At 45.9% G+C, this 57,671-nt stretch carries 54 protein-coding genes and 5 pseudogenes (2 of these 59 running past the window's edge); 25 read left to right on the forward strand and 34 right to left on the reverse strand.

Going from position 1 to position 57,671, the window contains the following annotated elements:
* Positions 1 to 895, forward strand: the 3' portion of a protein-coding gene (chaA, locus tag LVQ77_RS03885; RefSeq protein WP_232903724.1) for a sodium-potassium/proton antiporter ChaA. Its footprint begins 209 nt before the window's first position; only the last 895 of its 1,104 coding nucleotides appear in the window; its start codon lies off the left edge, out of view; it ends in the stop codon at positions 893 to 895.
* A 91-nt stretch (positions 896 to 986) separates the two neighbouring features.
* Here the strand turns inward: chaA and kdsA are convergent, their stop codons facing one another.
* Genes kdsA through hemA form a run of 6 tightly spaced genes read right to left on the reverse strand, consistent with a single transcriptional unit; the run spans position 987 to position 6,306 of the window.
* On the reverse strand, positions 987 to 1,841 hold the full coding sequence (gene kdsA, locus LVQ77_RS03890) for a 3-deoxy-8-phosphooctulonate synthase (RefSeq protein WP_154150079.1): 855 nt from the start codon (positions 1,839 to 1,841) through the stop codon (positions 987 to 989).
* Between the two features lie 40 nt (positions 1,842 to 1,881).
* A complete protein-coding gene (sirB1, locus tag LVQ77_RS03895) occupies positions 1,882 to 2,691 on the reverse strand; it encodes an invasion regulator SirB1 (protein ID WP_151995667.1) in 810 nt (269 codons plus the stop codon).
* A 3-nt stretch (positions 2,692 to 2,694) separates the two neighbouring features.
* Complete coding sequence (sirB2, locus tag LVQ77_RS03900; RefSeq protein ID WP_151995666.1) at positions 2,695 to 3,084, reverse strand: invasion regulator SirB2; 390 nt, start codon at positions 3,082 to 3,084, stop codon at positions 2,695 to 2,697.
* A gap of 17 nt (positions 3,085 to 3,101) precedes the next feature.
* The gene (prmC, locus tag LVQ77_RS03905) at positions 3,102 to 3,932 is read right to left on the reverse strand and encodes a peptide chain release factor N(5)-glutamine methyltransferase (protein ID WP_232864396.1); all 831 of its coding nucleotides are present in this window, start codon (positions 3,930 to 3,932) and stop codon (positions 3,102 to 3,104) included.
* Positions 3,932 to 5,014, reverse strand: a complete 1,083-nt coding sequence (prfA, locus tag LVQ77_RS03910) for a peptide chain release factor 1 (RefSeq protein ID WP_151995664.1) — start codon at positions 5,012 to 5,014, stop codon at positions 3,932 to 3,934. Before prfA ends, prmC begins: the two co-directional genes overlap by 1 nt.
* Before the next feature lie 35 nt (positions 5,015 to 5,049).
* Positions 5,050 to 6,306: a glutamyl-tRNA reductase gene (hemA, locus tag LVQ77_RS03915; protein WP_151995663.1), complete on the reverse strand. Its 1,257-nt coding sequence runs from the start codon at positions 6,304 to 6,306 to the stop codon at positions 5,050 to 5,052.
* Positions 6,307 to 6,511: 205 nt separating this feature from the next.
* Here hemA and lolB point away from each other — a divergent pair, with 205 nt between their 5' ends.
* The 4 genes from lolB (at position 6,512) to dauA (ending at position 10,922) form a co-directional block, all read left to right on the forward strand.
* Positions 6,512 to 7,135: a lipoprotein insertase outer membrane protein LolB gene (gene lolB / locus LVQ77_RS03920; RefSeq protein WP_134182999.1), complete on the forward strand. Its 624-nt coding sequence runs from the start codon at positions 6,512 to 6,514 to the stop codon at positions 7,133 to 7,135.
* The gene (gene ispE, locus LVQ77_RS03925) at positions 7,135 to 8,004 is read left to right on the forward strand and encodes a 4-(cytidine 5'-diphospho)-2-C-methyl-D-erythritol kinase (protein WP_151995662.1); all 870 of its coding nucleotides are present in this window, start codon (positions 7,135 to 7,137) and stop codon (positions 8,002 to 8,004) included. Before lolB ends, ispE begins: the two co-directional genes overlap by 1 nt.
* A gap of 122 nt (positions 8,005 to 8,126) precedes the next feature.
* The gene (gene prs, locus LVQ77_RS03930) at positions 8,127 to 9,074 is read left to right on the forward strand and encodes a ribose-phosphate diphosphokinase (RefSeq protein WP_008454180.1); all 948 of its coding nucleotides are present in this window, start codon (positions 8,127 to 8,129) and stop codon (positions 9,072 to 9,074) included.
* 174 nt (positions 9,075 to 9,248) lie between these two features.
* Complete coding sequence (gene dauA, locus LVQ77_RS03935; protein ID WP_232903725.1) at positions 9,249 to 10,922, forward strand: C4-dicarboxylic acid transporter DauA; 1,674 nt, start codon at positions 9,249 to 9,251, stop codon at positions 10,920 to 10,922.
* Positions 10,923 to 10,977: 55 nt separating this feature from the next.
* Here dauA and ychH read toward each other — a convergent pair whose 3' ends face one another.
* The gene (gene ychH, locus LVQ77_RS03940) at positions 10,978 to 11,256 is read right to left on the reverse strand and encodes a stress-induced protein YchH (protein ID WP_034455878.1); all 279 of its coding nucleotides are present in this window, start codon (positions 11,254 to 11,256) and stop codon (positions 10,978 to 10,980) included.
* Positions 11,257 to 11,531: 275 nt separating this feature from the next.
* On the opposite strand from ychH, the gene pth reads away from it, so the two are divergent.
* From pth to LVQ77_RS03960, 4 genes are all read left to right on the forward strand, one after another.
* The gene (pth, locus tag LVQ77_RS03945) at positions 11,532 to 12,119 is read left to right on the forward strand and encodes an aminoacyl-tRNA hydrolase (RefSeq protein WP_232864394.1); all 588 of its coding nucleotides are present in this window, start codon (positions 11,532 to 11,534) and stop codon (positions 12,117 to 12,119) included.
* 134 nt (positions 12,120 to 12,253) lie between these two features.
* A complete protein-coding gene (gene ychF, locus LVQ77_RS03950; protein WP_064518423.1) occupies positions 12,254 to 13,345 on the forward strand; it encodes a redox-regulated ATPase YchF in 1,092 nt (363 codons plus the stop codon).
* Positions 13,346 to 13,558: 213 nt separating this feature from the next.
* Complete coding sequence (locus tag LVQ77_RS03955; RefSeq protein WP_232903726.1) at positions 13,559 to 14,734, forward strand: tyrosine-type recombinase/integrase; 1,176 nt, start codon at positions 13,559 to 13,561, stop codon at positions 14,732 to 14,734.
* 709 nt (positions 14,735 to 15,443) lie between these two features.
* Positions 15,444 to 16,145, forward strand: a complete 702-nt coding sequence (locus LVQ77_RS03960) for an oligogalacturonate-specific porin KdgM family protein (RefSeq protein ID WP_232903727.1) — start codon at positions 15,444 to 15,446, stop codon at positions 16,143 to 16,145.
* Between the two features lie 404 nt (positions 16,146 to 16,549).
* Here the strand turns inward: LVQ77_RS03960 and LVQ77_RS03965 are convergent, their stop codons facing one another.
* From LVQ77_RS03965 to LVQ77_RS03990, 6 genes are read right to left on the reverse strand one after another with little or no spacing between them, the layout of a single operon-like run.
* The gene (locus tag LVQ77_RS03965) at positions 16,550 to 17,368 is read right to left on the reverse strand and encodes a Cof-type HAD-IIB family hydrolase (protein ID WP_232903728.1); all 819 of its coding nucleotides are present in this window, start codon (positions 17,366 to 17,368) and stop codon (positions 16,550 to 16,552) included.
* A gap of 59 nt (positions 17,369 to 17,427) precedes the next feature.
* Entirely contained in the window at positions 17,428 to 18,543 is a 1,116-nt protein-coding gene (locus tag LVQ77_RS03970) for a glycoside hydrolase family 88 protein (RefSeq protein ID WP_232903729.1), read from the reverse strand.
* 28 nt (positions 18,544 to 18,571) lie between these two features.
* Positions 18,572 to 19,438 carry a PTS system mannose/fructose/sorbose family transporter subunit IID gene (locus tag LVQ77_RS03975; RefSeq protein ID WP_232903730.1) on the reverse strand — a complete coding sequence of 289 codons (867 nt, stop codon included), beginning with the start codon at positions 19,436 to 19,438 and terminating at the stop codon, positions 18,572 to 18,574.
* The gene (locus LVQ77_RS03980) at positions 19,438 to 20,220 is read right to left on the reverse strand and encodes a PTS mannose/fructose/sorbose/N-acetylgalactosamine transporter subunit IIC (protein ID WP_232903731.1); all 783 of its coding nucleotides are present in this window, start codon (positions 20,218 to 20,220) and stop codon (positions 19,438 to 19,440) included. The genes LVQ77_RS03975 and LVQ77_RS03980 overlap by 1 nt, the downstream gene beginning before the upstream one ends.
* A gap of 6 nt (positions 20,221 to 20,226) precedes the next feature.
* The gene (locus LVQ77_RS03985) at positions 20,227 to 20,718 is read right to left on the reverse strand and encodes a PTS sugar transporter subunit IIB (RefSeq protein ID WP_232903732.1); all 492 of its coding nucleotides are present in this window, start codon (positions 20,716 to 20,718) and stop codon (positions 20,227 to 20,229) included.
* A gap of 33 nt (positions 20,719 to 20,751) precedes the next feature.
* Entirely contained in the window at positions 20,752 to 21,222 is a 471-nt protein-coding gene (locus tag LVQ77_RS03990; protein ID WP_232903733.1) for a PTS sugar transporter subunit IIA, read from the reverse strand.
* A 273-nt stretch (positions 21,223 to 21,495) separates the two neighbouring features.
* Here LVQ77_RS03990 and LVQ77_RS03995 point away from each other — a divergent pair, with 273 nt between their 5' ends.
* The 4 genes from LVQ77_RS03995 (at position 21,496) to LVQ77_RS04010 (ending at position 29,014) form a co-directional block, all read left to right on the forward strand.
* Positions 21,496 to 24,114: a sigma 54-interacting transcriptional regulator gene (locus LVQ77_RS03995; protein WP_232903734.1), complete on the forward strand. Its 2,619-nt coding sequence runs from the start codon at positions 21,496 to 21,498 to the stop codon at positions 24,112 to 24,114.
* Positions 24,115 to 24,462: 348 nt separating this feature from the next.
* On the forward strand, positions 24,463 to 26,583 hold the full coding sequence (locus LVQ77_RS04000) for a glycoside hydrolase family 36 protein (RefSeq protein ID WP_232903735.1): 2,121 nt from the start codon (positions 24,463 to 24,465) through the stop codon (positions 26,581 to 26,583).
* A gap of 37 nt (positions 26,584 to 26,620) precedes the next feature.
* Positions 26,621 to 28,477: a beta-L-arabinofuranosidase domain-containing protein gene (locus LVQ77_RS04005; RefSeq protein WP_232903736.1), complete on the forward strand. Its 1,857-nt coding sequence runs from the start codon at positions 26,621 to 26,623 to the stop codon at positions 28,475 to 28,477.
* Positions 28,478 to 28,624: 147 nt separating this feature from the next.
* A complete protein-coding gene (locus LVQ77_RS04010) occupies positions 28,625 to 29,014 on the forward strand; it encodes an IS4/Tn5 family transposase DNA-binding protein (protein WP_232903737.1) in 390 nt (129 codons plus the stop codon).
* Positions 29,015 to 29,028: 14 nt separating this feature from the next.
* Here the strand turns inward: LVQ77_RS04010 and LVQ77_RS04015 are convergent.
* A pseudogene (locus LVQ77_RS04015) lies at positions 29,029 to 29,231 on the reverse strand (ATP-binding protein); the annotation flags it as partial.
* 86 nt (positions 29,232 to 29,317) lie between these two features.
* Between LVQ77_RS04015 and tnpA the strand changes: the two are divergent.
* The gene (tnpA, locus tag LVQ77_RS04020) at positions 29,318 to 29,944 is read left to right on the forward strand and encodes an IS66-like element accessory protein TnpA (RefSeq protein WP_232903738.1); all 627 of its coding nucleotides are present in this window, start codon (positions 29,318 to 29,320) and stop codon (positions 29,942 to 29,944) included.
* A 26-nt stretch (positions 29,945 to 29,970) separates the two neighbouring features.
* Positions 29,971 to 30,549 (forward strand): annotated as a pseudogene (gene tnpC / locus LVQ77_RS04025) (IS66 family transposase); the annotation flags it as partial.
* 143 nt (positions 30,550 to 30,692) lie between these two features.
* Here the strand turns inward: tnpC and LVQ77_RS04030 are convergent.
* From LVQ77_RS04030 to LVQ77_RS04040, 3 genes are all read right to left on the reverse strand, one after another.
* A complete protein-coding gene (locus LVQ77_RS04030) occupies positions 30,693 to 32,111 on the reverse strand; it encodes a hypothetical protein (RefSeq protein WP_370644945.1) in 1,419 nt (472 codons plus the stop codon).
* A 631-nt stretch (positions 32,112 to 32,742) separates the two neighbouring features.
* Complete coding sequence (locus LVQ77_RS04035; protein ID WP_232903740.1) at positions 32,743 to 33,618, reverse strand: hypothetical protein; 876 nt, start codon at positions 33,616 to 33,618, stop codon at positions 32,743 to 32,745.
* A 1-nt stretch (position 33,619) separates the two neighbouring features.
* Complete coding sequence (locus LVQ77_RS04040; protein WP_232903741.1) at positions 33,620 to 33,814, reverse strand: AlpA family phage regulatory protein; 195 nt, start codon at positions 33,812 to 33,814, stop codon at positions 33,620 to 33,622.
* 193 nt (positions 33,815 to 34,007) lie between these two features.
* On the opposite strand from LVQ77_RS04040, the gene LVQ77_RS04045 reads away from it, so the two are divergent.
* Complete coding sequence (locus tag LVQ77_RS04045; protein WP_232903742.1) at positions 34,008 to 34,502, forward strand: hypothetical protein; 495 nt, start codon at positions 34,008 to 34,010, stop codon at positions 34,500 to 34,502.
* A gap of 245 nt (positions 34,503 to 34,747) precedes the next feature.
* On the opposite strand, the gene LVQ77_RS04050 is transcribed toward LVQ77_RS04045, so the two are convergent.
* The 8 genes and pseudogenes from LVQ77_RS04050 to LVQ77_RS04085 form a co-directional block, all read right to left on the reverse strand.
* Positions 34,748 to 35,701 carry a tyrosine-type recombinase/integrase gene (locus LVQ77_RS04050; protein WP_370644946.1) on the reverse strand — a complete coding sequence of 318 codons (954 nt, stop codon included), beginning with the start codon at positions 35,699 to 35,701 and terminating at the stop codon, positions 34,748 to 34,750.
* A gap of 58 nt (positions 35,702 to 35,759) precedes the next feature.
* Positions 35,760 to 36,002, reverse strand: coding sequence for a DUF905 family protein (locus LVQ77_RS22235; RefSeq protein WP_232903938.1), 243 nt, complete (start codon positions 36,000 to 36,002; stop codon positions 35,760 to 35,762).
* Positions 36,003 to 36,014: 12 nt separating this feature from the next.
* Positions 36,015 to 36,377 (reverse strand): annotated as a pseudogene (locus LVQ77_RS04060) (TA system toxin CbtA family protein); the annotation flags it as partial.
* 56 nt (positions 36,378 to 36,433) lie between these two features.
* Positions 36,434 to 36,790: a type IV toxin-antitoxin system YeeU family antitoxin gene (locus LVQ77_RS04065; RefSeq protein WP_232903744.1), complete on the reverse strand. Its 357-nt coding sequence runs from the start codon at positions 36,788 to 36,790 to the stop codon at positions 36,434 to 36,436.
* 61 nt (positions 36,791 to 36,851) lie between these two features.
* A complete protein-coding gene (locus LVQ77_RS04070) occupies positions 36,852 to 37,283 on the reverse strand; it encodes a DUF2787 family protein (RefSeq protein WP_232903745.1) in 432 nt (143 codons plus the stop codon).
* A 90-nt stretch (positions 37,284 to 37,373) separates the two neighbouring features.
* Entirely contained in the window at positions 37,374 to 37,862 is a 489-nt protein-coding gene (locus tag LVQ77_RS04075) for a JAB domain-containing protein (RefSeq protein WP_232903746.1), read from the reverse strand.
* Positions 37,863 to 37,884: 22 nt separating this feature from the next.
* Positions 37,885 to 38,427, reverse strand: coding sequence for a hypothetical protein (locus tag LVQ77_RS04080; RefSeq protein WP_232903747.1), 543 nt, complete (start codon positions 38,425 to 38,427; stop codon positions 37,885 to 37,887).
* Positions 38,428 to 38,603: 176 nt separating this feature from the next.
* Positions 38,604 to 38,984, reverse strand: a complete 381-nt coding sequence (locus tag LVQ77_RS04085; protein ID WP_232903748.1) for a hypothetical protein — start codon at positions 38,982 to 38,984, stop codon at positions 38,604 to 38,606.
* 122 nt (positions 38,985 to 39,106) lie between these two features.
* Here LVQ77_RS04085 and LVQ77_RS04090 point away from each other — a divergent pair, with 122 nt between their 5' ends.
* The 3 genes from LVQ77_RS04090 to LVQ77_RS04100 are packed head-to-tail and all read left to right on the forward strand — an operon-like array spanning position 39,107 to position 40,222.
* Entirely contained in the window at positions 39,107 to 39,358 is a 252-nt protein-coding gene (locus LVQ77_RS04090; protein ID WP_232903749.1) for a helix-turn-helix domain-containing protein, read from the forward strand.
* A 19-nt stretch (positions 39,359 to 39,377) separates the two neighbouring features.
* On the forward strand, positions 39,378 to 39,896 hold the full coding sequence (locus tag LVQ77_RS04095; RefSeq protein WP_232903750.1) for a hypothetical protein: 519 nt from the start codon (positions 39,378 to 39,380) through the stop codon (positions 39,894 to 39,896).
* An 11-nt stretch (positions 39,897 to 39,907) separates the two neighbouring features.
* Positions 39,908 to 40,222, forward strand: coding sequence for a hypothetical protein (locus tag LVQ77_RS04100; RefSeq protein ID WP_232903751.1), 315 nt, complete (start codon positions 39,908 to 39,910; stop codon positions 40,220 to 40,222).
* A 393-nt stretch (positions 40,223 to 40,615) separates the two neighbouring features.
* Here the strand turns inward: LVQ77_RS04100 and LVQ77_RS04105 are convergent, their stop codons facing one another.
* The 4 genes from LVQ77_RS04105 to LVQ77_RS04120 all read right to left on the reverse strand — a co-directional run bounded on the left by LVQ77_RS04105 (position 40,616) and on the right by LVQ77_RS04120 (position 45,123).
* Positions 40,616 to 42,670: an AAA family ATPase gene (locus tag LVQ77_RS04105; RefSeq protein WP_232903752.1), complete on the reverse strand. Its 2,055-nt coding sequence runs from the start codon at positions 42,668 to 42,670 to the stop codon at positions 40,616 to 40,618.
* Complete coding sequence (locus LVQ77_RS04110) at positions 42,671 to 43,114, reverse strand: hypothetical protein (protein ID WP_232903753.1); 444 nt, start codon at positions 43,112 to 43,114, stop codon at positions 42,671 to 42,673. It lies immediately after the preceding gene.
* Positions 43,114 to 44,037 (reverse strand): hypothetical protein, encoded by a 924-nt coding sequence (locus tag LVQ77_RS04115; protein WP_232903754.1) that lies wholly within the window; start codon positions 44,035 to 44,037, stop codon positions 43,114 to 43,116. The genes LVQ77_RS04110 and LVQ77_RS04115 overlap by 1 nt, the downstream gene beginning before the upstream one ends.
* Before the next feature lie 507 nt (positions 44,038 to 44,544).
* Positions 44,545 to 45,123 (reverse strand): hypothetical protein, encoded by a 579-nt coding sequence (locus LVQ77_RS04120; protein WP_232903755.1) that lies wholly within the window; start codon positions 45,121 to 45,123, stop codon positions 44,545 to 44,547.
* Between the two features lie 70 nt (positions 45,124 to 45,193).
* On the opposite strand from LVQ77_RS04120, the pseudogene LVQ77_RS04125 reads away from it, so the two are divergent.
* From LVQ77_RS04125 to LVQ77_RS04130, 3 genes and pseudogenes are all read left to right on the forward strand, one after another.
* Positions 45,194 to 45,409, forward strand: a pseudogene (locus tag LVQ77_RS04125) (dsDNA nuclease domain-containing protein); the annotation flags it as partial.
* 28 nt (positions 45,410 to 45,437) lie between these two features.
* Entirely contained in the window at positions 45,438 to 45,500 is a 63-nt protein-coding gene (locus LVQ77_RS22320) for an SEC-C metal-binding domain-containing protein (RefSeq protein ID WP_370644972.1), read from the forward strand.
* An 11-nt stretch (positions 45,501 to 45,511) separates the two neighbouring features.
* A pseudogene (locus LVQ77_RS04130) lies at positions 45,512 to 45,772 on the forward strand (ketopantoate reductase C-terminal domain-containing protein); the annotation flags it as partial.
* A 156-nt stretch (positions 45,773 to 45,928) separates the two neighbouring features.
* Here the strand turns inward: LVQ77_RS04130 and LVQ77_RS04135 are convergent.
* Complete coding sequence (locus LVQ77_RS04135) at positions 45,929 to 47,623, reverse strand: hypothetical protein (protein ID WP_232903757.1); 1,695 nt, start codon at positions 47,621 to 47,623, stop codon at positions 45,929 to 45,931.
* Positions 47,624 to 47,935: 312 nt separating this feature from the next.
* Between LVQ77_RS04135 and LVQ77_RS04140 the strand changes: the two genes are divergently transcribed.
* The gene (locus tag LVQ77_RS04140; RefSeq protein ID WP_232903758.1) at positions 47,936 to 48,274 is read left to right on the forward strand and encodes a hypothetical protein; all 339 of its coding nucleotides are present in this window, start codon (positions 47,936 to 47,938) and stop codon (positions 48,272 to 48,274) included.
* 420 nt (positions 48,275 to 48,694) lie between these two features.
* Here the strand turns inward: LVQ77_RS04140 and rdrD are convergent, their stop codons facing one another.
* The 4 genes from rdrD to LVQ77_RS04160 form a co-directional block, all read right to left on the reverse strand.
* Positions 48,695 to 49,432, reverse strand: a complete 738-nt coding sequence (gene rdrD / locus LVQ77_RS04145) for an antiviral RADAR system accessory protein RdrD (RefSeq protein ID WP_232903759.1) — start codon at positions 49,430 to 49,432, stop codon at positions 48,695 to 48,697.
* An 11-nt stretch (positions 49,433 to 49,443) separates the two neighbouring features.
* Complete coding sequence (gene rdrB, locus LVQ77_RS04150; protein WP_232903760.1) at positions 49,444 to 52,188, reverse strand: antiviral RADAR system adenosine deaminase RdrB; 2,745 nt, start codon at positions 52,186 to 52,188, stop codon at positions 49,444 to 49,446.
* Entirely contained in the window at positions 52,188 to 54,890 is a 2,703-nt protein-coding gene (gene rdrA, locus LVQ77_RS04155) for an antiviral RADAR system adenosine triphosphatase RdrA (protein WP_232903761.1), read from the reverse strand. The genes rdrB and rdrA overlap by 1 nt, the downstream gene beginning before the upstream one ends.
* A 571-nt stretch (positions 54,891 to 55,461) precedes the next feature.
* A complete protein-coding gene (locus LVQ77_RS04160) occupies positions 55,462 to 55,953 on the reverse strand; it encodes a hypothetical protein (protein ID WP_232903762.1) in 492 nt (163 codons plus the stop codon).
* 403 nt (positions 55,954 to 56,356) lie between these two features.
* On the opposite strand from LVQ77_RS04160, the gene LVQ77_RS04165 reads away from it, so the two are divergent.
* Positions 56,357 to 57,277, forward strand: coding sequence for a L,D-transpeptidase family protein (locus LVQ77_RS04165; RefSeq protein ID WP_232903763.1), 921 nt, complete (start codon positions 56,357 to 56,359; stop codon positions 57,275 to 57,277).
* Positions 57,278 to 57,629: 352 nt separating this feature from the next.
* A protein-coding gene (locus LVQ77_RS04170) for an NAD-dependent malic enzyme (protein ID WP_232864362.1) crosses the window boundary here: on the forward strand, positions 57,630 to 57,671 show its start. The gene runs 1,620 nt beyond the window's last position; 42 of the gene's 1,662 nt are visible here — the first part of the coding sequence; its start codon is at positions 57,630 to 57,632; its stop codon lies off the right edge, out of view.

A 57,671-nucleotide genomic window follows, 5' to 3' on the forward strand; every position in this document is an offset into this window, starting at 1 on the left:
TGAACCTTACGGTTCTCTCATTCTTAGTCTTTCTGTTGTTATTCTTGAAGTCAGTTTAATTTCCGCTTTAATGGCGACAGGCGACGCCGCGCCGACGCTGATGCGTGACACGTTGTACTCCATCATTATGATTGTGACAGGGGGTCTCGTCGGTTTCTCTCTTCTGCTGGGTGGAAACAAATTCGCGACGCAATATATGAATCTGTTTGGCATCAAACAGTACTTAATTGCTTTGTTCCCACTTGCAGTCATCGTGCTAGTGCTTCCAACTGCATTGCCAGAAGGTAACTTTAGTACCGGGCAGGCATTAATGGCTGCGGCCATTTCCGCTGCAATGTATGGCGTGTTCTTACTGATTCAGACCAAAACACACCAGAGCCTGTTTGTTTACGAGCATGAAGACGAGGCTGACGATGATGACCCGCATCATGGTAAACCATCGGCACACAGCAGCACCTGGCATGCTATTTGGTTGATCGTGCATCTGATTGCAGTAATTGCCGTCACCAAGATGAATGCTATGCCGCTCGAGTCATTGCTGAGCACTCTGAATGCGCCAGCGCAGTTCACGGGATTCCTGATCGCTTTGCTAATTCTCTCGCCGGAAGGTTTAGGGGCGTTGAGAGCGGTATTGAATAACCAGGTTCAACGCGCAATGAACCTGTTCTTCGGCTCCGTGCTGGCAACGATTTCACTGACGGTTCCGGCCGTGACGCTGATTGCTATGCTGACGGGCAACGATCTGACCTTTGGTTTAGGAATGCCTGAGTTAGTCGTGATGTTGACGTCGCTCGTGTTGTGTCAGATTTCATTCTCGACCGGGCGTACAAATGTCCTCAACGGCACCGCGCACCTTGCGCTGTTTGCCGCTTACCTCATGACGATATTTGCCTGACGGGTCAGCATCATAAAAAAAGCCCTTATCGTGAGATAAGGGCTTTTTGTTTTGGCGGCTAACAGCAACGCCATACGCGATTAATTCATTCTTACTTGCTGGTATCCAGCGGTTCGAAGTTCTTCACCAGATCATCAATCGCTTTGATCTGTTTCAGGAACGGTTCCAGCTTAGCCAGTGGCAGCGCGGAAGGACCGTCGCATTTCGCGTTTTCTGGATCCGGGTGCGCTTCAATGAACAGCCCGGCCAGGCCAGTCGCCATACCCGCACGTGCCAGTTCAGCAACCTGAGCACGACGGCCACCAGATGCTGCGCCAAACGGGTCGCGGCATTGCAGCGCGTGAGTCACGTCGAAGATGACCGGTGAGCCATTAGACACTTGTTTCATCACGCTAAAGCCCAGCATGTCAACTACCAGGTTGTCATAACCGAAGTTTGCGCCACGGTCACACAGGATGATTTGATCGTTGCCACCTTCGTGGAATTTATCAACGATGTTCCCCATTTGACCAGGGCTTACGAACTGTGGTTTTTTGACGTTGATAACCGCGCCAGTTTTCGCCATCGCTTCAACCAGGTCAGTCTGGCGAGCAAGGAAAGCAGGCAACTGAATCACATCAACCACATCCGCAACAGGTTGCGCCTGGCTTGCTTCATGAACGTCAGTAATGATTTTCACGCCGAAAGTTTGCTTCAGCTCCTGGAAAATCTTCATCCCTTCTTCCAGGCCTGGACCACGGTAAGAGTTGATGGATGAACGGTTGGCTTTATCGAAAGACGCTTTGAATACGTAAGGGATGCCCAGTTTCTGGGTCACAGTGACATAGTGCTCACAAATACGCATCGCCAGGTCACGTGATTCCAGCACGTTCATGCCGCCAAACAGTACAAATGGCAGGTCGTTTGCGACGTTAATATCGCCAATGCTTACGACTTTCTGTTTCATCTTAATCTCGCCTTGTTGGGAAACATTTAAAAATTTGGCATCAGTGCAGAGTGATCTGTTTTTGCGAAATAGAGTTAATTTGCGCTTTGATCATCTCGCTTATCGGGTCTTCCGGGCACTGCTCAACAAAATAGCTGAGGTCGTTGAGTGCCACATGTTCGCAATCGAGCTGAGCATATATCAAGCCACGGTCACGAATTTCATAAGGATCTTCCGGGTTAAACTGGAGCAAAGCTTCGCTGGTACGCAGTGCCAACTCCATCTGACGCTCTTCCATCAGCGCGGACTTCATGGTGTCGAGTAATTTTCGCACCACTTCCGCGTTGTCTGCTTCATCTAAATCTTCATCAAACAGCTCGGCTGTCGGCCCGACATTACCCTTGAGCCACACTTCCAGCGTATGTTCGTTGAGCGTGTCACCATTGAATGGGTTAATGAGCCACATTTCACCGTCCATCCAGTCGCCGCGTAAAATCAGCTGAGTGGGGAAAATTACCGGATTCAGTGGGATATCAAGACGGTCGGCTATCCACAATAAAATAGCACCCAGCGACACTGCACTGCCCTGACGCTTGGTCAGTACATTATCGAGCCACAGGGCATCGGATAAACGGTAAACGCCGCTGGAGTCTTTAAAACCCCAGGTGCCATAAAACAGTTCGACTAATTTTTCGAGCTGCACATCCTGGTGTAGACCTTCGCAGATCTCTTCACGCGCCAGGCTCGCCAGGCTTTCCAGTTGTGCTCGCACTTCTTGCGCCGGGAAATCATCACGGATCAGCTGCGAGACTAAGATCATGCCCTCGCATAACGGCGCCTGATTGAATTCGAAATCGGCTAACGACCTCATGACTTACCCCAGTAATGGTATTTTTGTGGTGGCGAGTTTAATGATGATGTAAAGCACCACCAGGGCCAACAGAAAGGCAAACCACCGAATCTGTTGGCTGCGTGGGCGTTTGCCCAACACGATAAACCCTAAAACGATATAGATAATAACGCCAAATAGCTTCTCAGTCAGCCATGCACCTTGTGGCGTGAAGGGATAGAAATGCGTAATCATCACAAGAGCAACGCCGCTGACCAGCAACACGGTGTCATTCACATGCGGCACAATGCGCACCCAGCGCTTGTTTGACATGGCTGATTCGCGGTATTGCCACCAGTAGCGTAAAACGAACAGACTCACGGAAATGAAGACCGTCAGAATATGCAAATGCTTGAGCGCGAAGTAAGTTGCCATTTTGCTCAGTTCCTTATTTAGAAATAGCGTCCTACTGTCAGGCGGTCATTACCACCGTAATCCTGACAGCTTTGTATCTCGGTATATCCTGCTTGTGTAAACAAGTCGCGAACTTGCGCAGCCTGAAGCCAGCCGTGTTCGAGCAATAACCAACCGCCAGGCTCAAGAAAATTGCGAGCTGATTCCACAAGAACACGTAGATCAGCCAAACCGTGATTATCTGCCACCAGAGCGCTACGCGGTTCAAAACGAACATCACCCTGTGAAAGATGCGGGTCTTCCTCGTCGATATAAGGCGGGTTGCTGACTATCACGGAGAAACGTTGGGTATTGAGCGCACTAAACCAATTGCTTTGCAAGACCTTAACATTGGTTATTCCGAGGCGGCTCGCATTATCACGCGCAAGTTCTACCGCCTCAGGAATTAGATCAAGTGCTATCACTTCACAATCCGGGCGCTCGCTGGCAATCGCCAGAGCAATTGCTCCAGTACCCGTGCCTAAATCCAGCACGGAACATGCGGCTGCGGGCATCCTTGCGAGGGCTTGTTCGACAAGGCATTCCGTATCCGGGCGTGGGATAAGCGTCACTGGAGAGACACGCAGCGGCAGCGACCAGAACTCACGCTCGCCCACCAAATGCGCGATAGGCTCCCCCTTCACACGGCGCGCCAGCAAAACATCCAACTGTTGCTGTTGCTGCGCGGTCAATTCGGTTTCACCGAATGCCAGAATAAAGGTTCGCGCTTTCCCGCAGACAAAACCCAGCAGGATTTCCGCATCACGACGCGGGCTTTCACTATCCTCAAGCTGGGCAATTGCCTGTTTTAACCAGTGTTGAAAATCCATTAGTCCTGCTCAGATAGCGCCGCTAATTGGTCTGCCTGGAACTCCTGCACGATAGGTTCAATAAGACCGTCGAGCTTGCCTTCCATCACTTCATCCAGACGATATAAGGTCACGTTGATACGGTGGTCGGTTACGCGGCCTTGCGGGAAGTTATAAGTGCGGTTTCGGTCTGAACGGTCACCACTGCCAAGCAGGTTACGACGCGTTGACGCTTCTTCCTGCTGACGTTTAGCCATTTCGGCGGCACGAATGCGTGAGCCCAACACCCCAAGCGCTTTCGCTTTGTTTTTATGCTGGGAGCGTTCGTCCTGGCACTCAACCACAATGCCGGTTGGCAAGTGGGTAATACGGATGGCCGAGTCGGTGGTGTTAACGTGCTGGCCGCCCGCACCCGAGGAGCGGAAGGTATCGATACGTAAATCGCCTGGGTTGATATCTGGTAATTCCGCTTCAGGAATCTCTGGCATTACCGCAACGGTACACGCTGAAGTATGAATACGGCCCTGGGATTCGGTCGCTGGAACACGCTGTACGCGATGGCCACCGGACTCAAATTTCAGACGACCATAAACACCGTCACCGCTGATTTTAGCGATCACTTCTTTGAAGCCACCGTGCTCGCCTTCGTTAGCGCTAAGAATTTCGACTTTCCAGCGACGCGACTCCGCGTAACGGCTGTACATGCGGAACAAGTCACCAGCAAAAATTGCCGCTTCATCACCACCCGTACCAGCGCGCACTTCAACAAACGCGTTACGCTCGTCATCCGGGTCTTTTGGCAGCAACAACACTTGCAGTTGTTGTTCTAATTCTTCGCTGTCGCTTTTAGCCTGGTTTAACTCTTCTTGCGCCATTTCGCGCATTTCTGGGTCGTCGAGCATACTTTGTGCGGTTTCAATATCTTCCTGCACCTGGCGCCATTGCAGGAAGCAACGGGAAACGTCGCTTAACTGGGCGTATTCGCGGGACAACGCGCGGAAACGGTCCTGGTCGGCAATGGTGGATGCATCTCCAAGAAGCGCCTGAACTTCTTCATGGCGCTCTTGCAGGGCTTCTAGTTTGGCAACGATAGAAGACTTCATGGGCGGTGTTTCACCTTGTAATAAGAGTTTATTTGCTAATCCAGCCCGAGGCTGTTGCGCAGAATCTGCAGGCGTTCTTCATCCCCGTCACGGGCAGCCTGCGTGAGCGATTTGGTTGGTGCGTGGATCAGGCGGTTGGTTAATTTCCACGCCAGATCCTGGAGAACGGTTTCGGCATCGGCACCCTGTTGAAGAGCGGCGATAGCTCTGGCAGCCAGGTCATCACGAACCTGTTCAGCCTGACTGCGATATTCACGGATGGTCTCTGTGGCACTTTGCGCGCGTAGCCAGGCCATAAATTCACTGCATTCCTGCTCAACGATAGTTTCGGCTTCAACTGCGGCAGCTTTGCGCTGCGCAAGATTGCTTTGAATGATCGCTTGCAGGTCATCAACGCTGTAGAGATAGGCATTCGGCAGTTTGCCGACTTCGGGTTCTACGTCGCGTGGAACGGCAATATCAACTAATAAAAGCGGTTGGTTACGGCGAGCTTTCAGGGCGCGTTCTACCATCCCTTTGCCAATAATAGGCAACGGGCTGGCAGTGGAACTGATAATAATATCGGCTTCTTGTAACCGTGAATCGATGTCACTCAGGCTAATAACCTCTGCACCAACTTCATCTGCCAGTGCTTGAGCTCGTTCGCGCGTGCGGTTGGCGATGATCATTTTCTGGACATTGTGTTCGCGCAAGTGGCGTGCGGCCAGTTCAATTGTTTCACCCGCACCGACCAATAAAACAGTGACAGTCGATAAGGATTCAAAGATTTGACGTGCCAGGGTACAGGCCGCGAAGGCTACGGATACCGCACTCGCGCCGATCTCGGTTTCGGTTCGTACGCGCTTGGCAACCGAGAAGGATTTCTGGAACATGCGCTCCAGTTCGTTGGAAAGCGAATGTCCTTTCTGAGAGTCTGCGAAGGCTTTTTTGACCTGACCTAAAATTTGCGGCTCGCCGAGCACCAGGGAGTCAAGACCGCTGGCAACGCGCATTAAATGCGTTACCGCTTCATTATCGTGATGCCAGTAAAGGCTTTTACGCACTTCCTCTTCTTCAAGGTTGTGGTAGTTACAAAGCCAACTCACCAGTTTTTCGTGGAGGTTTTCCTGCTCTTCAACACTCAGATATAGCTCGGTACGGTTACACGTCGACAGCACCACCCCACCCTGTACCATCGGCTGTTCGAGCAGGCTGTTCAACGCCTGGTCGAGCGAATCCGGCGAAAACGTAACACGTTCTCGCAACGATACTGGAGCTGTTTTATGGTTGATGCCAAGAGCTAAAAGGGTCATTGAGCGACTGTGAGTAATACCGACGTTGATAAGGATTAACTCGGCGCATCATACAGGATGCGCGCAGTCAATAAAAGGGAGCCACCTCTTGGGGAGTATCGTCGCAATTCATGATTTAAGACAACTTGAACGTAGACGACCTCGCTATGCGCCGCTAGCATAAACAGTTAACAACTAAAATTAATGAGAAGGATCCGTTGCCACTATGTTTATGACGAAAGCCCGTCTGCTGCGCCTTGCGCCACTGGCAAGCCTTGTTTTGGCTGCTTGTTCTATTCATCAACCAAGCGGTCCGGCAAAAAGTCCTGACTCTCCGCAATGGTTACAACACAAGCAACAAGTACAAAAAATCACCCAATACCAGACGCGTGGTGCTTTTGCTTATCTTTCCGATAGCCAAAAAGTATATGCGCGTTTCAACTGGCAACAGACTACGCCAGAACGCTATCGCTTGCTGCTGACTAACCCATTAGGCAGCACGGAGCTTGAACTGAATGCGCAACCGGGCGTTGTACAACTAACCGATCGCAATGGTAAAAAATACGTCGCTGATAACGCCGAAGAGATGATTGGCAAATTGACCGGGATGCCAATACCGCTCAACAGCCTGCGCCAATGGATTCTCGGCCTGCCAGGTGAGGCGACCGACTATAAAATCGACTCGCAATATCGCCTGAGTGAAATCAACTACACCCAAGACGGTAAAACCTGGAAAGTGGTTTACAGTGATTATGACGACAAGGTGCAACCTGCCCTGCCATCTAATATGGAACTGCGCGAAGGGGACCAACGCATCAAACTCAAAATGGACAGCTGGACGGTTAAATAATGAGAAAGCGTTGGCCATCACCGGCAAAACTGAACCTTTTTTTGTATATCACGGGTCGTCGTGAGGACGGCTATCATAATTTACAAACTTTATTTCAGTTCCTAGATTATGGCGACACAATCACCATTGAGCCGAGAAACGATGGTCAAATTCGTCTTGCGACACCAATAGAAGGCGTGGCAGATGAAGAAAATTTGATTGTCCGCGCCGCCCGATTATTGCAAGACAGGGCATTACTGATGGGCACCTTACCACAAGGTGCTGGAGCCGATATCAGCGTTGAAAAACAGCTGCCGATGGGTGGCGGTTTGGGTGGTGGTTCGTCAAACGCGGCAACAGTCCTGGTGGCGCTTAACCATATCTGGAACACCGGCCTGACTGAAGATCAGCTCGCTGCATTAGGGGTGACTCTCGGTGCTGATGTGCCGGTATTTGTTCGTGGGTTTGCCGCTTTCGCTGAAGGTGTTGGTGAGAAGCTCACGCCGGTTTCACCAGCGGAAAAATGGTACCTTGTTGCACATCCTGGAGTCAGTATCCCTACTCCGGTCATTTTTAAAGATCCTGAGCTACCACGAAACACCCCGATCAGATCAATTGACACGTTATTAAACTGTGAATTTGGTAATGATTGTGAGGTTATCGCAAGAAAACGTTTTCGTAAGGTTGATGAGCTGCTTTCCTGGCTGTTAGAATACGCGCCGTCGCGCCTGACCGGCACCGGCGCTTGTGTGTTTTCTGAATTTGACACCGAGGACGCTGCCCGCCAGGTGCTTAAGCAAGCCCCGGAATGGCTGCATGGGTTTGTTGCGCGAGGCGTTAATGTCTCCCCGCTGCATCAGGCCATATCCGGGCAAGCTGAGTATTGGTGACAACGTCACCTTGTTTCAGACGTTGCATCAAGCTCTTTATACACCGCCTGGATGGCGCTACCCCGCCCACATAAGATGCGGTAGCACCATCCGCCACTGGACGCATGCCTGAGGTTTTTCTCGTGCCTGATATGAAGCTTTTTGCTGGTAACGCCACCCCGGAACTAGCACAACGTATTGCCAACCGCCTGTACACCTCACTTGGTGACGCCGCCGTCGGTCGTTTTAGCGACGGAGAAGTAAGCGTACAAATCAACGAAAATGTACGCGGTGGTGATATTTTCATCATCCAGTCCACCTGTGCACCAACGAATGACAACCTGATGGAATTGGTTGTTATGGTAGACGCCCTGCGCCGTGCTTCTGCAGGTCGTATCACCGCTGTTATCCCTTACTTTGGTTATGCCCGTCAGGATCGCCGTGTGCGTTCTGCCCGTGTGCCGATCACCGCGAAAGTGGTTGCTGACTTCCTCTCAAGTGTTGGGGTTGACCGTGTTCTTACCGTGGACTTGCACGCAGAACAGATTCAGGGATTCTTCGATGTACCTGTAGATAACGTCTTTGGTAGCCCAATCCTGCTAGAAGATATGCTGCAAATCGGCCTGGAAAACCCAATCGTGGTTTCTCCAGATATCGGTGGCGTTGTGCGTGCTCGTGCTATCGCAAAACTGCTCAACGATACCGACATGGCTATCATCGACAAACGTCGTCCTCGCGCTAACGTTTCTCAAGTTATGCATATCATCGGTGATGTATCTGGCCGTGATTGCGTACTGGTAGACGATATGATCGATACCGGCGGCACTCTGTGCAAAGCAGCTGAAGCTCTGAAAGAACGTGGTGCTAAACGTGTGTTTGCTTACGCAACTCACCCGATTTTCTCTGGCAATGCGGTTCACAACCTGCGTAACTCCGTTATCGACGAAGTTATCGTATGTGACACCATCCCACTGTCTGATGAAATCAAAGCACTGCCAAACGTCCGCACCCTGACACTGTCCGGTATGCTGGCTGAAGCAATTCGCCGTATCAGCAATGAAGAATCAATCTCTGCGATGTTCGAGCACTAATAGAACTCGCATAAAAAAACCCGCTGCGGCGGGTTTTTTCTTTTTATAGCATGTAAAGCCACAAGGTAACTGGAGCTGTAGCAAGGTCGCTACGGCGCTAAGTAGTATGTAATTAAGTTTAAGCCTCCTTCACCTGCCTTAATGACAGATGATGCGCTCACGGATGGAATCAAAGTGAAAAACGTATCTTCTTCTGTATTACCGTTCCGCGCTCTGGTAGACGCTTGTTGGCGCGAGAAATACACAGTTTCCCGTTTTAGCCGCGATGTTATTGCCGGTATCACCGTTGGGATTATTGCCATCCCTCTGGCGATGGCCCTGGCGATTGGCAGCGGCGTCGCCCCCCAGTACGGCCTATATACCTCGGCTATCGCCGGGATAGTTATCGCTTTAAGCGGCGGCTCACGCTTTAGCGTCTCCGGGCCGACCGCTGCGTTCGTCGTGATCCTCTATCCGGTTGCTCAACAGTTTGGCCTTGCCGGTTTGCTGATTGCGACACTGATGTCTGGCGTATTTCTTATCTTATTTGGTCTGGCGCGATTTGGCCGTTTGATTGAATACATCCCACTTTCTGTGACACTCGGTTTTACCTCCGGGATTGGGATTACCATCGCCACCATGCAGGTAAAAGATTTCTTTGGTCTGACGCTGGAACATGTGCCGGAACACTACCTGAATAAAGTGGCGGCGTTAGCCATGGCGATGCCAACGATTAATCTCGGTGATGCAGCGATTGGTGTGGTAACGCTCACCGTGCTGATTCTATGGCCACGCCTGGGTATCCGTTTGCCGGGCCATTTACCCGCGCTTTTGGCTGGCTGTGCGGTAATGGCGATCGTCCATGCCGCAGGTTTCGACGTGGCGACTATCGGCTCTCGTTTCCACTATGTTTTGGCTGACGGCACGCAAGGCAACGGCATTCCACAATTACTGCCGCAATTGATGCTGCCATGGAACATTCCTGACTCGAACTTTACCCTATGCTGGGATTCACTTAGTGCCCTGCTTCCTGCTGCATTTTCCATGGCAATGCTCGGCGCGATTGAATCGCTGTTGTGCGCCGTGGTGTTAGACGGCATGACCGGCACCAAACACAACGCCAACGGTGAACTAATTGGCCAGGGGCTGGGCAATATCATTGCGCCATTTTTCGGCGGGATTACGGCTACTGCGGCCATTGCGCGCTCGGCGGCAAACGTTCGGGCTGGTGCAACATCACCTGTTGCCGCAATTATTCATGCGCTGCTGGTGATTATGGCGTTGCTGGTGCTGGCCCCATTACTTTCATGGCTACCACTTTCCGCCATGGCGGCTCTGCTGCTGATGGTTGCGTGGAATATGAGTGAAGCACATAAAGTGCTGAGCCTGCTTAGGCGGGCTCCAAAAGATGACATCGTGGTAATGCTTATCTGTATGTCGTTGACGGTGCTGTTCGATATGGTCATTGCCATCAGTGTTGGGATTGTACTGGCATCGTTGCTGTTCATGCGCCGTGTCGCGCGTATGACGCGGCTCGCCCCTGTGAATGTCCATACACCGGAGGGCGTCCTGGCGCTGCGTATAACAGGCCCACTGTTTTTTGCCGCAGCTGAAGGATTATTCAATGACCTCGCCCAACGTGTTGAGCAAAACCAGCTGATCATTTTGCAATGGGATGCCGTGCCGGTGCTTGATGCTGGCGGCCTCGATGCGTTTCAACGCTTTGTAGAAAAATTGCCGGATGGCTGCGAATTGCGGGTGACGAATCTGGAGTTCCAGCCTCTAAAAACGCTGGCACGTGCTGGTGTTCAGCCGATTCCAGGTCGTCTTGCTTTCTTCCCGGATATCCATGCGGCTCTGGCTGAATAAGATTTTTGCCAAAAAAAACGGTTCTTAACCAGAACCGTTTTCACTTCCAGACTTTTTAGCTGTGGCGATGATTATCATCACGGCGACAACGTTTATCAAAGTGGCGCACCCACCAATAACGGTCACCAACTTGTTCATGCCCACCAACGCGCGCACCTGCCAGCCAAAGGACCGCACCAACAAATATGCTTAAAACAGCACCGTGGGCGAAATATTGCGGGAAGTTGAATTGAGGGAGTTGGTTTAAAATGGAATAACCAACGCCACCAACCATGACGACAAGCCCCAACCCCATGAAAATGTTGCCGAGTAATGAAGCGTTTTTGCGTTTCATAAGTCACCTCCGGGTGTTGCTGGGTCGGCGGGGGAAATCCCCATTCCTTGTGTGTAAAGTATAGACAACACCGCTTCGGATGATGTGCGTTAGCGATCACAATAACGAATGAAAAAGCTACAAAAATTTACAAATAACTCGCTGAATAGCATCAAATTCTAATGGTTCATTCATTGAACTATTCAAGAATTCAATAGATGACACATTGGCTCTTTGTCATCACGTCTTGAGCGCAGTAAACTACGCGGCTCTGGTCTGTTTTCAGGAAATTAAACGTGAGTATTAAATTAATAGTTGGCCTGGCAAACCCAGGTGCGGAATATGCGGCTACCCGCCATAACGCTGGTGCCTGGTATGTGGATTTGCTGGCTCAGCGCCACAACCAGTCGCTTAAAGAAGAAAGTAAATTCTTCGGCTACACGGCGCGCATAAACCTTGCCGGAGAAGATGTTCGCCTGTTAGTGCCAACCACGTTTATGAACCTTAGCGGTAAAGCGGTCGGCGCGATGGCGACCTTTTTCCGCATTGCCCCCGATGAAATTCTGGTCGCACATGACGAACTGGATCTTCCACCAGGCGTTGCGAAATTTAAACTCGGCGGTGGCCACGGCGGACACAATGGTCTGAAAGACATCATTAACAAATTGGGTAATAACCCAAACTTTCACCGCTTACGTGTCGGAATTGGCCATCCGGGTGATAAAAACAAAGTTGTCGGGTTTGTATTAGGTAAACCGCCACTTAGCGAACAGAAGCTGATTGATGATGCGGTAGACGAAGCGGCACGTTGCACAGAAGTTTGGCTAAAAGAAGGGTTAACTAAAGCCACTAATCGGCTGCATACCTTTAAGGCGCAACCCTAGCCTGAACAACGGCCAACGAGGATTTCTGCGCCCGTTATATGCCGTTTGCGTGTATAATGGGGAAAGTTATGATCATTTTATCAATGAGACATCATCAACTCATTGAATATCAAGTAATTAAGGTAAATTAAACCATGGGATTCAAATGCGGTATCGTCGGCTTGCCGAACGTTGGTAAATCAACCCTGTTCAACGCGCTCACCAAAGCGGGAATCGAAGCAGCAAACTTCCCGTTCTGTACCATTGAGCCGAACACTGGTGTAGTACCAATGCCGGACCCACGTCTGGATAAACTGGCCGAGATCGTAAAACCACAGCGCATTCTGCCAACTACCATGGAATTCGTTGATATCGCCGGTCTGGTAAAAGGCGCATCCAAAGGTGAAGGCCTGGGTAACCAGTTCCTGACCAACATCCGTGAAACCGAAGCTATCGGCCACGTGGTGCGTTGTTTTGAAAACGACAACATCATTCACGTGAATAACAAAGTCGACCCGGCTGACGATATCGAAGTAATTAACACCGAGCTGGCGCTGTCTGACCTCGACACCTGCGAACGTGCTATTCACCGTGTGCAAAAGAAAGCTAAGGGCGGCGATAAAGACGCAAAAGCTGAATTGGCTGCGCTGGAAAAATGTCTACCACAGCTCGAGAACGCCGGTATGTTGCGTGCGCTTCCTCTGACTGAAGAAGACAAAGCCGCTATCAAATACCTGAGCTTCCTGACGCTGAAACCAACCATGTACATCGCAAACGTCAACGAAGACGGTTACGAGAACAACCCATACCTCGACAAAGTACGTGAAATTGCCGCCGCCGAAGGTTCAGTGGTTGTTGCTGTATGTGCAGCAGTTGAGTCTGATATTGCTGAACTCGACGATGCTGACCGTGATGAATTCATGGCAGAAATGGGCCTGGAAGAACCCGGTCTGAACCGCGTTATCCGCGCGGGTTACGAGCTGCTGAACCTGCAAACTTACTTCACTGCTGGCGTGAAAGAAGTACGTGCCTGGACTATCCCTGTTGGTGCAACTGCCCCACAAGCTGCAGGTAAAATCCACACTGACTTTGAGAAAGGCTTCATCCGCGCACAAACCATCGCGTATGAAGATTTCATCACCTACAAAGGTGAGCAAGGCGCGAAAGAAGCAGGCAAAATGCGTGCAGAAGGTAAAGACTACATCGTTAAAGATGGCGACGTAATGAACTTCCTGTTCAACGTCTAAATAGCTCCTGTTGTCTCATGAGATCTCACTGCATCTCAAGAAGACCAAAAAACCCATAAAATCCACGCATTTGCGTGGATTTTTGTTTTCATGATGTCTCATATAATCTCGCTACAGCACAGCTAAAAATGAGTACAGGCATGAGTACAATCTGTTTCCATCTTAATTTTAGGTGAGTACAATGGCGGTATAAGAAATAGACAAGGACTCGCAATGCTCACTGATACGCAATGCCGCACGGCCAAGCCGAAAGAAAAACTCTATCGGCTCAATGACTTCAACGGTCTCTATCTCGAAGTGAAACCCAATGGCAAAAAAGCATGGCGCTATCGGTTTAAACTCAACGGTAAATCCAGCATGTTTGCATTGGGCGAGTATCCAGCGGTAAAACTCTCCGAAGCGCGAGAGAAATGCGAGCAAGCGCGTAAACAAGTCGCAGATGGAGTTAGCCCGACACAGGCTCGTCAGTTAGATAAGATCCGTAAGGTCAACGACGCATCCAACACCTTTGAGCTTATCGCTAAAGAGTGGTTGCAGATGAAAGATTGGGCAGAAATCACCAAAACACGTCGCCTTGATATGCTGGAACGTGTTGTATTCCCGGCAATTGGTAAACTCCCCATCAGAGAGATAACCCCACATCATATTTTAAAAATACTACAAGAAACAGCAAAGCGTGGTGCACCGACCGTTGCTGCTGAAGCCCGACGCACAATCTCATCTGTCTTTGAGTTAGCTGTAGCGACTCTTAGGGCAGATAGCGATCCCGTCTGGCCCGTTCGTAAAGCACTTCCAGCAAATAAGACACAGCACAAGCAAGCCTTAAATCAACAACAAATCGGGAAACTGCTGATCAGTTTTGATAACAGCCGAGGTACATATCAGGTTAACTATTGCATGTGGCTGATGTGGTGGACGCTGGCGAGACCAACCGAAGTCACTGAAGCGGAATGGTCTGAATTCGATCTTGATAAAGCATTGTGGACCATTCCCGCAACGCGAATGAAAGCCCGCAGAGAACATCTTATTCCCCTTCCCTCTCAAGCCATTAAAATGCTCAGAACCCTCCATGGTTTGACAGGACATCGGCAGCACCTATTTCCGGGACGAGATAACCCACGCGGTCCTATGACATCGCACTCGTTGCGTCAGCTTCTCAAGAGCCTTGACTGGAGTGGTACATACAGCCCGCATGCAACAAGAACCACTGGCAGCACACGCTTGAATGAAATGGGATACCGATCTGATGCTATTGAAGCACAATTGGCCCATGCTGATACAAATAATGTACGCCGCACGTACAATCATGCGACTTACCTTGATGAGCGTAAAGTAATGATGCAGGACTGGGCGGATAAGCTTGATGGGTGGATATTAGAGCTCAGTTAATTTGTACTAACTCGTTATTATTCTGCCGCTCTTGCGACTCTGGCTCCAATCAGGTCTGACAGTCAGCTCAACGCCAGGAGCGGAAGTTTAGTGGTTCTTGAAAAACTCTCGTGTTGTGGTCAAATTAATTGTAACGTTAATTTAGTGCCGTATTTTGCCAACAAACCCGTCCTGCTAACTTAGACGTCCACCTGTACAGACGGGCATCTAATCGAATAGATGCGAAACAGCGATCGAACTTCGATGCCAATCCATGATCGCTCAAAGCGGAATACGCAATTAATCCTGATCCTCAATATAATTCAATCATAAAGAACAATAAACGGCTTCATTCTGACTACATATTCTGGCACTGGCAGATTTTTCGTAGGGTTCTGATGGGAGTCATACAGCTATATGCAGAATTTTGATGAATATGTTTTTTGTTATCAATATATTTTTGTGATTCCCATCCCAACTAAATAGATAATATTTATTGTCACATCCTTATTTTATCCATAGCGCTCACTCTGTAATCTTATCTCATTGAAATAAAATGAAAAAAATAAATTAAAAAACTGGCATGTTAATTGCTTAATATTGAATGATGACTGTATCGATCCTCAACAATATTAAGTATTTGTTTTGTCATGCTCACGTTAAATACATGCAATTGAATATTTAACACCTCCAACAACATTTAACCATTAAATATAACAAAGTGATGAATATGAAAAAAATATTAACTCTATCTTCTCTATTGATATCTTTATCCATACATGGGTGTTTTGCTGGAGAGGATTACTTTACGCAGCGTTATAAACATTTCACAGCAACGAATACAAACTCTCTGGAGTTAAAGTATTTACACCGATTTGATAACTCTGCTGGTGTACTACTAACTGCTTACAATAATTTAGGACATCATTTTGATGAGCTAAAATCAGTAGGTAATGAAGCTGAATTTTGGTATCCACTCTATCTTGCTGACAATAAAGATTTTAAAATCATGGGTGGTGGGCAGTTAACAATGCAACCATCTGGTAGCTTTGTATGTGCCAATATAGGAGGATTCTATAATCTATTTGATGCATTGACATTAGGTTCACGATATCGCTACGTGAAATTCAATCATAAAACAATAGATATAAATGGTGAAGAGAACTATGCTAACTTTCATCAACTTGATTATTACATCACTTATAAAATCAATAACAAATGGGCAACGGAGTTCAATGCCACCAACAATATATTTATCAATAATTTCCACCGCGCCAATGGTAGAAATGACAATTGGGAAATTAAACAATCAGTTAATTATAAAATTAACGACACATGGTCTGTTCAATCACAAATAGGATGGTACGAAAGAGTTCAAGTTGAGCACAAGGAAAATTATTTATTAAGCATGGCTGCTTCATATAAATTTTAGCAGTGCATGATCATTTTTTCTTGTTCGAGTTTGATCAAAACAATGAATCTATAAAATTGATTATCCGCAAAGGAAGCAATAAATAGCATTAGAAAATTAAATATGGATAATCCGAATTGACTTTGTTTATCCGGGTTATCCATATGAGCAGTGAGTTAACTGATTCTTCTGAAAATCAAAGTAATTTAACGTTAATATCGCATCACAATTATCGTTAGAAAGAATATGGTTTTCTATTAACTTAATTAGATACCACAAACTCTATCCTGCCCAAATTCCAGTGAATGTTTTTCGTACCCTTGCCAAAAGAAACAAGAAAAGTGAAAATTACACTCATGTAATTTTCACTTTAGATATAAGGATATTTTATCAGAAACAGCTCGTTTCACGAGGTAATGAGAGGATTAAAAAGCGAGCAGAGACAAATTAGATAATATTCTGATTGCCTCAGAAACACCTGATTGGTTGTTAGTGGATGTAATATAGCGAGCATGGCTTTTAACCGCGTCTGTTGCATTGCCCACAGCAAATGAAAAATCTGCGTGTGTTAACATCGGAATATCGTTTTCCTGATTCCCGATAGAGGCAATCTCACTATTTTTTATATTCAGAGCATTGCTAAGATAGTGAAGTGCGGCGCCCTTTCCACTGTTCAATACGGAAATCTCAAGCAACCAGGGTTCCGAACGCGTGCTATGAAAATCACGAACAATGCCAGAGAAATGGAGCTCCAAAAGATACTTTTCAAGCTTAGTTGACTCTACCACCAATGAGGCTTTCAACACCCTATCAAGTCTATTAATATCTCCATCAGGAACATACTGAATATCCGCTCTATTCTTTATTTTTTTCTTGATGAATTCATGATCACAGTAGCGGTAATTAATAATGTGATGGGCTCTGGTATTAAAGATCACAGGAATATCAAAATCGATACTGAGCTGATTAATGACCTGCACATCTTGCGGTGAAAGCTCCCATGAAAACAACTCAGTATTACTCTTAGCATGTGTTATGCACGTACCATTAAAGGATGCCAGGAGTGCATTTTCGTAGCTGTATAGGTCGAGTTCCCGAGCAATATGCTCCATACCACCCGTCGCTCTTCCTGAGCACAGCACAATATAAACTCCAGATAGAAGTAATTGCGTTATAGATTCAATATTACTCGGTGATATCTGCTGGTTATCGTTCAGAAGCGTACCATCAATATCAATTGCCATTAATTTTATCATACACCTAGCTCAAATCATGGGGATAGCAATGACTATCCCCAGTAAAATTACCAAATTAGAAAACCTTTTTTCTTAACGCGTAATATAGCTTCCAGGAAAAAATAGTCGCCATAGATTATCGGTAGATCCTGAGTCTCTTTCGCATGATACTCGGCAGCAGCCATATCGATGATGCCTTCATTATCCAACTGACTCAGTAAGTGTTTAGTCGATATGCTCTTAATGATTTTAACCGCGTTACTGTAATAAAATTCTCGCTCAAATTCTGGTACATGTTCAGCAATTTCAAGTAGACCGCACGCAGCGCAAAGACCTGCAGAGGTATCCAGAATCACAGGTTCCGCAGGCGACCGAAAATCGCACAACGGTACATAATCTGTGGCAGCTACATTCGCAATGAAATAATGTGCAACACGTTTTGCGGTATCGAGGTATTTCTTTTCTGCGGTGTGCTTATAGCTCAGCGCAAAACCATAAAGTGCCCATGCCTGCCCACGCGACCATGAAGAGCCACTGGCATAACCCTGCCCTCCTGGAGTTTCCAGTAATTCTCCGGTTGTGGGATCAAGAACCGCAATATGGGCACTCGATCCATCAGGCCTGATAATTTTCTCCATTACCGTATCGGCATGATTTTTTGCTATGTAAGTGAAGCGCGGATCGTCCAAAACTTCGCTTGCCCAATAAAGCAAAGGGATATTCAACATACTGTCAACGATGATCCATCCCGCACGGTCGCGGTTCCATGAGCGAATAAACTTTCCTTCAGGGTTATAACGCCCAGCCAGCAAATGAGCGGCATGTAAACCACGTTGCAAAGAACGCTCGTTACCTGTCAAACGATAGTTTGCGACCGCCGTGTGCAACCACATAAACCCGACATCATGATGTAACCCCTGGTAACGGTCGAAAGCCGCATCCAGTTGTTTCTCAAGAATTTCAGCGTGATCCTTGTAGGAAGTTTTCCCGGTAGATTGCCAAAGTTGCCATAACATTCCCCCCCAGAAACCATTAGTCCACCATACAATATCATTCTGCTTATCACTATATTGGCCATCTGTAGCCATATAGGGAATGTACCCGTCATTTTTCTGAGTAAGCGCATCTACTTTCAGAGTGACAAGTTCAAGTAAGGAGTCAACCCAGGTATTATCATCCAACATAATTTAATCCTACATTAATATAAATAAATCAACCGGTCACACCCAACAAGGTCAGAATCGTTGCCATAATAAAAATACCGATAAGCAGTGTTACCATGCCTATTTTCTTTCTTATTAAAACAAAACACCCCAGAACCAGGCAGAGCGGTAATAACCCCGGCATTATTGAATCGAGAATGTTCTGGAGGATTAATTTTTGGCTGTTCATTTCCAGTTGCAATGTCGTACTGAATTTAATCATCTGATAACTCAGTGCGCCGACCATCATGAGCCCCATAATTGAGGCTGCACGTGTGATAGCACCAAGAAGTCCTGACTCCATTGCTTTCTGAATATAGCGACTCCCCAGTTTGTAACCCAGTAAGGCACCGTAATATCTGATAAAAAAGGCTGGTATATTGAAGATAAGTAGGAAAAGTAGCGGCCCAAGGATGCTACCATTCTGCGCAAAACCTAACGCAATTGCAGTAGCAATAACGCGCAAGGTACCGCTGAAGAACGAATCACCAATCCCAGCCAATGGCCCCATCATGCCCACTTTTACGGCATTGATTGAGCTAACATCAAAGGTTTCGGGCGATTTAGCATTTTCTTCTTCCATGGCCAAAGTCAGCCCCATAATAAAGGGAGCCATTTGCGGAGTGGTGTTGAAAAATGCCGTATTTCTTTTAAGTGACTCAATATAGGAGTCATGATCTTTATTATAAATTCGTTTGAGCATGGGTTGCAGGATCCAGCCATAGGTAATACCCTGCATTTTCACATAGTTGATACCAAACATTAGCCAGTTCTGCCGCCAGAATAATTTGAGCAGAGTTTTTCGTTCATCACTATTAAGTTTCAGTGCATTATCTGACTCACTGGAATAATTCAATTTTAGGTTATTATCACTCATTAGAAAAAATCCTCATCAATATTACCGCTACTACGTGCTTTTGTTGGAGCTGCATTACGTTGTTTCTGGTTATATTCGGTCAACGCTATCCAGACAGCTACACACGTAGCAAAGAACGCCACACCGATGATGGGTAACTTCAGGAAAACAGCCATCCCAAAGCCTACGAAGAAGAACAGCGCAATATTTCTTTCCCATAACATCTTCATTAACATGGCGAACCCTATTGCTGGCAACATACCGGCAGCAACATTGAGGCTTTTCATGATTACAGGTGGAACGCTTTCAACCAGTTTTTCGATAAATTCGGTACCAAGCCAAATCCCGAGGAAACCTGCGGCAAAGTAGTAAGAGATATAAACAACCCCAAACAAACGCCATAGCCGCATAAACCCACGATCATCCCCCTTTTCTAGATAGCCATCAAAACGGGTCACGAGTGCGGTGAAATAAATTTTCATGAGGTTATAGAAGAACACCCCCAGCATACTAAGTGGGACAGCAAGCGTGATTGCAACAGCTACCGGTTTATTGAGTATGATGGCGAAGGCAGCACCAAAGACGGCACCGAAAGTGTACTCTTGCGGGATTGTCCCCCCCATCTGAATACTGCCCAGAAAGATGAGTTCAAGTGCTCCCCCCATAATAATGCCTTCCACTGGATGCCCAAGAAGCATACCGACTATTGGCACACAGATCAGTGGACGCTCCGTTCCAAGCGCACCCCACCACTGAAAATATTTCGCAATGGCCAGAGCTAAGCCAACCATCAGTGCATTCATGAGCATTTATTTTCCCTCCAACATATTTTTGAGGGCGCGTGCGGAATCTGACGGTAATGGTTGATAAGTTATTTCATGACCGATTTCAAAAATAGTTTTGAATTCATCGAAATCATCAGGGGTTAAATAAACAGTATCTGCCACTTTCGTTTTCGTGGACAAATTGTCGCTAATTCGCCCATAGTTTGCGACATTCAGATTAAGCTGCCCATTGATACCTTGAGCCAATCGTCTCATATCCTGCGGTGTATTAACGACAATAAATATTTTCAGCCGTTCTGAACGAGGATCGTTAACTAATCTTATTGCTGTATCAACATCAATAATTAACGTCTTAACGGATTCAGGGGCAGCCATTTCAAGAACTGTTTTTTGCATGTCATTTTTCGAGATAGTATCGTTTGCGACAATAAGTCTATCGATATTTAATTCTCTTGACCACACAAGTGCAACCTGTCCATGTATTAAACGGTCATCAATCCTAATCATTTTTATCATAGTATACTCGCTAATTTTTACGTTATATAAGTATCAAAAAAAGTCTTTCTCGATACAGTCGGATACAGAGTTATTTTTTTTCGTTAACTGCTCACTGCCATTAAGGTAAACAGAGGCTTCTCGTGATGCTTCCAGGGCCGAATAAATTCGAGAACGAATAGGTAAATTTTCGCCATCGCTTAAAAAGAACTCCACCATCATGGCTAAAGTGACGCCTGCAACAACATGCATGTGAGGGTAACTTGCCATCAACATCAAAGCGCTATTAGCAACACTCCCGCCAAAAATATCGGCAAAAACAACAAATTCTCTATTGTCCTGAAGGCTGACTCTGGCATGTGCACTTAAATTATCTATAACATCAGCTGTATTGTTTATATCGCCGCAATATGCACATAGCGAAACCACTTCTACATTGGCATCCACTAATAGTTTCAATGCAGAAACAATTCCTGCGGCATATTCACCATGACTTGCGATTACTACATAAACATTCTTATTCACCATAACCTCTTGGACTAATTAGCTGGCACTTACCATCACTTAAATAATCATTGCAATCACTGTGCCACATATCAAAAAATAATCATAAAACCATGTTTTTATTGATTATTTAAAAAACAAAATATCTTTTGGTTTTCGAAATTCATGGTTTTTTGTCACTTCCAATTATCTCTATATGTGACGAGTGTCACTTTTTTATTGATTAGGTTTTGCAGAGTAGACAATGACTCCATATGCTGATGCCCCGGTCTTAATAACGCGGAACTCGTAAAGATGTCAGCAAAGAGTGCTCTTTATAATCAATTGATTACTTTTTTTGGATCAGGGAATGATTCATTTACCGTCCAGGATTGCATTGAATTTACCAGTCTAAAACGAACGCTTATCAACCATTATTTAAATCGTCTTTGTGAAGATGGACTCCTGACCAAAACAAAAAACCGCCCTGTTCGTTATTCTTTTTCAACACCTGAATCATCTAAAAAAAATAATCAAGTAGAAGTTATTGAACTATCAACTGACATCTCCGCATTTGATGAATTCATCGGCGCCAGAGGAAGCTTGGCTGATGTTATTGAAAGCTGTAAAGCCGCAGTATGTTACCCCGATGGTGGCCTTCCTTTATTAATTTGTGGTGAAAGTGGTGTCGGGAAAAGTTTTCTCGCCTCGCTTATTCATCGTTATGCTCAACAAGAAGAAGTTATCAGCTCTGATGCCCCATTTGTTGTACTTAACTGTGCTGACTATGCGAATAATCCCGAGTTGCTTTCAGCAACACTTTTTGGCTATATCCGTGGTGCTTTTACAGGTGCTGATAAAGAAAAAAAAGGGTTGCTGGACCAGGCTGACGGAGGGGTTGTTTTTCTTGATGAAGTGCACCGACTCTCTCCTGAAAACCAGGAGAAGTTGTTCATGCTTATGGACAAAGGCACCTTTAACCGCTTAGGCGATAACGTAAAATTATATCAGGTGCGGGTACGTTTTATTTTTGCAACCACTGAAAATGTTTCAGATGTTCTTCTCCCTACTCTTTTGCGCCGCATCCCTTTTCATCTTCGACTTACTGATTTTTCACTTCGCCCACTCATCGAAAAACTAACGCTTATTCAATTTTTCTTCCAACAAGAAGCCAGGAAATTAAAAACTGATCTGCGAGTAAGTAATGCACTACTTGAACAACTGATTCATTTTAGTGAAAGAGGAAATATTGGCGGGCTGAAAAATAAAATCAAAGTCCTTGCTGCCTCAGCATTCACGCGTTATCGGCTAACCCAGGAAACACTTTATGTTGGTGATGAGAGCAATCAGGGTTCTAATCTCATTATTCGTCGGGATACAAGTCCCCCGGTGCCACACACCATTAACCAAATGATTCAAGCCAGACACAATTATAGCTCTATGCTACAAGAACTCTGTCTGAGTGGAAACATTGCAATATTTAGAAGAAAAGCAGAAGTGCTTCTGCTGGAGTTAAGCGGCGGATTGACCGAGCAAGATCTCCTCGAACATTGGGTCTGGAACAAGTTTTCAGAAGCCATCAAAATATTTTTCAACACGACTGGCATCAATATCACTCAGGACATAAACAGAACCCTTTTTTATTGTTTGCTCTGTACAATGCATGCATCTATAGAGAAAGAACATGCCGACATTCTCGCCTCAATAACAGAGGAATCATCTAAATCCAGTTTACTGTCGAATGAGCTAATCAATATATTAGGTGATTATTTCACAGATGTTGACATGACATATCTCCCTTCATTATTTAATGCAGTTTTCTCCACCTTACTTTCGGAAAAGGATATTGTGCAAGGTGTCATCATTTGCCATGGTGCCAGCACGGCCTCCAGCATTGCCAGCACTGCGAATAACCTGCTATCCGGTTACTATTTCAAGGCCTTCGATATGTCACAAAATGTCAGCACTCAGGCCATAATTGATAAGTTACTGGATTTTATAGATAGTATTAAACGAGACACCGGATTAATAATCCTTGTGGATATGGGCTCACTGCAGGAGATATATAAAGAAGTAAAACTACGCCTGAATGGTGATTTGTTGGTTGTGAATAACGTATTTACTGGAATGGCACTGGATATAGGGAGCAAAATTCAACAAGGATTATCTGTGCGTGACATTGCCAGTGATGTGGCAAACAATTATAAAATTGAAGCAAGGTATTATCACGGATTGCTTTCTGGAAATAAACTCATTATCTCATGTATCTCCGGAGAAGGGATTTCAAAACGTCTGAAAGAAATTTTTAATAAGTACATTAATAATGAGCACATTGAAATCATCACTATGGAATATGATGATTTAAAATGGAAACTGGCTAATGCGGCAGAAGCGCTCAATGGTACAAAACTGATAATTACCACAACGGATTTAGATTGCGGTTATATACCACAAATTAATGTTCAAAAGTTACTTAGGGAAAAGAAAGATGTTCTGCAAAAAAGGTTTTTTGCAGGAATTCTGGATGTAGAACCGCTACAAACGATGCTTGATGAGATTGTGAAATTTTACACCATTGAAGGTGTAAGCACGCGCCTTAACTTTTTGAATCCAAAAATTATCATTGATGAAGTGGATGGCGTCATTCAGGCTTATGAAGCCTGGTTTGGCATTCACTTCGAAAGCTATCCACGAATGAATCTGTTCATGCATATCGCATTGATGGTGGAACGGCTGATGTTAGGTTCTGGCGCCACGCGGCGTGACGATCAAACCCTATCTCCATCACAACAAGTTTTTGTTGATCTTCAGCCTGAGTTCTTTGAGAAAATACTGACTAAGTACCATATCAATCTCACGATGACTGAGAGTCTGATGATTTACGAGATCATGGAATCCTGGATTAAGAAAGATGCTCTTACGTCCTCACACTGATTGCTAACGTCAAATTTAAGTACCACTATTTATAGTGGTACTTTCTTTCTGACAATTTGAAATGAATCTAAGGCTCACCATACACATCAGCATATGCATTCATAATACTAACAACGAATTCATATCGCTTTCTGGGTCTGCTTTTACCATTCCACTTCAACTACTCTACCCGCTCAAAATCTATTAAAAGGCGATCTTTTCTGCCCATGTTGTCAGTAAATTGTCACTTACTGGAAAGTAACGCATTGTGACAACACTCCGTTCTAACACCATGAATTAAAAATGAAATTTATTTATGGCACATATATTGCATAGTTCATTTCACTAAATTTGATTACGAGGTTATCAATGCGTGAAATATTAAAACAAATGCATGTTGGGGATATTGGACTTCGATACGACATAGACCCGACAACGGGTGCTGTCGGTTTACTGATTTACCCTCAACATCATACAAGCCCACTTGCGCAAAAAGATAACATAAGAATTGACTCACTCGTTCAGGCGAAACTCATTGGCGATGAATATCCTAAAGGGTTTCTACATGGCAAGAGTATGAGGAATTCCGCCACCACACAGCATTTGAAATTTTGCAGACAAATAATTACGGCTACTGATGACAGTAATACCATTATTACTGAGCTGACTGACAGGCGCGGAAATATTTACCAGCACCATGTTCAACATAAAGAAAATACTCAATTTCTCAGAATGTGGACAACATTTCTAAACACGCAGCAGCAGAATGAACAACTGGAAATGCTCTCAAGTTTTTCACTCTCTGGATTCAGCCCATGGGACGAAGAGTTAGTCCCCGGTACACTCTGGCTTACCCGGTTCAAAAGCAAATGGACAATGGAAGGGAGAGAAGAACATCGACGAGTTGAGGATTTCCAGCTCGAGTCATGCTGGAAGCCCTCAGGAGGTTCTTGCGTAAAATTCGGGCAGTTAGGGTCAATGCCAGTTCGTGGATATTTTCCATTCGTGGCACTGGAAGATGAAGCCAGGAAAGTGGCATGGGCCGTGCAGTTGGAATTAGCCAGTTCCTGGCAATTGGAAGTCTGGTGTAAAGATAAAGAGATCGCTATTTCCGGTGGTCTTGCGGACAGAGACTACGGTCAGTGGTTGAAAACCATCGAGCCTGGAGAGTTGTTTACAACACCAACTGTAGTGGTGAGTGTCTGTAATGGTGACCGTTACGATGCCAGCCAGCGCTTGCTAGAAACGGGTCGCGACAGTCTGCTGTTCAAAGAAAATGTAGCCGATGAATCCTCTTTACCCGTTGTATTCAATGATTTTTGCACCAACTGGGGGCGCCCTAGCGAATCACAAATCCTTGAAATCAGTCAATTGATTCGTGATAAAGGTATTGATTTTTATGTCATTGATGCGGGCTGGTATGATGACAGTGATGCAGGCTGGCCTCTCAGTCACGGAGACTGGCAAATCTCCTCCACTCTCTTTCCCTCAGGTTTAAAGTCCGTTGTAAAAACCATTCATCAGGCAGGACTAAAAGCTGGTATTTGGTTTGAAATTGAAACCTGCGGTCGGTTATCTAAAGCATTTAATCTCCACCAACATCTTCTCCATCGAGATGGGCACCCACTAACTGTGGGAGACCGACGCTTTCTGGACATGCGCAACCCTGATGTGCAAAAAGACCTTAATGAGAAAGTCATTGAGATGCTCAGAAAGTACAACTTCGATTATCTGAAAATTGATTATAATGAAAATATCGGTGTTGGCATCGATCATAAAGAATCCCCATCTGTCGGGCTCCATGAGGTTATTGCTCAAAGTCAGGCATTTATTCGTAAAATAAAAGATGAATTGCCTAATATTATTATTGAAAACTGCGCATCCGGTGGACACCGACTTGATGCTCTATCCAGAAGTCTGGCGGATATTTCATCCTTCTCTGATGCGCATGAAACAGTCAGCATTCCAATAGTAGCTGCTAATTTACATTTTCTTATCCCACCCTCTTCTTCATTAATATGGGCAGTGTTACGCCAACAGGATTCAGAGCAAAAAATAATTTACTCATTATGCGCTACATTCCTTGGGCTAATTTGCCTTTCAGGGGATGTTCATACGCTCTCGGAAGAACAGTGGAATCATGTTGATAAAGGCATAAAATTCTATAAAACTCTAAAAAACATAATATTAGAGGGAAAATCCAGACGTTTCGGAACAGAAGTGCTTTCTTATGACAAGCCAAAAGGTTACCAGGCTGTTCTTCGCACAAACCACCAACTCAATGAAGCCCTGGTTGTGTTTCACACTTTTGATATGACCACGTGGTCTGACAGTTTTTCATTTTCCCTTCCCCTTCCTGAAGGTCAGTGGGAAATTCGCTCTACATATTGTAGTAATGGCGTTACTTATTTCATAAAGAATAATCAGCTAATCATTACGTGCGCTGAAAGTTTTGAGGCTGCCGCTATTAAACTAGACAAAGCATTTTAATCTCATTAAGTTTAACTCAGTATTTATGGGTATACATATGTTAAAAGAAGAAATAGTAGAGTTAACCGAAAGTGAATTTCTTAGACGCTATAAATTAAATGAAAAATATCTCCTTTCGTTAAGCAGTGAGAATTTATTGCGAGGCTATTTGTTCCAGTCAGGGCTATGGTCCTGGAGCGGCAGTTCAAGCACGACAATCGATCTTGAAGAGTTTATCGATAACCCCTCAGACTGGCATTCAGGCTGGGAGTCACTGACATCTGAATTACGTGGTCACTTTTTAGGTCACTGGTTATCCGCAGCCAGTCGGACGGTCAACGTTACCGGGCAGTGTGAATTAAGGGGAAAGATAGAGTTTATCGTTGACCAGTTGTCGTTTTGCCAAAACAATCAAGATGACGGCTGGGTTGCGGCTATTCCGCGAGAAATGATGTATCGGATGGCTAAAGGAAAGAGCGCGTGGGCCCCACACTATACACTGCATAAATTATTTATGGGGCTGATTGATACCTACGCGATTCTGGGGTTAAGAAAAGCTTTAGATATCGCCGAAAATCTTGCTGAATGGTTATATCAATGGTCCGAGAATTTTTCGGAACATGAAATGGATGACATTCTGGATTATGAAACAGGCGGGATGCTCGAAGTCTGGGCTGACTTATACAAGCTCACAGATAATAAAAAATATCTCACTCTGGTCAAACGTTACACACGCAGACGTTTCTTTAATGCTCTGATTGCGGGTGATGATGTACTCAGTAATAAACATGCAAATACCCAAATCGTAGAGATACTGGGTGCAGAGCGAGTTTGGGAGGTCACTGGAGACGAGTGGTTCCGCAAGGCCACAGATGCATTCTGGTCGCAAGTTTTTGAAGAAAGAAAACCTTACATTACAGGCGGTTATTCTTGTGGTGAATTGTGGGCCCCTCCAGGAGACTTATCCTCGCGATTAGGTGAAACACAAGAGCACTGTGTGGTCTACAACATGATTCGTTTAGCTTACAAACGCCTGTTACGAACAGGTGATATCAGGTTGGCAGACTTCATAGAAAAAAATATCTATAACGGCATGTTTGCCCAGCAACATCCTTATTCTGGAATGGTGACTTATTTTCTTGGTATGGGGCCTGGTAGCCGTAAACGCTGGGGATCACCAACCCGCCATTTTTGGTGCTGTCACGGCTCGTTGATACAAGCCCAGGCTTATCTTCCTTCGTTAATATTGCAAAAAGAGGAGTCACAACGACGTATTTATCTCACGCAATATATTCCGTTCAGAACCTCCTGCTCTCTTGGCAATGACGAGATTACCATTTCACTTACCGCAGACAATCAACGTGGTGCTGGCCCAATTTCAAGATCGAACTCACATGGAAAACGTGAAATTCAACATGTTGATTTGCCACAGATCCCTTTCCACAGACCGGATAAATGGCGATTTATTCTTAACGTGAAATGTCAGGAGGAAACGAACTTTGCGTTGCACTTGCGCTTACCCGCATGGGCCGCAGGGGAATTGGTGGCAACAATAGATGGAGTCTCTTGCGGTATTAAACGCGACGTTCTTCCGGGGCAATATATTATTGAGAAAGACTGGCTCAACGATCAAATCATCATTGAAATACCTAAAAAATTGGTCGTTGAACCTCTTGCTGGTAATGATTCTATCGCAGGTATATGCGATGGACCGATTGTTCTGGCTGCGCTGACCAACGTACCATTCAAAATTTCCGCAAAACCTGATGACTTTTTAGCCCCGCATAACGAACGTCATCATAGCTTTTGGAATGAAGGGCAATATGTCTCTTCAGGAGAGCATCCTGGCATGATGTTCGTTCCGCTGATGAACATCACTGATCAAGCCTATACAGTATATTTTCCCTGTAGTTAGGCAACAATTTTAGCATGGCTAGAGGGATATTTACATGGCCTTTCCTTTATCACTCATAAGCGGCACAAGTAGCTTGCAACTACCCACAATTATATTAGGGTAATCATTAAGATAGTGGGTTAACCTTATTTTCAGGGACAGGTGCACATGGCTAATCAGGAACTGGATTCGCTCTCATGGCTCGATGACGAAATTAATGCTTCTGTTTTTAACGATCGCCGCCATGCCACTCGCTTCAGGTCTCTCATGCAAAAACTCGGGCTCGGGATTGGCAACAGCCTTCCCTTTACCTGCCAGGATCGGGTGGCAACAAAAGCGGCTTATCGCTTCCTTTCCAGTGACAGAATGATGAACAGGCTCTGCTTCAGGGGCATACTGAAGCGAGCTGCCAGCGGATACATGCGCTGGGAAAAGACACTGTTCTGCTCCTCCAGGATACCACGACATTTGGTTATCACCGGGATAACCCAGAAGCAGTGGGTTTTGCGGGCAGCCATACTGTCAACGCCACTGTACCAAACCTTTTCGCCATTTTGATGTCCGCTTTTTTATCAACGATGCTGACCGCTTTCCGCCAGTTCATCATCACTTTCTGGCGCGATCCCTTTTGCCAGTAAACCAGCCTTACGTTTTTCTTTCAGCCATTAGCTTTCCCCTTTGATATTCAGCGTCGTTGAGTGGTGTAACAACCTGTCTAGGATCGCTGTGGCCAGTATATTATCTCGAACATTTATCCCCAGTCAGCGAACCCTTGTAAGCGGCACATGTAGACCATCTGTTGGTCTCCCTCCGGTTCGGAGAAAATAATGTCCTTCATTTTTTATAATGGACATTATCGCTATGAAATATCGGACTTTGCTTCTCGAGGCTCTGCACTTACATTTTGATGAGCACTTACCCCGACTTGAAGTCGGGCGACGACTTGGTATCCCAAAAAGCACCATCTGTGATCTCTTTGTTCGCTTCAGAAAACAGGGGATTAGCTGGTCGTTACCTGCTGACATCACTCCCGGGAAACTCGAATCCCTGCTTTATCCCCCGCGATCCGCAACCATCCGGACTGAAGTATCGGACCTCCCTGAACCTGTTGCTCGTAAACGGACACGCCGCCCCAATTTTCCTTATGAATTTAAAATCACCCTTGCAGAAAAGTCGCTTCAGCCCGGTACTAATGTGGCGCAACTGGCGCGTGAGAATGGTATCAACGACAACCTGTTGTTCAACTGGCGTAACCTTTACAGACGTGGGCTGATGCGCCCACGGGGGAACGGGCCATTGCTCCTGCCTGTCACACTGACTGAAACCACGATAGTAGCTGAACAACCGACGCTGGTTATACCGCAACACTCCGGCTCAGAAACCTGCGGCGAGCTGGAGCTCCCCTCCGGAATACTGCGCATCCGCGGGAGTCTGACTCCCGAGCTTCTGCACATGCTGATCAGTGAAATGAAAGCCGGTGCACAATGAATATGTTGCCGGCGGGAACACGTATCTGGATATACCGCCGACAGGGCGTGGAGCTGAGTCGTGCCACACTAGGGCGCTGGTCCGGTGCAGTGAGCGAACTGCTGGAGCCACTCTGGGATCTGCTGCGTCAGTATGTGCTGATGCCAGGGAAGGTGCATACCGATGACATCCCGGTGCCGGTACAGGAGCCGGGCAGCGGCAAAACCCGGACGGCCCGGTTGTGGGTGTACGTGCGCGATGACCGCAATGCGGGTTCACAGATGCCACCGGCGGTCTGGTTCGCGTACTCACCGGACCGCAAAGGTGTTCATCCACACCAACATCTGGCTGGATACAGCGGTATCCTGCATGCCGATGCGTACGGTGGCTACAATGCGCTTTACAAGGATGGGCGCATCACCGAAGCGGCGTGTATGGCACATGCCCGCCGAAAAATCCACGACGTCCACGCCCGTATCCCCATCGATATAACAACCGAATCGCTGAAGCGTATCGGTGAGTTGTACGCCATCGAAGCGGAGATCCGCGGCAGCCCGGCGGATGCAAGGCTGGCGGTCAGAAAAGCCAGAACCGTGCCGCTGATGCAGTCGTTGTACGACTGGATAATCGGGTTCGTGATCTGCTGCCATGGAAAGTCGACCTTACTGCTGAATAAACGTCAATACGGCTCAGGTGAGCCGCTTACGATTGATGCAACTTCCCTTTTTCTCGCAGGCCCTGGTACTAAAGTCTGGCCCAGTATGATGAGTTAAACCCGTTTGGCATTGACGGGGGAAGCCCTTAATTGCGCGACTGTTACAGCTTCATTTTTCAGGACTATTTGCAAAAAAGGATGATTCCAGTCATTCTCAGCTAACTTCCGCAGACTGACAAAGCCATCGTGTTCCAGCGCACATACTCTGTCGTGGCTTGCAACGTAATCGTACACCGCCCGGCTCTCAAGCCCTTGAATCATATGTGCCAGCAGCTTACGGCGCATCTGCATAGGCTGCCATGCCTTTTTGGCGCTAAAATCCTTCCAGGTACAATTAAAGCCCTGTCCCACAGCATTCCTCACACTACAGCCGTACTGGTTGGTGGTTCCTGATGCCAGATAATCGTCAGTTAGTCGCTTCAGGTCTTCCCGCAGCGGGTTCATCAATTTCTTCCAACGTTTTAGCACCTTTTCAGCCCGAGCCTTACCCAGACGTTTGTTCAGACGTTTCCTTACTGAACTTTTCAGAGACAGGCTGACAGACCCGGCGCTGAAGACGGCTGAAAACCGAAACGATTTCACATCTTCTTCATTCACCTCCAGCTTTCTCATAATGTACTCCGTTTCCAGACGCCTGAGATTTTTAGGAGACACGCCTGTGCGCATCAGTTCATGGCGAAGAATTTCCAGCTGGCTGCTCTTAATATCATAGTTGTAACCCTGGCCCAGGCACGCCCATTTCATGCCTTTCGGCAGGTACTGGAACCCCTTACCCACCTCAAACGAGCGACCGCCCAGCCTCGCGGTACGGTACGCCTGCTGGTACGCCACAATCAGTGGCCTGACGTTGATAATCTCTACGCCAGCACTGCACAGGTGGCTGATAAAATTGTGGAAATACCCCATATTCACGGACGTAGGGTGTTCATTGCAGTACGCCATCAGGGCATCGATATTGATGGGCAACGTCTCGAGCTGCCCGTAAACCGCTTTTACTCGCTCCCGGAACACTGGCTCCGGTATGATTCGCTTTGCCACCTGGTGCTGCACGGCCGGGGGACGCTGTGATGCCTGAACAAGACGTTCCTCCAGTGTTAACGGCCCCTGCCGTTTATGGTAAATATCGGTCAGGTAACAGTAACGATCATCCCGGCTCAGATAGGCCGTTCTCTCCCCCGGAAACAGTGCGTCAAGAAACGGTTTTGATAGCGCAAATTCACGGCATTTATGGCGTTTCGCATCGTGGGCAACAATCCTGATGAGTCCGGACTCATCCAGCTTTTCCAGTGCCCTTTTGAAAGGAAGGTCACGGGAACGCCTGAACACTGCCGGGGCAACACGCTCTCCCAGTGCATATGGAAACGGAACCGAACAACTCCATCGTTTGTTGGCTCTGAAACGGGCTCGTTTGCGCGTATTACGACTCGCCGTGGCGCTACAGATAAGATGCTGCAAAAGTACGGCGATTGACATGTAATAGGCTGGCTTACATCGCCCGTCGCAGTCCTCATCAAAGGAGACGCTGAATACGGCCTCCCTGAAAATGTTCAGCGTTCTCTCCGTCACGAGTATATTGTTTTGTGTGCAGTAGGCTTTCATTTCACTGTGCTCCGTTTAGTGTATGCACTGCCTCTTTACAGGCTGCGCGTTTGCACAGTGAATTACGGTTGCACAGACTAGCCTCACATCTGCCACTCCCATTTTTTTGGGGGTTATCTCAGGTGCGCAGAATTCCGCAAAACAACACGTTGATGTCAACGCGATCGTCGTTGAGGGTGTCGGTGGGAGGTATTGCCACTACTGATATGTATTGTATTAACCATACTATAGCCACACACCTGTTCATGACTGTGTAGAGGCGTGCCTCAGTATATATCTCAGGGTGCTCATTTTTTTGGTCGTGAAGAGATGAGAAAGAGGAATTGTACCTTTGGTGTTATGGCTTATTCTTTATGATTGCGGAGCCACTCCGGCAATGACGGGGAGGAAAACAAAAATCTGAGTAGTGTTGATACACCCATATAGATATATATACCCATTGAGTGTATCAACTGATGGCTTCCATGCGTCTAAACGCTTATGGACATTCTTGCTTATGGACAAACTACTTACGGGTTCTCACCCCAGAAGTAAATGTCAGTCCAGTAAACCCCATCTCATCCTGCTTACATAATGCCCGGGCCAGCAGAACAGGCGGCAGCCTGTACTTGGGAGTTTTCCGCTCCCCTGTGCCATCGGTATAAGGGCGTATCTCCTGCCACATCCCCGTGAAGCAATAGGTAACTTGTCTGTCAAAATTCTTTATTGTTTGACTTTCCATTGGACGACTGATTATCCCCACTCTGGCATTCATATTTTTCTTCCTCTTCATCGCCTTTCTCAGCCTTTTGAGTGCACCGGGCTCTCTCGGCATCAGCAGATGCAGATGAGGCATCCATCGCTGGATATCAGTGTGAAAATCCAGCTCGTAGCTACCCACTACTTTGCCCGTAAACCCGGCTCTTTTTATCATTTTGTAGACCCGTTCCCGGAACTTCTTATGGTCCCAGCTACTAATCTCGTGTTCTTCCAGCATTGCATCGTAGTAAATCAACGTAACCACCCAGTAGGCCCCTGGTTTGGAACGAATCTCTGCCAATTCGGTCAGCTTACGTAGCCTGTGCCAGCGAAAACACTGTGGACAGGCAGCACTACCACATGGGTTTTCTATAGTGCATGCCATTAGCTTGCTCCGTAGCTTCCGAGCACATCCACGCCACGCTTTTTGCCCCTTTTTTACCGCGGAGCTTTCTCCAAGATTATCACTTCGGTTCTTCCGTACAGCTTTTTGAATATACTTGATACGGTACAGGCGCTCCTTCTCCATAGCTGCCCAGGTTTCAAACCGGGGAATGGTAAGAGCCAGCTTTTCTAGTTGGCGCTCTTCATCGGTCAACAAGCGGTACACTTTCGGGTCGATGCTTTTAGCTGAACCAAACATATCAGCACCCTCCCTTGGAAATACGGGAAGCAATCCACTCACTGACTTCACTTTCCAGCCAGGCTACCGCTCGCCCTCCTGTAAGGGATTTTTGGCGTGGAAAAGTCCCTTTCTCCATCATGCGATACAGCGTTGCACGGCTAATAGCACAGCGCCCCAGTACGTGTTCAATCTTTACCAGTTTCATGTCGTTCATGTGCTGTATTCCTCAGCAATTTTAAGGAACGCTTATTCACAAGATTGAAAACTGGGCTTCTGAGATAGCTTTTGAGGTTCCGGAAGACATATTTCACCGCGAAGTGTCGGGCCGACATTTAATTCAGATCAATGTCGGCCCGACACATTCAATGTTAAAATGAACAAAACGGATTCATTAAAGGAAGCACAACATGGCAGATAAAAAGCAACAGAGCCGCCAGAAGCGGTCAGAAAAAAGGAGAAATGATGCCGGACTGACTCAGGTAAAGGTCTATCTGGATCAAACCACCCTGCAGTTACTGGAGTTACTCCAGAAAGATATATCTGACGGGGATATAAAGCGGGATGAGCGCAATATGTTTCGCAGTATGGCTGTCACAGCCAGCATCCATAGATTGGCAAAAGAGCGGCTGAATGAGCATCTGGTATCTGGTGTTATGGAAGAGCATATGGGTGCGGATTGCAATCCAGACGAAGCGATTGGCAAGCCACATAAGTTCCTTCTGCGGGCCATGATTAACCATATCTACAGGAACGGAACATGCCCTCAGCATCGACGCAGGCTTGCAGAGGTAGCTGAAACTATGAACGAAACCAGTTTTAGAAATCCGAGGGAAACAAACCAAGGATGGAATGAAATTGATATCAGTCGCTATGTCAGTAATGACATCATGCTTGAGAAATGACTCCCCGGTGTACCAGGTATGCAACGACGGGGCTTTACACTGGAGCAAATGTCGTAGAATCACTATACCGGGAAGTTCGGAATTGTCATTCATCAGGGGTGGTGAATTGACCGTGCTTTCCCGGTAGCTTAACTGGTAGCATCAAAACTCTCCGTTACCCTGTTTTTGGACCATTAAAAATAGTCTCTGGCCCCGTTTTTGGGGTTAAACTGCAGACAGCGGTGAATATCCCCCACCCCGACCATCTACCAGCAACGAAATGCTCTGGAAACGTTGTCCACAGCGCTCCGGTTTCGACAGTCATAGCGGGTGGTTGTCGACACGTCAGCATGCCCTGCCAACTGCCGCACAATGTTGATATCAGCCCCCTGCTCCAGTAAACGCGTGATGAACGTCCGGCGCAAATCATGGGGAGTGAAGTATGCCACCTCCGCTGCATCCCGCAGTTGTGCCAGCAGCCCTGTCAGACCCGTGGTGGTGAGCCTCTGTGCGCCCGAGCGGTCAGCACGGCTGATGCGACTGAACAACGGACCGTCACGGCCTCCCCTGACTTTCAACCAGCGCCTGAGCTGTGTGCGCACTTTCCTGGCAAGGTGGACTTCCCTGCTTTTACGCCCTTTGCCTTCCCTTACACGCAGGATGCCATCGGTAGTATTAATATCCTCCACATTTAACCCCACCAGCTCACTTGCGCGTAGCCCGGCCCCGCATAGAATCAGCAAAATGGTTCTGTCGCGCTGGCAACGCACTGCAGGAAATGCTGCGGCGGCGTCCAGCATCGCTCGGACCTCCCCACTGTCCAGCGCCCGCCCCTGGCGCCGTGCATTGCCATTGACACGCCTGACAGACCGGATGCGCGTTAGCCTGTCGGCGTCCAGTTGGCCCATACTGAACGCGGCTCCGGCGACGGATTTCAGTGCTGACAGCGCCATGTTCACCGTGGCAACTGCGTACCCCGCATCCAGCAGGTACGCACGCACCCGCATCACACTGGCATAGTCCAGCATATGCCAGGGATAGCTGTCAGTTGTGGTACCCGGCCTGAGTATGTCCGCACAGTGCCGCAACTGGCTCTGCATCCCCCTGCGCCCCGCCGCTGTCAGACCATCCAGCCACAGTCGAGCGGGGTTTGGGGCTAAGTTTTCCACAGCGCTGGCAGGGCCATGTCGTGGAGTGTTCTGAGTGATTTTTGTGGTCATTATCCTCTCCCTGAAAATGGGACTGTCCCCGACGCCAGTACGGTGCCGGGGAATGAAGTCAGCGTGATTTCACGCCATGGCTCAGCAGATACGCATTCAGTCCCTGCCCCGCATCAGCCTCAAAGTTCCACGCCCGCCAGATAAGCAGGCCGCCAGCATCGCGTATCACCAACCGGAAGTGGGTAAGCTGGTCATCTTCAATGGTGACGTTGCGATATGCAGCAGCCACAATTTCAGCTTCCCGTCGGGTAAATGAATCTGGCGGGAGAGTTAGGCTCTTTGGGCTCCTTTGAGCAGGCACATTGCCACATGGTGGGAAAGCCTCCTGAGTAGTGCTTTTTACCGACTGGTAACAGCCTCGCGTCAGAAGCCCCGCGGCCTTTCGTGCACGCATGACATCAGTGGATGTGATAAGCGAGGACCGAGGGGTAAAACTGAAGCTCTTCTGGTCGGTGCGCACCAGGTCATACTTTTCAACTACGGCGTTCAGGGCGTCTGCCAGCGAAACCCCGGCATCAATGTGCTCCTGAATAACGCAGTCATCGCCAAACGGTGTGTCGTTGAGAGTCAGTCCATAGTGCTGACTGAGCAGATGCGTCAGCAGGGTACGCCAGACCATAACGGGTGACGGGCAGCACTGCGCCGCCCGCGTCGGCGAATCGGGTGATTTTTTCATATTGGTTATCTCGTAAGTCAAAAAAGAAGGGGTTAACGTGGATAGTTCTGTATGGCTCAGGCTTTTACCGCTGGAGTCGGATAAATGGCGATATACACATAACCACAGGAGCCGAGCGTGTCAGCCTCGCAGGTCAGCCCTTTTGCCTGCAGCATCACGCCGTTCGCCCTGCGCGGATCCAGCTCACCGGACAGCAGCAGGCCCTCCATCTGCTTCAGTAGCAGCGGGAAAGCCTGGTCCAGATGGCGCGCGTCACTCTCACTGAACGTAGAGGTGAACCCGGCCCGGTCGGCCAGAAAATGCAGACGACCGCCCTCCTGTACCAGGCGCGCCCCGAAGCGCGGTATCACGTTGAGCGGAAGTCCCCACTGTGGCGTGAGCGCAGGGTCAGTCAAATCAGTTGGATTCGTCATTCTGTGTATTCTCAAGTGATGCACTGCCGGTGCATCGCTACCGGCAGTGCATGGTGGTGATTCAACTTTCCCACAGCACACGGGTGGTGTAGACCCCGCCGGCGTGGTAGCTCAGGAAATTGCTCTCCCAGAGCTTATAGAGTTCCCGGGCATCCCTCTGCGGCATGTCGCCTGTCCGGCAGTGCCAGACATAGCCCTGTGACCAGCTGATATCGATGATTTTCTCCAGCTCCGGGTACACCGTGCCGACATAGCCAAAGTCAGTCGCGTAGTCCAGGCACCATTCATCCTCCTGATGCACCAGCCGGATTTCGACCGGGTGATAACCGCCCCGCTCCGCACTATAGTCCGGGTCACGAAAGTTGAGTGTCACGGCGGGGATATGGTGTTTATGGGCGGGAATGTCGCCCGCCTCCGTCATCAGCAGTTCGAACAGATGCAGACTGACAGGCAGCAAAAAACCTGCCGGTTGAATAACGGCATTGATGTTCATGAGCAAAACCTCATTGTTTACAGTTTGAAATTGATGAAGGGGTAAAGCGGATGTGTCTTAACGTGGATAATGTGTATTAAACCAGCTAACTCAGAGCAGTCCGTGCTCGGCAAAGGAATACACGCTGTCGCCACCGACGATCAGGTGGTCTATAACGCGGATATCCAGCAACGCCAGCGCGTCCGTAATTTTCTGTGTAATGAATTTATCGGCCTGGCTCGGCTCCGGCTCGCCACTGGGATGGTTGTGCACCAGTATCACTGCGGCTGCATTATGAATCAGCGCCAGACTGACGATTTCACGTGGGTAAACCATGGTCTGGCTTAGCGTCCCGGTGAACAGTGTCTGATAGCCAAGAATATGGTGTTGCTGCGAAAGCATTATCACACCAAAAGCTTCACGAGTTTCCAGCGCCAGCTTCATGACCAGCCACTGGCGAACATCTTCAGATGAAGTGATTTTACGGCGATTGCGAAACTGGCGGGACAGCAGCGTGTGGGCAAAGCGGATAATCTCTTCGCGGGTCACCGGCTCCTGGGTCTGGTAATGACCGCTACGGTCACAGTCAATAAACGTCATGGTGTACTCCTTACCTTGCAGGTCAGAATTCACGTTCAACAAAGTAGATGGCATCGGGCAACAGCGTGTGACGCTTCAGCTCCGGCTGGACTGAAAAAGTCTCTTTTCTCTGGCTACGAATCCCCAGACTGTCAAACAGAAACAGATGGGTAGCATTAGTACGAATCACCACTGACCAGTGCCAGGTGGTGCCCAGAATCACCACTCGCTGCGCATGATTCTCAGGTTCAGCCAGCCAGTCGCTTATATGCTGGAAAATCTGTCGGGTACGCAGAGAGCGTGAACGAAACGGGGTATGAAAATGCAGGGGGTAATGCCGGGAGTAGTGACCTGTGAGAAGAATGCTGTTGATGAGATGGTCCAGTTGTTCTTCATCGAGGCCAAGGGTCAGAAGGTCAAATAAGTCCCATCGTCGCCGGTAGTTGTCGAGCAGACGGTACATCAGTTTTTCTCTCTGTACTCTGCCATCGTAGAGATAGCTCATGGTGTTAATTAGGCTGTATATACCGCACAAATAGTCGTGCTGACCCTGGCGGGACGCCTGCACGTCTCGGGGAAGTTTCATTTTAACGTTCCGGGGATGAGTTGATGGCTGAAAGTCAGCCTGGATGATGGTGTGGTAGTGGCTGGCGCATGATGGTCACCACTGTATTAATTATAGCAAAATCAATGAGTTATTGCAAACAATTCTCATTCCCATCCATCGGGACTGAAAGAAGCCCAGCCATAGCAATTCGCCACTCAGTCGAGCTTTGACGCTGCTCCAAGGTCAGCCGCCACCTGCGTCAGCGCCAGTTGCAGGAGCTTTTCCCTGGAGGCTGGTTTCATGGTACGAAAAAGCTGTATCCACAGATTGAGCTGCTCGTCTGTTGAGGAGCCAGCGGCATCCCTTTCACTTTGCAGTGACATCCCGGCTGCGCTGATATGGTACAGAAAGCCCTTCCCTCGTGTTCGCTTGCGTCGAATTTCAGGGTGCAGTGTCGTCAGCTTTTCCAGTCGCAGACGCGCCCCTTTTGCTGTCCCCGGCATTCCTTCCATCCCCACAAAACCTTCTGCCGTCAGCCATTCACCGCCATCAGAAAATTCATCACCGTCTGTTACCGTCACGTTCTCAGTACTCATAAAAATTTCACCTCTTATCAAAGCGTTAGTTAAATGAGTGCAAATAACCCACAAAAGGAACTTGATAACTTCCCTTTATTCGCTTTTAATGATTCAGGTACTTACAACCTGGAGTTAATACATTGAGTAACTCAACAGCTTCGCAAAAAAAGCGAACTAAGGGAAGTGTCGAAAACTGGCACCGGGCGGATATTGTGGCGGCCCTGCACAAACGGGGGCTCTCACTGTCTGCGCTTTCCCGCCAGCATGGGCTGGCTTCACGCACACTCAGCAATGCCTTTGAGCGTCACTACCCACGTGCAGAAAAGATTATTGCAGATGCGCTGGAAACCACACCAGAGTTCATCTGGCCCGATCGATACATCAGGAACTGATGAAAGGAGATAATACAAAATGAAGAAATCCGCAGTTGTTCTGCTGCTGGCCATTTCCGGATGCGCCAGTGCAAAAACATTACCGATGGAGACATTGCAGGTACTCTATGATGCCTACGCAAACCTGAATAGCTGCCATAAATTTGGCTACATTGGTGATGAGGTATTGAACAGCCTTGATAAGGTCATACAGGCAAACCGCTATCAGGATAATTTAGGGAACGTAACGGCTTTAACGCAGGATAACATCAACTATTACCACTCACTTCATGACCAGTTCATTCTGGACCAGCAATCAAAAAGCTATAGCATTAACCAGAGCGGGATACGGTTTCAGATAAAAACATTGTGCGACCAGCTCAATACCACGTTGGGTGATCGGTTAGGGGTTAAGGCCAACATTATTTCCCCGGATAATTTGCCTGAAAGCGCAAAGCCTGTTTTTAGTAAAGAGAGTAATCACAACGCTCCGACTATCCCAGAGGACCGCCCCATGACATGGGAAAACAGTCCGGTGCAGGGTATTCAGGTACGCTGAGGGAAAATACAATGAATAAATGGATGATGACTGCTTTGCTCACCATAACAGCCTCTGCTCATGCTATCGCTGCATATCCCAAAAGCCAGCCTGCACAGGCTGCTGAAATCATGGTCAGAACGTGTCAACAACAGCGGACTGGTATAGATAAGGACAAGGCAATCAGTAGAGTTTACGATGCAGTAATTGACTGGCCCATCGCCTCCACAACCGAAGTTGCAGCCGCAATAGACGAAGGATGGAATTTTGCTGTACAGAATCCAGGTATTAAATGCGACAGGGTTTATCTCATGATGATTGACATGCTGGTTGCGAAAAAGGGGTGAACACCAAACTTAAGTTGGCACAACTAATCTGCATTAGTTAAAGTTTTTTCTGCCGATGTGCCCGCTCGAAGGACTCGATTATATCAAACCTGCTGTTATGAGCGAATTACAAACCTGATGAAAAAACTAGTTAACAGCACAAATACGTTACGTCACATATAATTTGTATAGCTTTCCAATTCTGGTCTGCCACTGCATAAATAATTTAGCGTTTGCAAAGCCAAGAGCAGAAGAATCATTGCCGATAGCTTACCGGACACAGAAAATTGATGTAGGTAAGGGAGTTATACTAACAAATCAGGTTTATAGTAGCACACATCAAAGACAATTAAAGGCCATGTTAGTGGCCTTTAATTGTTATTTTACAAATAAAAATTATCGAAATTAATAAAATTAACACTCAACTTCTTCAGCAGTAATTAACTTACTACCTAATTCGATCAGATTAAAAACAACGTCTTTAGTCGATTCTACAAAAACCTCTTCACTTTCATCAAATGAGGCCGCAACAATACACTGTAAACTTGGTTGACTAGCTAATGTCCGTAATAACTTATTAAAACCGTTAGTACCCATTGAATGTTGAGCGGGCTCATCAAATATTATAACACCAGGATGATTACCATCATTGTTTCTGGAGACTATGAAAACAGATATTAAATAAGACCAAATTAACCTTACAAAGTCACTAGCAGAAGAATCTGTTTTTAAATCAATTTTTTCTTTAGTTTTTATTTCGCGCAGTTCCAAGCCAGACAGGAACGGGGATAGAGTATCATAATTAATTTCCACATCTGCAACTGGAGCACTTCTATATCCAAAATCACTAGCCAGTTTTTTAAACGAAACATTAAGATCTTTCAACTTTTTGATATCATTTGAAGTGTAGGTACTTTTTGGTGTTTTTGATAGCTCACCAACTTTAATTTTATAAACTTGACTCATCATAGTCATTTTTTCTAACAAGTTAGAGATAGCTTCTACATCATTTGTTAAGCTTTGTATTTTCTCTTCAGCCTGTATTTTTAATCTTATATCCTTTTCAGATATAGAGTCACTATTCTTGATATCAATCTTAGATGATAAGATAACCCCTCGCACACGTATGATCTCCTCTCTAACAGCTTTTAGTTCCCGCTCTCGTTGAGAGATAATATGGTTTGAACCATCAATGTATTTTTTAACCATCCTGAGCTGACTTTCAAGGTATGCTATGTTTTCGATAATGCTCATAGGCTCAAAAGCATCATCCATTATTAGCAATGAATCTTTAATCGGAGAATGGCACGTAGGGCAAATCTCTTTTGCGATACTCAAATTACTTTCGGCACCAAAATCTTTGAGTTTCTTAGCAATCTTATTATTATTCAGATCTACAACTATTTGAGTTTTATTAACTTCATATTGAGAAATATTACTCTTTTCATTCAAAACATCACGATACAGCGCATCCTGTACTGATAATAATCGAGTTAATTCAGACTGCTCACTTTCGAGAGAGTTAATAAGTAATTCCGTTGTGGGTTTAATAGGCTTCCCAACATTCTCAACTTGACCGTTGAGTTCTATCAATTGTTCACTTATGTCAACAAGGTAATCACCTTTGAAATATTTTATACCAACAAGATCCTTATTAAAATCTACAGGCACTCTTTCATCAATACCATCAACAACTAAGGAATTTCTTTCTGAGATCAACCTTATTTCAGTTTTAAGCTCAGACCAATTATTATGAATTCTAGATATTTCACTCTGTATGGTATTAATCGCTCGTTCATTAGAGAAAGTGTCACAATCAAGCAAAAATTCAATTACTCTTTTTTTAACATTCCTTATTGCATAATAGGGAATATTTGCTATGTAATCAGTCCACCCTCTCTTCTGCTCAATAAATAAAGCGGCAAAGATCGTTTGAATATATAACTTACTCTCCCCACCTTTATTATCAGGCACTAATGGTAATTCTAGTCCTAAAAAATCCTCCAAGCATCTAAAGAAACCAGCTTTTTTGTGCTGTGCTGAACCTTTATCATGCAGATAAGTATATTCAACAGAGTACTTATCATTAGGTTTAGATAAGTATTCTCCATCAATAATCTTAACAAGTTTAGTATCATGATCCGCTGATCTTATAGCCCTGTTAATGGTAATAGTTCGCTTACCATTAGAAATCTCTACATAAACGGAAGATTTAATTATTGGAATTTTCCGACTACCGGCTAGATGGCTATCAACTATATGATCTCTCAAAGCATAAGGCATAGTTGATGCACCTTCTCCTCCAAGAAGTTCTTCCATACCAAATGCGTAGAATATAGCTTGAATGAGTGTGCTTTTCCCTGATGAGTTATTGCCCTTGATTATATTAAGACCATCAGTAAATGTACAATTAAAACCATAATCGCCGGAGTCAGTATCTATAGATAGTTTAAATTTATTAATTTTCATCTATTCTTTCCAAAGATTTGTAGCAGAATCAATCAGTTTCTCTGTTATTTTTAAACCTATTTTCTTTAAAAAAACAGTATCATCGAAAAATAAATCATAAGAATTGCTATTTCTTAGAAAAAGCATACCTTTAGGAGCAAGTTTGTATGAGGTACCGGACTTTATAATTAAACCTTCTGCGATAGCAAATTGCAACGCAAAATTAACAGAAGGTTCTACCCCCCAAACACTTGGTATTTCAAGTTTCTCTTCTACTGTTTTTAATAGCATTTCTTTACGTTGTTCATCTTTTAACGCCCATACAAAAAGATGCAATCTTATTAAACTTGAACATTTACCTCTAGATGCCAGATCCAATATCAAGAGAATCTGACAAATTTTAAATAAAGGACGAAACCCTGCATATATTGGCATAGGTTTGCGTTTAAATGTAATTCGACTCATTAGTATAACTCCAATGGACACAACGCTATCCATTTTGCAGCAAAGCTGTCAACAAGGGTATGTCTTTCAGAGTCACCAAGCATTGGAATAGATTCTTTAATTCTCAATGCTAAAACCTCCTTTATTTTTTCAATCAATTGCTCAGGCAATGCATCCCATGTAAGACACAACTCTTCTATCTCATTTTCATACTGATTGATGACTCTCGCCAATTCAAAATAAATTAATGCCGAATCCTTTTCAATTCGTCGTAACAACAAATCACCATCAAGAAACTTTTTTTCTGTTAATAGATTGAGTCTTTTGTGTTTTTCAAAATTTAACACGCCATTAGTAATGCATCTCTTTTCATTTTTTCTTTGGATATTTAATTCTATTTCCTCTGTGGCCGAAGTGAAATATTTAAGTTGCTGAGGAGTGATATCAAATGTTACCTTACCACTTTTTAACATCATGATTTCTTGAATTTCATGTATGTAAAAATCGACATCTTGAATTTCGACCTCAAATTTATCATCCAATACATCCAAATTTAACGACCTCATCTCATTCTGTTTTTTTACAACATGAGAAAGAAGCTCATTACGATTTATTTCTGGACATAAAAATATCCATTTTTTTATTTTGCAGTCACCAAGCCTCTTTTTTAACTCATCTTTATATGTATTGAGCTTGGCGAGATCCCTGGTAATCTTGTCGCGTTGCTTATCATAGAGTTCCTCCTGCGTATACATCCTCTCAGGACAGTAGCACTGGATTGCTATACCATAGTCTTTGACAAAACCTTCAATACCATAATCCCCTGGTGAAGCAGGCATTTCCTGATAACCAAATTGTCTATAAAGCTTTTTGAAAACTAACTGACAGATCTCTTCCCACGAGTTTCCATCCATCGGACCAATTTTAGTACAGTAAGAGGACATTTATCCCCCCCCTAGAACTCGACAGCAATTTCGTCATCAAAAGCATTAGCCTTCTAATTAGTTGTAGATTTACCCAATAACGATGTTGAACTGTATTTTTATACAGTTCAACATCGATGACCACTTGTTAAATATCTTACCAATTCATTAATAACTCAGGGATGTTCAAAAGGGAATAAGATCTCGTAGTTTTACATGTATTATTGAATAGCCACATACCTGCACCAGTATTTTATTGCGTCCTCATACACTATCGAGATAATATACGTGAACCTTTAACCATTTTTGCCCTCAACGTCATAATGAGTACAGAAGAAAATTTAGACTCTCACACTTCAATGCTGTGTTAATGCTTATAATCGTACCAATACTGCCGTTGATGTTTTCCGCATTCCGGCTCAGGTCAGCCACATCCTGCTATTTGTGTTCTTGTCCCTGATGATGCAGCAGCTGTCGCTGCTCTTTATTTAGTTCATCTCTATACATCTCCATCTTATTTGTAGCTCCCTAACGAGGCAAAATCACTGGCGTTGACGAGCACACAACCTGCCTCGCAGAATCTCTCGTCATAGCAACATAGAAATGCCGCGCATCCATCTCCTCGGGCGCTGTTATAACTGCTACCTCCCCTTCTAGCCCTTTTAACAACAATGTACTCCCTATTACACGGCGGGCCAGTGGTCGACTTTCGTGTCGATTACGTTCACGTTCGTTTACCGTGGCTTCGGCAAAAGTACACTCACCAGCAACTGCTGACAGCAAAGCACGCAAACAGTAGCGCAAAACATCTGGCCGATAGACCCACGCATTTTCCTGGCGAGTCAGCAGGCGCAACGCCTCTGCCGCCAGCGTAAAACTCAGCCCCTCCGCAAAAGCCACTAAAGCTGCTTCTGCAATTGTCGGCGGGTTGCGGGCTCGCCCTCTTCGTAGCGTCTCTAGGCGGAGCAACAATGCTGCGGGGCCAACCTGAGTCATGACGCCTGCGGCAAACTGCACCAGGCGCGTCAGCGCACCCGCAGCATCTAGGGTAAACGCAGCACCAAAGTCGGTGAGGTCGACCAAATCGACGGCTTCGACGGTTGCCATGTCTAAATTCCGGTGCATATCCTGAGATGTAAATCTGGGGCACTTCTGACAAGTAACATGAGGAACAAAAATGCTGGGAAGTGAAGACAAACCTTCGCCGGATGTTCTGGACTCTGCCCAGTTGGTACGTATTGAAGCCGTACACCGTGGATTTCTTTATCAACACTTGTATGCTGTTGGCTGCTTGCTGCTGGCACAAAGGGCCAGCATGGAGGCAGTGACCGTTGAGTTTGATGAGGATATTGAGCTGAATTCCGAGCAGGAGCACATTTACGTTCAGGTTAAAACCCGCCTGAAGCAGATCATTCCTAGCGATGTGTCAGGTGCGCTGCCCGTGCGGCTCGGGAAAAAAGTATAACAAATGTCATGGTGCCTGAGTACTGGCTTAAGTCGGGAGTGTCTGGCCGTTGCGCGAGCGGAAGGTGCGCAACTGAGCGAGCGGGTGGTGCAGGAGAATATTTATAATTTTCAACAAGCCCCGGCGGATTGGGGCACGTCCATTCCCCTGACCGGCAGACCAACCGCCCGCTGGAGTGGGATATTCGCAACGGCGTGATACAACGATACGGGCCACGCGCACGGCATTCCTGTGCCAATCAGCTACGTGCTGGTTCCGCTGCTGGCGGCAGGAAGTGAGGGGACGGGTTAATTGTGCGCAATAAATATCCTCCGGCATAGCCATATCTCTTATACACAAATCCTCCGGCCACAGTGTCGGGGGATTTGTGTATAAGAGACAGAGCCTAGCTGGGGTTTTCTGTGTACAACAAAAATCCACGCCAGGGCGTGGATTTATTCGTCACGTTCAGGATAAAAGCGGCTGTTTCAGAAGGGATCGCAGTTCGCGAATATCGACTATCTCTAGGGGGGCATCGCCTGCCGACAACGTCGAACGCGTGTGATCATCAAGCGCAAAACAGTCATACAGATGGTGTCGCAGCAGCACATCAGAAGCGTCGCTACTGTTGAATTTCTCCGCCAGTTTCCCGGCTCCCGCAAGACCCCAGTGCAGCCCGTGCTGGTGGAAAATATCCCATGGGAAATAGCGTGCAAGCACATCGCGAAAGCGTAAGCACTTATCAATGATGCGATGATTAAGCGGAGCCTCTAGCCCCTCGGCCATCATATTTTTCATATTCAGGCGTTCCTCAAGCTGCTTAATTATCAGCCCGGTGATTTTGTTCTTCGCATAACCGCGAACTTTCTCATAGGACTGTTTGATCGTCGATTCGCTTTCCCCTTCCGTTTTATATTGCGCAAGTTTCCTTTCGATGGAAATCTTGCCCGGAGTAGGGTGATACCAGTCCCAGTGTGAGAACTTCACGCCACGCAATATGATGCGTGCGGCCAGATAATCCTCTTTGTTGCCCAGCAATAAAATATGTGAGCTCTGCTCCACCCAGCCTTTATATTTCCAGATGGCCTGATACAACCATGCAGGCAAATCGATATCGCTGTACTTCCCGTAACTATTTTTCACTTCGGGTCGAATGGAGGCGAACAGCATTTCATTTAACTGGCGGAAGAATTCACCGCTGGCTTCGTTATTAATGGCTAAGGTAAAATCTTCAACATCTATTTGTATGGTGACGACTTTACGCTCTTTTTCCTGCTCCAAGATGCGGCCAAAATGGGTTTTGATATTTTCCGGCGGGGAAACCTGCATTCTGAACGGATGATCAAAAATAACGGCGGATAGCCCAATGGAAACGGGTATTGCACGCGCCAGAAAGAGGCATTGCTGCGCCGTGGCTAAAAGGATCTGATGGTTTACTTCGGCGACAATATCCGCCCTGTTGGCTAAAAAATGGCAATTAAGGTGATAGAACGACCCTTCCTGGAACGTTTTCCGTTGTACGTAAGCCTGGATTGTTTTCCTGCGCAACGCGTCAAACAAGACGCCATTTTCGGCAAAGGTGAGCAGTGCATCAATGGCGCGCAGCAGATTATCGTTAAAGACAATGCTTCTGACGATCAATTGATGCGGATAGCCTAATCGCCAGGCATTTAAGTTGTCCCAGGAAAAATTTTGCGCATCCAGTATTGTGGGGATCGCCTCTGTGGCGATCGTCAGAAACGGGTTTTCCACCGCATCCGGCACAAAGCTACCGTAATCCACCTTATGCACAGCGGCAAAATAAGCGTTGATTTTCCCGCCCTGATCTAGGGTATCAAATAGCGTGGTTGCCGCATTTAACGCCCTTCTCTTTTCATCAACCTGCGGGTTCCAGGCGGCGTCATTTCGTAAGGCATAATCGTCCGGGTTATGACCATAGCTTTCCTGGATTTGAGGATGAACCAGCACCTCTTTGGCGATCGTCACGACCTCATCCAGGGTTTTATTCGCCCGGGTATTAAGTTTGATGCGCTCCACCACCAGCAAAAGCTGTAACCATTCGGAACACACCGCCTGCAAGCAGTTCACAAACGGATTTTTATGAATAATGCGCGGATAATCGTTCACTTCCTGAGCGATCTCATCAATATTTTCAGAAGCCACTTAGCCTACTCCTTTATTCATTAAAGGTGTCAGCCGTGCCCGCTTCCACCCAAAGGACCTGTCACCGTGCCGCATATCCGCTGACGAGCCCTTCCCTGACAAAAATTTAAATATCACATGAATAAATATTGATTTCAATCTTATTTAATTTGTAGGTTTTGACTATCAGTTTTTTAATTTGATATTTTAATAGCTTTTTAGATGTTATTCCTAAACACAAAAATTAAGTTGACTAAATATAGATAGTTAAATAGCGTAAATGGCACGCTGATACCAGCAGCGTCATTCATAAAGCGAGAAATGGAGTGAAATATGATTAAGTACACAGCAGGTGCAATGACAATCACCCTCCCCGAGTCATTCACTTACGAAGGAGAGTGCGTTGAGTTCTCATCATCCAGTCTGAGCGCCGTTTACGGCGAACATGCAATACCGGGCGATGATGCTATTGGGTTCAATTTATCCTATGAAACGAGCGGTCGTGGTTCGGTGGTAAACGGCATTACCGTGGACAGCTACGGTGAGGTTGTGGTCCACAGCGGCCCGCTGGATGAGCCGGAACATTATGAGAGTTTTGATGACGCACCGTTCGATACCTATTTCGAACCGCCCGCAGAGTTTATCGCCGGGATCGCCATTGATTACCGCTGATATTGGAAGAGTAAGCGCGCGTTGTCCTGCACATAAGGTTAAGGCGCGCTTAGCTGGCCTGGCACGTTTATTTCTGGTTAGGGGCATGCATTCGATACTGTCTGCATCAGTACGTAGTAACCCGTGCATTAAACAAAATGACGCTTGTAGGGATGCCAAAAAATGTGCGGATTGCCTAAGATAATGATTGATATGGGACAGTTTTATCTAAACTCGATTTATTCAACAAAGCCATTACGAATGTAAGCCAACTCTAAAATAAGTACGATAATGAGTACATATAAATTAAATCAATCAATAAGATAAACTTGAAATCACGGTTCAACGTGTACGTCTGTTTTAGGGCAACATTGCCCTGATGGTCTGACAAAAACCCACGCAATTGCGTGGATTTTTTATATAGGATAATATTAAAACCTATTAAGCTTTTAGATTATTTTCAATCAATGTCATAAAATAGGATGTATCGCTAACCGTATCCTGGTTTTTACTGTAATCGACTTCATCAACAAGCTTCATATACTCGATAAAATGAGATTCTTCGAATTTAATATTCATTTTCCCTCGGAGAACATTCAATTCATCGAGGCGCTCTAACCTTCTGATATAAAGTTTGATACGTTCATTTTGACGTGTCACCCCCAATATACGGTCAATTATCAATGGTAACAATGTCAAAATGAGAAACACGATAAAACCATAAAATACTTTATTATCGGTGCAATAAATAAAAACAAATAAAAAAACATGCGAAATAAAAAATATAACATGAGCAAGTAATTTATAATTTAACTTACGAGACCCAACAACTCCATTCGCATCCTGCGGACTGTATTTACAGTTGAAGCACCTCCACTGCATGAGTAACACTACAACAAAAATAACAATCCCCAGCAGCAGGCAGCCACTGAAGGATATGCTGAAGGTTCCAAGCATACTATTCACTTTCTCAACCCCAATTTTCTTCGTCAAACTCAGACAAAAGAAAAAAGTGAAGAACATGAGGAACGGAATAGCATAAAGCGAAATTCTACGTATCAGGAAGCGAGGCCAGTACGACAAATACTCTTTTTTCCGTAAAATTTTCAACTCTTCTTTGAGCTTAGATTGTAACCCATTAGCATCCGAATATTGTAGGAAAGGCAATGTACCACTCACGATAAAATCCTCTATTCAATAACTTCAAATACATTTAAATGATTACGTTGAAATTGCTCCAGCCCGTAAAGTCGCAGCCTTTCCAACCAATATTCAGCCATAGTTCGACTGATGCCACGCTCAATCGCAGCCTCTCGCAGCAGTAAAAATTCCGTCCGTAATGTCGTTGGCATAATCCCAGGATCGTCAGTATTGACCAGAACTCTTACAGGCCCTCTACGCAAACCATGGCGATTAAATTCAGCACCTGGTTTTAAGAGTTCCTCATCCGGCGGGTTCCAGCGAAAAATAGGATGTTCCACGTGCTTTTTGAACCGAGCAATATAGACGTTTGACGTCGGATTTGTTTCGATAATTAACCCGTTACGATCGTAACGATCGAGCAAATAGTCCTGTAGTGCATGCATAAACTCCAGCTCTACTGGTGTATCAATATCCTGGAGGATATCTTTACCACCACTTGCCTGCTGACTCAGTTTTCCAGGGTTCCCCAGACCGATTAGCTCTTGCGTGCTCCATTCATCGGCAACTCGAATAACCACCAGCTGCGGAGAGAGATCGACAAGTAGGCTGGAGTGTCTTTGTTGATAAAGCTGCGCCGCCACATTGTCTTTATCACTTAACGTTAACCAATCTGGCAGCGCGCATTTCTCCTGCGAGGTCAACGGCGCTCCACCATGGAGTTGCTGGAGGCGATACGAGCAATTACGCCGCAAAAGCCAGGCCCGGTAGAGCGTATCAGGCGTGATGCCTTTTAGAGGTAGTTCATCAACGCGTACTCGTTTATCCCCCACGCTATTGTCTATTTGAGGAAGTCTTTCTTTACACCAATCACACCTCGCAACAAAACGCGCAATGCGCCGCTCAAAAAGAGGTAATACCGCCTGAGCTAGTGGCAACGAACCCGACAAAACCGTGGCATAGTGCCACTGCCAGACAAGATTATCTAAATGCTCATCCACCGGAAGTATCATTTCACCATGCCGCTTCGCCCAGAGCGCAGGTTCAATTCCCAGCGCGAGCGCATGGCCCAACCGATCCCCCTCTCGCATTTCGCAGAAGCGCACCGTTTCATCGATATGACGTAACCCTGACGCCGGATGTGCGTAATCCTCCCCGGCATGGATGCTGAAATGAAAGCTCGTACTGGCGCGGAGCCCATCGGGTACCGGATATAGCCCACTGCGCAGCCATCGTAGCATTGGTGCAAAACCCGCAATTTTCAGCGCATTTTCATCCCCTGCAACATCCAGACCCCGAAACCAATTCGAGGGCTGAAAATGAAAGTGCGGGTTGCGTTTCCCCCCTAAAAAAACCGGGTGATTCCAGCCATTATGGCTGTAGAGCTTCTGCAACAATCGCTCTGCTGCCTTCCAGTTGGCCTGCAAATCGGCCTTTGGTCGCTTGCCGCGGCTTGCTGTTTTAGAGCGTGAAAAATGTCCACAAAACTGCCAGCGCTCAAGAGCTTCAATGTAGCGTGACGTGCGTTCGTCTGGCTTAATCTCATGTTCACCAAAAACATACGGCGGAGAAATGGGCGGTACACCGAGGGTGTTGAGCAGTGTCGAGGAAAACCCTGTTACCATTTCATGACCAAAAGCATTCGGGGATGCCTTCACTTCGGCCATATCGTCTTTGCCGGCAAACAGATAACGCATATTACTGCTGTCAGTTTTCTTACCCGAGCGTAACGCGCCGCCGAAATAGCGTTCGGTAAAACGCGTAAGCCCCTGCCCGTCCATAATAATGCGGCGCCGTAGTGCATTAACCGTAAGCCAAAAACAGAGTATTGCCGTGCGCTCCAGCGGGTGAGTGTCTTTCAGCTGGTAAGAGTGACAAAGGTAAAGCTGTAGCCACAGCCAGCGTGAAGGATGCTTTCGGTCTGAGGCATGTGCCAGTTGGCTTAATAGCCAGCTAGGGCTGACGTTTTCATTGCCACGATTCTTTTTAGCGAGAATTAGCCAGTCCGGGAGATTCTGGCTCGTCCTCATCGGGTCACTTAAGGTCGCATACTTATCGGAAACCGTTTCACGATACTCCGCAATATTCTGAAATTGATCAGAAACCGTTTGAGGAGGGTCTGAAAGTAACAGTGCAAGCAAGGACTTCGCTCGATTTAACAACAGTGTTAAACCATCGCGCTCTCCATGCGCCCACAACGATGCTTTTTTGCTTTTTGGCAATTCAATCTCTTCAAAAAGATAACCATCCAGGATGGTATCTCCCGCCGTCACCCCCCCCAGATGGACGTGCCCCTCCGCAAAAGACTTGCTCGAACTGGCAGGTGGTGCGAAAAACGGATTCTGTGCCATCACCACCCTGGTGATGTCCGACTTGCGTGGAGGAGGACTTTGCTGCAGCCAGTCACCAAGACGCCAGCCCGCAAGCAGAGCCGGATCAAGCTCTGCAGCTATCCGCACGTAGTCCTGTACCTTATTTTCGCGATAATAGAGCAAATCACCATTGCGCAGTAGCAGCTGTTCTGCAATGACCTCAAGCCAGGGCAGTGCCGGGCTGGTCAACAAGCCGTTGTCACAGATGTTCCCCATTAGCTGACGCACATCGGTCAGACGGTAGGTACGAGGGTAACGGCTATCAATACTCTCAACGAGCAGCTGGTAGCACTCCTCCTGCAATGACAACCAGTGCTTAAAATCCGTCGGCGGCGATAACAGGATCGCCCAAAAGCGCCGCGACAAGCGCTCGTCGGTGAAAAAACACCCTGCTGCATGTTCACTCAGCGACCGAGTTAACATTATTTGTCACCACTTGAGTTAAGTTCACTGTATGCATCTAGCAGTATTCTCACTGCCGGATCGCTATGAGAGAACTCATGGGTTACATTATTGATAAATTGATCGGCCTCTTGTGGAGATTTGAACAATCCCGTTAGCCGCTCTTTAATAATTTTTTTTGTTAACTTTTCATCCTCATCAATATCTAGATTGTCAATAATAAATCGCCGAGCTTTGGTCAGCTTTCGCTGATTAATTATTTTTTTCGCATCATCATTATTTTTTGATGGCTGTTTAAAATCCGCTAATAATACTGCATCAATCCATCTTTTGAGAGGGTGTGAGCTCAGAACATAACTGACAGTTCTACTCATCTCACCAAAAGTCTTTCGGTTCAGAGCACTCCGACTTGACGGCCCTTGCTGTAAATTCTGTTCAGGAGTAAATGGTCCGAGATTGGTACGGAAATTAGCATGTTGATAGAAGTTTCTTGAAGAGTTAATATTAGTCGTCGCTACCACGTCTGGTAACCCGAACAACTCACCTTTTTCAAAACTACCGAATGCCGACCATGTTGAATAAAATATACGACCTACAATATTAATTGCCTTAGTAATATCCTGCATACCCTTTTGGTCGATAGCATTGCTTGCAACCTGACTGTATACTTTATTGAAAACTTTATATACCATCCAAGGCGATATTTTTAATCTCTCAACATTATTTTCTTCTCGCCATGTTTTAATATCATCATCAAGCAATCTCAATGAATTTTCTAATTTATCTTCACGGTCATAAGATTCTTCTTTTTCGAGATCATCCGCAGTACCTCCAGAGTCCTCCCCATCAGGTTCATTAATTTGTAGTTTTTTAGTTGGAGCAAGAGCGCTGGCAGAATAAAATGGTGACCGTTGTATGATTCGCTGCAAGTCTGATAAATCCAAATCTGATATCAAGCTGGCAATGATAATTTCAAAAATACGTCCGATATTAAGAACAATAGACTGTTTGGCATTAGTGTAGAAATTTCTTTGAGTTAAAGTACTGATGAGAAAAATTGCCTTATCCTTCAATTCTTCATTAGCGTCATTACTCTCAACATCTTCCCAATACTTCCATCTTAACCCAGAGTTAATACCCATTTCTGCAATAGGGTAAGGCAGAATTGTCATCTTTCCTTTGATTACTGAAAGCCAACCTTCTGGTAAGCTTTTTGATAATTGCGACTCCCAATCTGCTAAGCTTTCTCCCGCATTAAAAATGGCGAAGTCAGGACGTTCCTGCATCAAAGGCTGGAAAAGCGCGGTATCAAATATGGAATTGTTACGATTTTTACCTTTCCGCCATTCAATCCAATTAAGATGAGCCCCAAGGGTTAAATAGACTGCTCCTGCCTTCGGTTCGAACTGGAAATAGCTCAACAACCTATTTATCCACTCAATATCATCAAACTTACCGTTACCCTTACTTTCCGCTCCTAATTCAGAATATTGCGGATTCCAGGCTATATATTTTTCATTGAAGATTTTGTATGCATCAGCATACTCTCTCTTAGCTTCTTTACTTAGCTCCCGGTGTTTCAAAGCAAAAGCTTCAATTACTGGGCGTGGAACATCAGGCATCTGCCACCAACGGCGAACAGCAAGAGGAGTATCCATACTTTTAAGTTCTGGTGGGAGTTCTATTACTAAATCACCACAATGATGAATGAACTGCGTTAGGGCACGTATCGATGGGATCGGTATCGGTAAATCGCTACCCTCAAGGCCGTTCACCGGACCGGTGATAAATATCTTCAGCCATGCCATAAAGTTACGCAGAGGAATACCGTCTTTGTTCAGAGTAACATTGATACCGGCTTGCTGCCAGTAATCACTCACAGCAGGCATACTCAGTCTACGCGGCAGTGGTAGAATTTTACGCTGATACTCAATGGCCAATTCTTTGGCGATATCATAAGACTTCTTACGATTATAAGATGAGTCTTTATTAAGTCTTCCATGAAAGTCACGCCAACAGACTTCATCGTAAAGATTGCGGTCACCGCTCACAATCGGCAATACATACGGACAGGTAAGATAGCGACGCAATATTTCCAGGTTTTCAAATGCCCGGTTAAGTGATGTATCTACATCATCAATCGGAAGTATTAATAATTTTTTGCCAATCAACTCTAACGCAGAGATTAAAAACTCCTCAACACAATTTGCCAGACGCTTGCTGCCATATAACGAGCGAATTTTATCCATCCCGCGCTGACTTTGTTGCAAATCAACCGATTCCAGACCATGGGCTAATTCTTCAAGCTTTTGAGTGAACGCCCTAGATTTATTAATGTCTCTGCACTGGGCAGCTTTTATCTCCTTATCCTGAAGTACGGCAGCAACAATGATATGCAAGAACAGCGATTCGCCATCTTCAAGCAGAGTCGGATCGATAGGATCGAGAATGTGAATCTTCCCAGCAAGGTCATTATAGTTACTCTCTAGGTAATCACTTAAATTCACAAGCACAGAAGTTTTACCCGTCCCCCTTTCACCGTCTATCGATATCGCCTTATGACTGCGCGTTTCGTTGAGCGATTCCGAGTTTTTCGGCACATCATCAACAGCCTTTGCTATAAACCGAGCTAGCTGTTCGTAAATTTTACGGGGAAGTAAGGTATCTGGATCCTTAAGGACCGCAGACTCTCCGCTGTCTAATGGTATGTATATCGTGTTCACAATAATCCCTTTATGCTCGTTTTTGATGTGGGAACAGAGGATGAAACTGTGAATTTTGATACAAAAACAAATAAAATCAAGATCGTAATTAGAACAATCTCAAAAACAATTCAATTTCTAATCATTTCAATCCGTGACAGTAGCCCGCTATAGAAGAGTGAATTTGGCCTGCTCTCCTGGATTTGACATATCACCATTAACAAACATAAGAAATGGTGTAATAAATCCTAATGCATAAGAATTGGTCGGCGCTGCGGTAACTAACCCCCAGATAACAACATCAATAAAAGTGAGTACATTTATGAGTATAAAAACATATACCAATAATTATTTCATTAAATAACAAATGGTTAACTTATAAATCACGGTTCAACGTCTAAATAGCTTCTGTTGTCTCATGAGATTTCATTGAATCTCATGAGGGCCGACAAATCCCATAAAATCCACGCAATTGCGTGGATTTTTTATTTAATCGTATCTTAGATGATATCGAAAAAGCACATTACAGATGAGTATAACAACGGTATCGATAATGAGGGGTTTAATATCCCCCATTGACCGCCCCGCCGTCTTATACTTTTCCAATAATAGTATTAATATTTTTGATATACATTATTAGAACCATTCCCGCAGCCAGAAGATGCCAGAGATATTCACCATCGCTTGCGCCGGACAGTGTCTGGCTAAACAACATCACACTGGTAACAAACAGTGACGCCACAGCACTTTTCATTAGCCATGGACGGGCATTAGCATCCGTCAGAAACTCCAGTTTCAGAATAGAAACAATAATGAAGAGGAAAGGAAGACACTGAAGAATAATCAAAACAGGGAAAAGTGCATCAAATAGCGGACTTAATGCAACATGGGCAACCTGACTCTTATCCCAGGTTCCAACGATGTACTCCTTCCAACCTGCCCAGGTATCCCCATGGTAAGCCGTCTCAGGCGAGATGAGACCGTTGAAAATGCCACAAACCTTATCAATGAACCCGTTTTTAAACCAAAAAATACCAAGGAAAATTTGTACCGGGATAATGTGAAAAGAGAGTTTTTTAAACATATAGATAACATCCTCGCAATACAGATAGAGTGCAGTTAAAGTAATGGCTGGATATTTTTATAAAATAAAAATGCATTAAAGCAGGAGTTCATCCTGAATATTAAGCATACGCCCTTCGAAATTTTAAATACATTATGTGCAATAGGTAAAAATAGACATTATTTTATTCGAGCAATAGATAAAACTGCACATTAGTAAAACGGATAGAAATACGACATCGTTGCAAATATTTGAATAATGCCAAATGTTATCTGGATGTAACATAACGTTCATATAAAAGATAAATCCTCGTACGGAACATGTAATCCCCCTCCATTTAATTTCGGTGTAAATTAATATGAATATGGAGCGATGATTATATTGGGAGTAATATCACATCAATTCATCATACAAATGGTTCATCATGAAATTCCGCACACCCTCTCTCCTGGTTATTGGACTCCTGGCCTCACATTCTTCATTCGCCTCAACATTCACTCTTCCTTCTGACGGCAGTCGTTTGGTTGGGCAAAACGCTGTTGAGCAAATCCCTTCCCACAACCAGCAGCCGCTGGAAAATTTTGCAGTTAAGTACCATGTGGGTTTAAGCAATATGCTGGAAGCGAATCCTGGTATTGACCCCTGGTTGCCGCAATCGGGAAGCGTTGTCACTTTCCCTCTGCAAGTGATTCTGCCTGATACGGTACATGAGGGAATCATCATTAATACTGCTGAAATGCGGCTTTACTATTACCCGCAAGGCAAGAATGTGGTTGAGATTTTCCCGGTGGGTATAGGTCAGGTTGGCCACGATACACCTGAACAATGGGTCACAAGCGTACAACGTAAAAAAGCAGGTCCAACCTGGACTCCTACGCCGAATGAAAGGGCTGAGTTTGCAGCAGAAGGCCAAATATTACCGGCGGTGGTTCCTGCTGGGCCTGAAAACCCGATGGGTTTATATGCGATGTATATCGGTAATCTTTTTGCCATTCATGGCACAAACGCAAACTTTGGGATTGGCCTGAGAGTCAGCCACGGTTGCGTTCGTTTAAGGGCCGATGACTTGAAAAAACTCTTTAATGAAGTCCCTGTCGGTACTCGCGTTGAATTGATTAACGAACCGGTGAAAGCCACTGTTGAGCCAGATGGATCTCGTTATGTCGAGGTTCATAACCCACTGTCTTCAAATGAGGCAGAATTTAACACGGCAAACGTATCACCTCTTCACCTGTCTCAGAAAATTGAATCCGTCTTACAGGATAAACAGGTGCAACATGACGTTGTGGATAAAGCATTGGCAATGCGCGCAGGCTTGCCTGTACAAATTAACATCACAAAATAAATCTTATCAGGACTGATAAAAGGTTGGTCGGCAGAAAAGGTGGCGTTGATGTTGTTAGTTAAACCAACACCCACCTTTCTGTTATATTTTGTTGCACTTCACCTTAAAACAACACACCTGTCTTAATTATGTTTCTTTTGTGCACCTGAATGTTTCAGATAAATTTATTCAGAATTAGCGATGTTGCTTTTTTGTTTTTATTATTCTTGATTTAGTCTCTTACTCACATTGCATATAGCCTTTTTGAATATAGCTTCTGGCTACTGATTTGGCACATTTGCATAAGAAAATAATTAGGAATATATATCTCTACAAATTCAGAGAGTCAGCTATTTAACAAAGTGAGAGTAAAATGCGATACACCCACCTTTCCGGGCAATCCCTGCTTAGCAAT

Origin of the sequence: Buttiauxella cochleicola (assembly GCF_021282435.1) — a bacterium.
GTDB lineage: Bacteria > Pseudomonadota > Gammaproteobacteria > Enterobacterales > Enterobacteriaceae > Buttiauxella > Buttiauxella massiliensis.

What these genes read in the sequence shown, in the direction of transcription:
- kdsA (WP_154150079.1), bottom strand. Translation starts at nt 1,841, where the DNA reads ATGAAACAGAAAGTCGTAAGCATTGGCGATATTAACGTCGCAAACGAC.
- sirB1 (WP_151995667.1), bottom strand. Translation starts at nt 2,691, where the DNA reads ATGAGGTCGTTAGCCGATTTCGAATTCAATCAGGCGCCGTTATGCGAG.
- sirB2 (WP_151995666.1), bottom strand. Translation starts at nt 3,084, where the DNA reads ATGGCAACTTACTTCGCGCTCAAGCATTTGCATATTCTGACGGTCTTC.
- prmC (WP_232864396.1), bottom strand. Translation starts at nt 3,932, where the DNA reads ATGGATTTTCAACACTGGTTAAAACAGGCAATTGCCCAGCTTGAGGAT.
- prfA (WP_151995664.1), bottom strand. Translation starts at nt 5,014, where the DNA reads ATGAAGTCTTCTATCGTTGCCAAACTAGAAGCCCTGCAAGAGCGCCAT.
- hemA (WP_151995663.1), bottom strand. Translation starts at nt 6,306, where the DNA reads ATGACCCTTTTAGCTCTTGGCATCAACCATAAAACAGCTCCAGTATCG.
- lolB (WP_134182999.1), top strand. Translation starts at nt 6,512, where the DNA reads ATGTTTATGACGAAAGCCCGTCTGCTGCGCCTTGCGCCACTGGCAAGC.
- ispE (WP_151995662.1), top strand. Translation starts at nt 7,135, where the DNA reads ATGAGAAAGCGTTGGCCATCACCGGCAAAACTGAACCTTTTTTTGTAT.
- ychH (WP_034455878.1), bottom strand. Translation starts at nt 11,256, where the DNA reads ATGAAACGCAAAAACGCTTCATTACTCGGCAACATTTTCATGGGGTTG.
- ychF (WP_064518423.1), top strand. Translation starts at nt 12,254, where the DNA reads ATGGGATTCAAATGCGGTATCGTCGGCTTGCCGAACGTTGGTAAATCA.
- LVQ77_RS03955 (WP_232903726.1), top strand. Translation starts at nt 13,559, where the DNA reads ATGCTCACTGATACGCAATGCCGCACGGCCAAGCCGAAAGAAAAACTC.
- LVQ77_RS03960 (WP_232903727.1), top strand. Translation starts at nt 15,444, where the DNA reads ATGAAAAAAATATTAACTCTATCTTCTCTATTGATATCTTTATCCATA.
- LVQ77_RS03965 (WP_232903728.1), bottom strand. Translation starts at nt 17,368, where the DNA reads ATGGCAATTGATATTGATGGTACGCTTCTGAACGATAACCAGCAGATA.
- LVQ77_RS03970 (WP_232903729.1), bottom strand. Translation starts at nt 18,543, where the DNA reads ATGTTGGATGATAATACCTGGGTTGACTCCTTACTTGAACTTGTCACT.
- LVQ77_RS03975 (WP_232903730.1), bottom strand. Translation starts at nt 19,438, where the DNA reads ATGAGTGATAATAACCTAAAATTGAATTATTCCAGTGAGTCAGATAAT.
- LVQ77_RS03980 (WP_232903731.1), bottom strand. Translation starts at nt 20,220, where the DNA reads ATGAATGCACTGATGGTTGGCTTAGCTCTGGCCATTGCGAAATATTTT.
- LVQ77_RS03985 (WP_232903732.1), bottom strand. Translation starts at nt 20,718, where the DNA reads ATGATAAAAATGATTAGGATTGATGACCGTTTAATACATGGACAGGTT.
- LVQ77_RS03995 (WP_232903734.1), top strand. Translation starts at nt 21,496, where the DNA reads ATGTCAGCAAAGAGTGCTCTTTATAATCAATTGATTACTTTTTTTGGA.
- LVQ77_RS04000 (WP_232903735.1), top strand. Translation starts at nt 24,463, where the DNA reads ATGCGTGAAATATTAAAACAAATGCATGTTGGGGATATTGGACTTCGA.
- LVQ77_RS04005 (WP_232903736.1), top strand. Translation starts at nt 26,621, where the DNA reads ATGTTAAAAGAAGAAATAGTAGAGTTAACCGAAAGTGAATTTCTTAGA.
- LVQ77_RS04010 (WP_232903737.1), top strand. Translation starts at nt 28,625, where the DNA reads ATGGCTAATCAGGAACTGGATTCGCTCTCATGGCTCGATGACGAAATT.
- tnpA (WP_232903738.1), top strand. Translation starts at nt 29,318, where the DNA reads ATGAAATATCGGACTTTGCTTCTCGAGGCTCTGCACTTACATTTTGAT.
- LVQ77_RS04030 (WP_370644945.1), bottom strand. Translation starts at nt 32,111, where the DNA reads ATGTCAATCGCCGTACTTTTGCAGCATCTTATCTGTAGCGCCACGGCG.
- LVQ77_RS04035 (WP_232903740.1), bottom strand. Translation starts at nt 33,618, where the DNA reads ATGTTTGGTTCAGCTAAAAGCATCGACCCGAAAGTGTACCGCTTGTTG.
- LVQ77_RS04040 (WP_232903741.1), bottom strand. Translation starts at nt 33,814, where the DNA reads ATGAACGACATGAAACTGGTAAAGATTGAACACGTACTGGGGCGCTGT.
- LVQ77_RS04045 (WP_232903742.1), top strand. Translation starts at nt 34,008, where the DNA reads ATGGCAGATAAAAAGCAACAGAGCCGCCAGAAGCGGTCAGAAAAAAGG.
- LVQ77_RS04050 (WP_370644946.1), bottom strand. Translation starts at nt 35,701, where the DNA reads ATGACCACAAAAATCACTCAGAACACTCCACGACATGGCCCTGCCAGC.
- LVQ77_RS04065 (WP_232903744.1), bottom strand. Translation starts at nt 36,790, where the DNA reads ATGACGAATCCAACTGATTTGACTGACCCTGCGCTCACGCCACAGTGG.
- LVQ77_RS04070 (WP_232903745.1), bottom strand. Translation starts at nt 37,283, where the DNA reads ATGAACATCAATGCCGTTATTCAACCGGCAGGTTTTTTGCTGCCTGTC.
- LVQ77_RS04075 (WP_232903746.1), bottom strand. Translation starts at nt 37,862, where the DNA reads ATGACGTTTATTGACTGTGACCGTAGCGGTCATTACCAGACCCAGGAG.
- LVQ77_RS04080 (WP_232903747.1), bottom strand. Translation starts at nt 38,427, where the DNA reads ATGAAACTTCCCCGAGACGTGCAGGCGTCCCGCCAGGGTCAGCACGAC.
- LVQ77_RS04085 (WP_232903748.1), bottom strand. Translation starts at nt 38,984, where the DNA reads ATGAGTACTGAGAACGTGACGGTAACAGACGGTGATGAATTTTCTGAT.
- LVQ77_RS04095 (WP_232903750.1), top strand. Translation starts at nt 39,378, where the DNA reads ATGAAGAAATCCGCAGTTGTTCTGCTGCTGGCCATTTCCGGATGCGCC.
- LVQ77_RS04100 (WP_232903751.1), top strand. Translation starts at nt 39,908, where the DNA reads ATGAATAAATGGATGATGACTGCTTTGCTCACCATAACAGCCTCTGCT.
- LVQ77_RS04105 (WP_232903752.1), bottom strand. Translation starts at nt 42,670, where the DNA reads ATGAAAATTAATAAATTTAAACTATCTATAGATACTGACTCCGGCGAT.
- LVQ77_RS04110 (WP_232903753.1), bottom strand. Translation starts at nt 43,114, where the DNA reads ATGAGTCGAATTACATTTAAACGCAAACCTATGCCAATATATGCAGGG.
- LVQ77_RS04115 (WP_232903754.1), bottom strand. Translation starts at nt 44,037, where the DNA reads ATGTCCTCTTACTGTACTAAAATTGGTCCGATGGATGGAAACTCGTGG.
- LVQ77_RS04120 (WP_232903755.1), bottom strand. Translation starts at nt 45,123, where the DNA reads ATGGCAACCGTCGAAGCCGTCGATTTGGTCGACCTCACCGACTTTGGT.
- LVQ77_RS04140 (WP_232903758.1), top strand. Translation starts at nt 47,936, where the DNA reads ATGATTAAGTACACAGCAGGTGCAATGACAATCACCCTCCCCGAGTCA.
- rdrB (WP_232903760.1), bottom strand. Translation starts at nt 52,188, where the DNA reads ATGTTAACTCGGTCGCTGAGTGAACATGCAGCAGGGTGTTTTTTCACC.
- LVQ77_RS04160 (WP_232903762.1), bottom strand. Translation starts at nt 55,953, where the DNA reads ATGTTTAAAAAACTCTCTTTTCACATTATCCCGGTACAAATTTTCCTT.
- LVQ77_RS04165 (WP_232903763.1), top strand. Translation starts at nt 56,357, where the DNA reads ATGAAATTCCGCACACCCTCTCTCCTGGTTATTGGACTCCTGGCCTCA.